General features: G+C 44.5%; 45 protein-coding genes (1 of these 45 running past the window's edge). 17 read left to right on the forward strand and 28 right to left on the reverse strand.

The features are described 5' to 3' along the window. Positions 1-100: 100 nt before the first annotated feature. Complete coding sequence (locus DSL64_RS29605; protein WP_374755845.1) at positions 101-613, forward strand: GNAT family N-acetyltransferase; 513 nt, start codon at positions 101-103, stop codon at positions 611-613. 234 nt (positions 614-847) lie between these two features. Here DSL64_RS29605 and DSL64_RS24470 read toward each other — a convergent pair whose 3' ends face one another. Next, on the reverse strand, positions 848-3,604 hold the full coding sequence (locus tag DSL64_RS24470; protein ID WP_115833588.1) for a DUF8487 domain-containing protein: 2,757 nt from the start codon (positions 3,602-3,604) through the stop codon (positions 848-850). A 101-nt stretch (positions 3,605-3,705) separates the two neighbouring features. On the opposite strand from DSL64_RS24470, the gene DSL64_RS24475 reads away from it, so the two are divergent. The 6 genes from DSL64_RS24475 (at position 3,706) to DSL64_RS24500 (ending at position 12,741) form a co-directional block, all read left to right on the forward strand. After that, positions 3,706-4,581, forward strand: coding sequence for a helix-turn-helix domain-containing protein (locus tag DSL64_RS24475; protein ID WP_115833589.1), 876 nt, complete (start codon positions 3,706-3,708; stop codon positions 4,579-4,581). A gap of 392 nt (positions 4,582-4,973) precedes the next feature. After that, positions 4,974-6,329, forward strand: a complete 1,356-nt coding sequence (locus DSL64_RS24480) for a sugar porter family MFS transporter (RefSeq protein ID WP_115833590.1) — start codon at positions 4,974-4,976, stop codon at positions 6,327-6,329. 14 nt (positions 6,330-6,343) lie between these two features. Further along, on the forward strand, positions 6,344-9,664 hold the full coding sequence (locus DSL64_RS24485; RefSeq protein WP_115833591.1) for a DUF5107 domain-containing protein: 3,321 nt from the start codon (positions 6,344-6,346) through the stop codon (positions 9,662-9,664). Positions 9,665-9,688: 24 nt separating this feature from the next. Continuing rightward, positions 9,689-10,837 carry a galactokinase gene (gene galK, locus DSL64_RS24490; protein WP_115833592.1) on the forward strand — a complete coding sequence of 383 codons (1,149 nt, stop codon included), beginning with the start codon at positions 9,689-9,691 and terminating at the stop codon, positions 10,835-10,837. 14 nt (positions 10,838-10,851) lie between these two features. Next, positions 10,852-11,907: a UDP-glucose--hexose-1-phosphate uridylyltransferase gene (locus DSL64_RS24495; RefSeq protein WP_115833593.1), complete on the forward strand. Its 1,056-nt coding sequence runs from the start codon at positions 10,852-10,854 to the stop codon at positions 11,905-11,907. 51 nt (positions 11,908-11,958) lie between these two features. Next, on the forward strand, positions 11,959-12,741 hold the full coding sequence (locus tag DSL64_RS24500) for a helix-turn-helix domain-containing protein (RefSeq protein WP_115833594.1): 783 nt from the start codon (positions 11,959-11,961) through the stop codon (positions 12,739-12,741). Between the two features lie 159 nt (positions 12,742-12,900). Here the strand turns inward: DSL64_RS24500 and DSL64_RS24505 are convergent, their stop codons facing one another. The 9 genes from DSL64_RS24505 to DSL64_RS24540 form a co-directional block, all read right to left on the reverse strand. Further along, entirely contained in the window at positions 12,901-14,430 is a 1,530-nt protein-coding gene (locus DSL64_RS24505; RefSeq protein WP_229217216.1) for a capsule assembly Wzi family protein, read from the reverse strand. 518 nt (positions 14,431-14,948) lie between these two features. Then, positions 14,949-16,433, reverse strand: coding sequence for an alpha-amylase (locus DSL64_RS24510; protein ID WP_115833595.1), 1,485 nt, complete (start codon positions 16,431-16,433; stop codon positions 14,949-14,951). 60 nt (positions 16,434-16,493) lie between these two features. Then, positions 16,494-17,408, reverse strand: coding sequence for an AEC family transporter (locus tag DSL64_RS24515; RefSeq protein WP_115833596.1), 915 nt, complete (start codon positions 17,406-17,408; stop codon positions 16,494-16,496). Further along, positions 17,392-18,912 carry an FAD/NAD(P)-binding protein gene (locus DSL64_RS24520; protein ID WP_115833597.1) on the reverse strand — a complete coding sequence of 507 codons (1,521 nt, stop codon included), beginning with the start codon at positions 18,910-18,912 and terminating at the stop codon, positions 17,392-17,394. Before DSL64_RS24520 ends, DSL64_RS24515 begins: the two co-directional genes overlap by 17 nt. 184 nt (positions 18,913-19,096) lie before the next feature. Then, the gene (locus tag DSL64_RS29360; protein WP_229217217.1) at positions 19,097-19,312 is read right to left on the reverse strand and encodes a hypothetical protein; all 216 of its coding nucleotides are present in this window, start codon (positions 19,310-19,312) and stop codon (positions 19,097-19,099) included. Positions 19,313-19,315: 3 nt separating this feature from the next. Then, positions 19,316-20,035 carry a cyanophycinase gene (locus DSL64_RS24525; RefSeq protein WP_229217218.1) on the reverse strand — a complete coding sequence of 240 codons (720 nt, stop codon included), beginning with the start codon at positions 20,033-20,035 and terminating at the stop codon, positions 19,316-19,318. 61 nt (positions 20,036-20,096) lie between these two features. Further along, positions 20,097-20,702 (reverse strand): DUF6134 family protein, encoded by a 606-nt coding sequence (locus tag DSL64_RS24530; RefSeq protein WP_115833598.1) that lies wholly within the window; start codon positions 20,700-20,702, stop codon positions 20,097-20,099. Between the two features lie 23 nt (positions 20,703-20,725). Beyond that, positions 20,726-21,556: a sterol desaturase family protein gene (locus tag DSL64_RS24535; RefSeq protein ID WP_115833599.1), complete on the reverse strand. Its 831-nt coding sequence runs from the start codon at positions 21,554-21,556 to the stop codon at positions 20,726-20,728. 350 nt (positions 21,557-21,906) lie between these two features. Then, entirely contained in the window at positions 21,907-22,929 is a 1,023-nt protein-coding gene (locus DSL64_RS24540; RefSeq protein WP_115833600.1) for a TlpA disulfide reductase family protein, read from the reverse strand. Between the two features lie 404 nt (positions 22,930-23,333). Between DSL64_RS24540 and DSL64_RS24545 the strand changes: the two genes are divergently transcribed. From DSL64_RS24545 to DSL64_RS24555, 3 genes are all read left to right on the forward strand, one after another. Further along, entirely contained in the window at positions 23,334-26,492 is a 3,159-nt protein-coding gene (locus DSL64_RS24545) for a SusC/RagA family TonB-linked outer membrane protein (protein ID WP_115833639.1), read from the forward strand. Between the two features lie 37 nt (positions 26,493-26,529). After that, on the forward strand, positions 26,530-27,978 hold the full coding sequence (locus tag DSL64_RS24550) for a RagB/SusD family nutrient uptake outer membrane protein (protein ID WP_115833601.1): 1,449 nt from the start codon (positions 26,530-26,532) through the stop codon (positions 27,976-27,978). A 95-nt stretch (positions 27,979-28,073) separates the two neighbouring features. Continuing rightward, positions 28,074-28,613, forward strand: coding sequence for a carboxymuconolactone decarboxylase family protein (locus DSL64_RS24555; RefSeq protein WP_115833602.1), 540 nt, complete (start codon positions 28,074-28,076; stop codon positions 28,611-28,613). On the opposite strand, the gene DSL64_RS24560 is transcribed toward DSL64_RS24555, so the two are convergent. Further along, on the reverse strand, positions 28,601-29,446 hold the full coding sequence (locus DSL64_RS24560; RefSeq protein ID WP_115833603.1) for an SDR family oxidoreductase: 846 nt from the start codon (positions 29,444-29,446) through the stop codon (positions 28,601-28,603). The genes DSL64_RS24555 and DSL64_RS24560 overlap by 13 nt on opposite strands. Before the next feature lie 104 nt (positions 29,447-29,550). Then, complete coding sequence (locus tag DSL64_RS24565; RefSeq protein ID WP_115833604.1) at positions 29,551-30,168, reverse strand: NAD(P)H-dependent oxidoreductase; 618 nt, start codon at positions 30,166-30,168, stop codon at positions 29,551-29,553. 100 nt (positions 30,169-30,268) lie between these two features. Here DSL64_RS24565 and DSL64_RS24570 point away from each other — a divergent pair, with 100 nt between their 5' ends. From DSL64_RS24570 to DSL64_RS24585, 4 genes are all read left to right on the forward strand, one after another. Beyond that, complete coding sequence (locus DSL64_RS24570) at positions 30,269-31,180, forward strand: LysR family transcriptional regulator (protein WP_115833605.1); 912 nt, start codon at positions 30,269-30,271, stop codon at positions 31,178-31,180. A gap of 104 nt (positions 31,181-31,284) precedes the next feature. After that, the gene (locus tag DSL64_RS24575) at positions 31,285-32,109 is read left to right on the forward strand and encodes an oxidoreductase (protein WP_115833606.1); all 825 of its coding nucleotides are present in this window, start codon (positions 31,285-31,287) and stop codon (positions 32,107-32,109) included. An 11-nt stretch (positions 32,110-32,120) separates the two neighbouring features. After that, positions 32,121-33,011 (forward strand): helix-turn-helix domain-containing protein, encoded by an 891-nt coding sequence (locus tag DSL64_RS24580; RefSeq protein ID WP_115833607.1) that lies wholly within the window; start codon positions 32,121-32,123, stop codon positions 33,009-33,011. A 13-nt stretch (positions 33,012-33,024) separates the two neighbouring features. Beyond that, positions 33,025-33,960 carry an NADP-dependent oxidoreductase gene (locus DSL64_RS24585; protein WP_115833640.1) on the forward strand — a complete coding sequence of 312 codons (936 nt, stop codon included), beginning with the start codon at positions 33,025-33,027 and terminating at the stop codon, positions 33,958-33,960. 119 nt (positions 33,961-34,079) lie between these two features. On the opposite strand, the gene DSL64_RS24590 is transcribed toward DSL64_RS24585, so the two are convergent. After that, entirely contained in the window at positions 34,080-34,985 is a 906-nt protein-coding gene (locus DSL64_RS24590; RefSeq protein WP_115833608.1) for a formylglycine-generating enzyme family protein, read from the reverse strand. A 597-nt stretch (positions 34,986-35,582) separates the two neighbouring features. Between DSL64_RS24590 and DSL64_RS24595 the strand changes: the two genes are divergently transcribed. Continuing rightward, positions 35,583-36,635, forward strand: a complete 1,053-nt coding sequence (locus DSL64_RS24595; protein ID WP_115833609.1) for a serine hydrolase domain-containing protein — start codon at positions 35,583-35,585, stop codon at positions 36,633-36,635. 128 nt (positions 36,636-36,763) lie between these two features. Here the strand turns inward: DSL64_RS24595 and DSL64_RS24600 are convergent, their stop codons facing one another. The 11 genes from DSL64_RS24600 to DSL64_RS24650 form a co-directional block, all read right to left on the reverse strand. Further along, on the reverse strand, positions 36,764-38,059 hold the full coding sequence (locus tag DSL64_RS24600; protein WP_115833610.1) for an MFS transporter: 1,296 nt from the start codon (positions 38,057-38,059) through the stop codon (positions 36,764-36,766). Between the two features lie 33 nt (positions 38,060-38,092). Continuing rightward, a complete protein-coding gene (gene araD1 / locus DSL64_RS24605; RefSeq protein ID WP_115833611.1) occupies positions 38,093-39,100 on the reverse strand; it encodes an AraD1 family protein in 1,008 nt (335 codons plus the stop codon). 13 nt (positions 39,101-39,113) lie between these two features. After that, positions 39,114-39,905 (reverse strand): SDR family NAD(P)-dependent oxidoreductase, encoded by a 792-nt coding sequence (locus DSL64_RS24610; protein ID WP_115833612.1) that lies wholly within the window; start codon positions 39,903-39,905, stop codon positions 39,114-39,116. 4 nt (positions 39,906-39,909) lie between these two features. Then, positions 39,910-41,079 carry an enolase C-terminal domain-like protein gene (locus DSL64_RS24615; RefSeq protein WP_115833613.1) on the reverse strand — a complete coding sequence of 390 codons (1,170 nt, stop codon included), beginning with the start codon at positions 41,077-41,079 and terminating at the stop codon, positions 39,910-39,912. Between the two features lie 101 nt (positions 41,080-41,180). Then, entirely contained in the window at positions 41,181-42,875 is a 1,695-nt protein-coding gene (locus DSL64_RS24620; protein WP_115833614.1) for a GH39 family glycosyl hydrolase, read from the reverse strand. A gap of 23 nt (positions 42,876-42,898) precedes the next feature. Next, positions 42,899-44,641 carry a GH39 family glycosyl hydrolase gene (locus DSL64_RS24625; RefSeq protein WP_229217219.1) on the reverse strand — a complete coding sequence of 581 codons (1,743 nt, stop codon included), beginning with the start codon at positions 44,639-44,641 and terminating at the stop codon, positions 42,899-42,901. 33 nt (positions 44,642-44,674) lie between these two features. Next, entirely contained in the window at positions 44,675-45,349 is a 675-nt protein-coding gene (locus DSL64_RS24630; RefSeq protein WP_115833642.1) for a DUF3823 domain-containing protein, read from the reverse strand. An 18-nt stretch (positions 45,350-45,367) separates the two neighbouring features. Beyond that, positions 45,368-47,290, reverse strand: coding sequence for a RagB/SusD family nutrient uptake outer membrane protein (locus DSL64_RS24635; RefSeq protein ID WP_115833643.1), 1,923 nt, complete (start codon positions 47,288-47,290; stop codon positions 45,368-45,370). Between the two features lie 33 nt (positions 47,291-47,323). Further along, positions 47,324-50,464 carry a SusC/RagA family TonB-linked outer membrane protein gene (locus DSL64_RS24640; protein WP_115833615.1) on the reverse strand — a complete coding sequence of 1,047 codons (3,141 nt, stop codon included), beginning with the start codon at positions 50,462-50,464 and terminating at the stop codon, positions 47,324-47,326. A gap of 565 nt (positions 50,465-51,029) precedes the next feature. After that, positions 51,030-51,584: a helix-turn-helix domain-containing protein gene (locus tag DSL64_RS24645; protein ID WP_115833616.1), complete on the reverse strand. Its 555-nt coding sequence runs from the start codon at positions 51,582-51,584 to the stop codon at positions 51,030-51,032. Between the two features lie 178 nt (positions 51,585-51,762). Then, positions 51,763-53,331, reverse strand: a complete 1,569-nt coding sequence (locus tag DSL64_RS24650) for a glycoside hydrolase family 43 protein (protein ID WP_115833617.1) — start codon at positions 53,329-53,331, stop codon at positions 51,763-51,765. 235 nt (positions 53,332-53,566) lie between these two features. Between DSL64_RS24650 and DSL64_RS24655 the strand changes: the two genes are divergently transcribed. Continuing rightward, the gene (locus tag DSL64_RS24655; RefSeq protein ID WP_115833618.1) at positions 53,567-53,947 is read left to right on the forward strand and encodes a DUF3244 domain-containing protein; all 381 of its coding nucleotides are present in this window, start codon (positions 53,567-53,569) and stop codon (positions 53,945-53,947) included. Between the two features lie 104 nt (positions 53,948-54,051). Here the strand turns inward: DSL64_RS24655 and DSL64_RS24660 are convergent, their stop codons facing one another. From DSL64_RS24660 to DSL64_RS24675, 4 genes are all read right to left on the reverse strand, one after another. After that, the gene (locus DSL64_RS24660; RefSeq protein ID WP_147300416.1) at positions 54,052-54,501 is read right to left on the reverse strand and encodes a hypothetical protein; all 450 of its coding nucleotides are present in this window, start codon (positions 54,499-54,501) and stop codon (positions 54,052-54,054) included. Positions 54,502-54,744: 243 nt separating this feature from the next. Beyond that, positions 54,745-55,779, reverse strand: coding sequence for a FecR family protein (locus DSL64_RS24665; RefSeq protein ID WP_115833620.1), 1,035 nt, complete (start codon positions 55,777-55,779; stop codon positions 54,745-54,747). 179 nt (positions 55,780-55,958) lie between these two features. Beyond that, entirely contained in the window at positions 55,959-56,705 is a 747-nt protein-coding gene (locus DSL64_RS24670; protein WP_115833621.1) for a hypothetical protein, read from the reverse strand. A 54-nt stretch (positions 56,706-56,759) separates the two neighbouring features. After that, a complete protein-coding gene (locus tag DSL64_RS24675; RefSeq protein ID WP_115833622.1) occupies positions 56,760-57,239 on the reverse strand; it encodes an Lrp/AsnC family transcriptional regulator in 480 nt (159 codons plus the stop codon). 106 nt (positions 57,240-57,345) lie between these two features. On the opposite strand from DSL64_RS24675, the gene DSL64_RS24680 reads away from it, so the two are divergent. After that, a protein-coding gene (locus DSL64_RS24680; protein ID WP_115833623.1) for a DMT family transporter crosses the window boundary here: on the forward strand, positions 57,346-57,671 show its 5' portion. 592 nt of this gene lie beyond the right edge of the window; only the first 326 of its 918 coding nucleotides appear in the window; the start codon lies at positions 57,346-57,348; its stop codon lies beyond the right edge, outside the window.

Below are 57,671 nucleotides of genomic sequence, written 5' to 3' on the forward strand. Positions count from 1 at the left end.
AGTTCTCAGAGAAAGTGGGCGATGGGATTGCATAAATCAAATACTAAAGCAAGCTGCGTAGAATTGAAATGCACCCCTTACGTCTGACAAGACAGCGAGAATTGAAATAGCGGAAGTAAAGCCGACACATCGCAAAAAAGGAATTGGAAAGATACTAACAAGTCATCTTCTCAAATTTCTCGCAGAGAAAGGAATTTGTGTTGTGGACCTACAATGTTCACCAGACTCTTCAGAACCCATATGGAAGCTTTTAGGTTTTGTAGAGTTTCCTGATCCACCTGAGCACTACAAGTTTAGCTCTGAAGACAACAAAAAACTCTATTCAATTTTGACGGATCATTTGCCCACAAGTTCTGTTCAAAGGACAGGCGAAGTAATTGAGTTGTGGAACAACGAGCCATACAAAACAACTAACAATATTCCACCGGCTTACGTTTGGAACCTAGAGTTCAAAGATGGAACAAGGAAATTAACAACACCAATTATTCATCCTGCGCATTACAAGTGGAGACTTCGTTGGAGCCTTAACGGCAAGACAATTAGGGACGATAAAATCAAACGCTTCAAGACCGAAATTGACTTTGGGACCTTTATCATCATTGATGAACTTTGATAATATGGTTGCACCTCTTTGTACAGATACAGTTATGGCTAACAAGAGGTTTATGCTATCTGGTTGTTTACTAATTAAAAATCATAAAGCACTTCTTCCTTTCATAGAGAACACCAGCACCATCAATCTGATTTTTTAATTAGTAAGCCATAAAACAAAAACCCCAGGCAATCCAACTGCCCGGGGCTTCTGTTTTCTGAAGTGAATCAGAGTAAAAAACCTCCGACACCCATTCTATTTCTTCTCTTTCCCCACCAGAATATCTTGCAAAGCCGCACTTGTCAATTCCGCTTTAGGCCTAAATTCAGATGTTTTCATATACTCCAGCAGACTGTAACGTAACTGCCGGGCAACAGGGCGGCTTCTCAAATCATTGCTGATATCAAAACTGCATACCAGCAATTTCCCTTTGCCAACGTTGGCTTCGAATATATTGGCCAGGTGCCGGTTGTTTGCAAAATTATCGATAGAACGTACAATCGGAGATATGTTATTATCTGGCAAAACGATAGCTACAGACTTCGTAGCCAACTCCCACCATTGCCAGTTCGTATGGTAATCAGTCGGAAATAAACTGAAAGCCGCATGTTTCGGATCACATAACAGACCCATCGCACCTGCCTGTTCCGGGAAATGCACCGGACTCCAGAACACCGGAAGAAACTTGCCCTCTATGCCTTTCAGTTGTTTGTAATCCGGATTAAGCAATACCGTTTTTCCTTCCTCCAAAGCGCCCAAAGCTTCCTGTAAAGATTGCGTAAAAACTACGTTCGTTTTTGTTTCAGGCAGTTTCTCAGGATACACCCATATATGCCAGGCGTTTTTAACAGGCATACCTTTCAGACTTAATGTGAGCGTCAATCTTGTCGCCTTTTTCAGAGAAGATAACTTCAGGCTGATCTCCCCAAGTACATGCCCATTTCCCACTTCAACAGCAGTAGTTTTCAGGTTTCCGCCAGCGATTTGTTTACCCGAATCGTCCGTGAGTGTCCATTGAGGCACCACATTTTTCAAAGCAGATGCGCCGAAGTTGGCAAGCTCTGCCGTGGCTTTAAAAGTTTCCTGATTGGTATAAACCGCCTTATCAAACCTCAAAAGGGGTACAATTGCTGAGCAAAACTGACGAAATTCTTCAGCTGACAAAATCCCTTTACTGTCCCAGAATGCATCCAGCAAACCGATATCTGCGGTTCCCTGTCCCGGAAAATCGTGTAGATCCAACAGCTGAATTCCGCTGGCACCCTTCGTGCGAAGTAACCTTTCCAATTCTTCTTTATATAAAATCGCGGCCAGTTTACCACTTGATTTCACAAAAGAATCAGCATAAGGTAACAATTCTTTTTTCTTCAAATCCTCGCGAATGGCGATCAGATTATTCGGCACCAGCACACCCGTATATTTGCCTATTTCCTGAATATTGGGATACACGGCATATTGCCCCACCTCATGCGTAACCAGCGGAACAGGAAGGCCCGTAAGCGAACTGGTATAATCCTCTTTGAACGAAGGCGACTTTTGGTTGAATATCCCCTGCCCTCTCAACCAGCCCAGTTTTGTTTGCTGCGTGATAAAAAAATCATCAGTTGGTTCCGGCCAGCTGCCATGAGGAGCCTGGAAACTATACGTGGTGGTTGCGTACAAGTGACGGGAATCGTCCTTCTTCAAGCGTGCAACCAGGGTATTCAAAAAGTCAAATCGTCCCTCCAGTTCATTACCCATCGACCAGAAACAAAATGAAGGATGGTTACCATATTCCCTGCCAATGCGGTCGGCTTCAGCAACAATGAATGCATCAGCTTTCGGATCCTCACCCACCTGCAAACTCCACATGGGCAACTCTACCTGAAGATAAAAACCGAGGGAATCGGCTACCTCAAATGCTGCCTTAGGAGGACAATAGGAATGAAAACGAATATGGTTGAGCCCGTAATTTCTTGCTGTTTCAAAGACCTTCAACCAACCCGATTTCTCAACCGGCGGATGGCCCAGCAAAGGGAATATCGCGCTTTCCAGAGTTCCCCGTAAAAACAGGCGACGTCCATTGATATGCAAAACGCTGTTTTCGTTCGATAGGTTTCTTACACCAAAAGTCGTTTCCGCCTCACTTTTTGCTGCAATTCCCTTACTTTCAAACTCAGCTTTCAAATGGTATACGGAAGGCGAGAACTCATCCCAAAGAGAGAAATTAGAGCTCAAACCATAATTGACATTAACGACTGCCTGACCCGGTTTTACACGAATACTTTCTTCCTTTACGGGCAAACTTTTTCCATTCAGGTAAGCCGTCAGTTTAAGTGTTCCCTGCTGTTCCGCACCGGTGGTATTCTCAAAAGTCAACTTCACTTCCACGGACTTAGACTTTCCGTCCGGATCTGTTCTCACATGCTGAATACTGATCGGATCCTGAGCCGTTAGCGACATTTCCCCCAACACCCCATTCCAGATTGTCTGTGTACCGTCGGTGTAGGCATGTGCCAGATTCTGATAGGTGATATCGTATTGTCTTGTATTGTTAATTCGTACCAGTATCGTATGCGTACCAGGCGTAAGCAGTTTGGTGAGATCATAACGATGCGGTGTCGTGAGGCTTTCCTGCTGATGCGTGGCTTCCTGCTCATCCACAAAAACACGACTTTGCCAAAGCACGCGCTCCAGATTCATCTCAATACGTTTTCCTTTCCAATTTTCCGGAATGGTAATTTTGCGACGATACCATGCAGTGCCCACAAACCGGTGTTTGCGTGCCAGCTGATACAACGACGCGCGGTTTAATGCCGGCTTAGTCGTCAGCGAATCGCCCAATCCCGCCTGATCTGTGGTGCCAGGCAACTGTATTTTATGAGGCATGCGGCGTTTCAGCATACGGTGCGAACCGGCGTCATCAATATCAAAGGCAACCTCCCATTCGCCAGCCAGGGATAAACTTTCCTGTGCTTTCGAAGTCTGGGAAAAAAGGGCAAATACTAGAAAGAGATATAGGATTCTTGACATAACAATTTAATTATAGAGTTGCAAAATTATCATACACCATCATAACTTTACATGGTTTTTGTTACGAAAAAGATGGATATTATTCTTATCGCACCACGGTTATGATCAGAAAAGAGGAAGGATTTGCAGGACAAAGAAGCGCTATTTTACCGGCTGATGCTATTCACCAGCTGGCGGCGCACCCATTGTGCGAATCGCTTTACATCACTGATATTGGCTTTTATCCAACCGCTTCATTTCATGATAGAGACCGATTTAGAGGGTCAGCACAACATATTCTGATTTATTGTGCTGAGGGCAAAGGCTGGTTCAAAACAGGAGGTTCCCGCTTTGTAGTAGGAGCAAATGAGTTTTTTATCATCCCTGCCAATCATGCACATTCCTACGGTGCCGATCCCGAAATGCCCTGGTCGATATACTGGATCCATTTTACCGGCAGACTTTCCCAAGACTTTATTGATTTTTTACAACTCCCTCCGGGGGCAGTTACTATTCCTCCCAGGCAACAGCGATTTGCATTGTTTGATGAAATTCTCTCCCATCTGGAAATGTCATTCAATGAAGAAAACCTGGTGTATGCCAGCAACGCCCTACGCCATTTTTTAACCACTTTTAAAAGTTCATTGGTAAATCCGATACCGGTTGCCATTTCGGGGCAGGACGCCGTGGGGCAAACGATAGAATACATGAAGCAAAATTTAAACCGAAACCTGACTTTATCCGAACTGGCAGGTATCGCCAATATGTCTGCTTCCCACTATTCGGCTGTTTTCCGTCAGAAGATCCAGAAGTCGCCTATCAACTTTTTCACTTTTCTAAAAATACAAAAGGCCTGCCATCTCTTGAAAGATACCCCTTTACGTATCAATGAAGTTGCAGATCAGCTTGGTTATCAGGATGCATTCCATTTCAGCCGTATTTTCACGGGAATGATGGGTATTTCTCCCAGGGATTTCCGGCGGAAGGTGACGGGTTAGATCAGTTTTAGGTTTTACTGATAGTGTAATTGATAGGATTTGTCATTGATAACTTCCTAAATAACTTATTATCAATATTGCAATTTGGTCGCCCGCGTTTCGACGGAGCTCAACGTGACAAACGCATGTCATTCTCAAAACACTTGTTTGCTCCATAAAATAGTTACTCTGTCTGATCAGGACTGACACCTCACCTGTTCTGCCAAAGTCTATCATAAGATTATGCAGGTTTTTAGTATTTTAATCCATTCCCCGACACAGCAAAACCGCTGATTTTTGCAGAACCAATTCTGATACCAAATAAACTCGCCTGAGGCATATGAAAGATTACTTCTTCATTTTTATGCTGAATATTGAACTGGCGAAAAAACTCCTTAACCTCTTTGAGCACAATGAGCATTGAAAATCAAAATCTTATCAAATACAACAGCGGCTATATTATAGGCATTTCGCTGATTTCAGCTCTGGGAGGATACCTGTTCGGTTTCGACTTTGCTGTTATCTCAGGAGCGCTGCCCTTTCTGCGAAATGAGTTCCAGCTGGATGTGTGGTGGGAAGGATTTCTGACAGGTTCGCTGGCATTGGGGTGTATTGTCGGCTGCATTTTCGCAGGCAAGTTATCAGACCAATACGGACGAAGACCTGGTCTGATCGTAGCGGCGGCCATTTTCGCGGTTTCGTCTATTGGAATGGCGTTAGCGGGAAATTTGCTTGTGTTCGTAGCGATGCGTTTTGCTGCCGGCATCGGAGTCGGGATGGCTTCCATGCTCAGCCCGATGTACATCGCCGAGGTTTCTCCTGCCGAAATGCGCGGCAGAAACGTATCTATCAATCAATTGACCATTGTATTCGGTATACTGATCACCAATCTGGTCAACTACTTTTTGGCTGATACAGGCCCGGAAGCCTGGCGATGGATGTTTGGGCTTGGTGCTGTTCCTGCAGTGTTGTTTCTGTTCGGGGTGATCTGGCTGCCTGAAAGCCCCAGATGGCTGATGATGAACGGGCAAGCCGATCGTGCATTGAAGATTCTTGCCAAAATCGGTAATGAGCATTTTGTATCAACTACCCGCAAGGCTTTGGAAAGCAATACCGTTTCAACTGCCCGGGCCTCTTTTTCAGATGTATTTCAAAAGTCTGTTCGCCCGGCGCTGGTTGTTGGTATTACCCTTGCGGTGTTTCAACAGCTTTGCGGGATCAACGTTGTGTTCAACTATACTTCCACCATTTTCGAATCCATCGGCGCAGATCTGGACCGTCAGCTGATGGAAACAGTGATGATCGGGATTGTGAATCTTGTTTTCACACTGGTAGCCATGTGGCAGGTCGATAAACTTGGCAGAAGGCCGCTGATGTTGATCGGCTCACTCGGACTTTCGATCACATACATTGCACTGGCTTTTGTCCTGCAAAACGGCGCAGCCCCGATCATTGTCTCCCTGCTGGTTCTGTCCGCAATCGCCATGTACGCTACCTCACTGGCGCCCGTCACCTGGGTTTTGATCACCGAGATATTTCCAAACCAAATCCGCGGCGTAGCTACTTCCATAGCAACTGTATCGCTCTGGCTGGCCTATTTCGTGCTGGTATTTACCTTCCCGGTACTCGCAAAAGTATTAGGCACCTATGGCCCGTTCTATCTCTATGCCGCCATCTGTTTTGCAGGTTTCCTTTTCGTGAAAACGAAAGTAACCGAGACCAAAGGGCAGACACTTGAAAATTTAGAAGACAATTACATCCGACACTAAAAAATACTGATATCATGAATCATGTTGAAATCTGGCAGGCGAAGGTGACCATTCCAACCTACGAAACCGGCGAGAGGGAAAGAAATCCTATGTTCTTTGAAAAAAGGGTTTATCAGGGAAGCAGTGGGGTGGTTTACCCTAATCCTGTGATTGAAAAAATACTCGACACCAGGGAAGATAAGGAATACACCGGGTTATTTCTGGAAAATAAATACCTGAAAATCATGATCCTGCCCGAAATCGGCGGACGTGTGCAACTGGCTTATGATAAACTGCGTGAGCGCCACTTTGTGTATTACAACCAGGTGATCAAACCTGCCTTGGTAGGTTTAACGGGTCCATGGATTTCTGGTGGGATTGAATTCAACTGGCCGCAACACCACCGTCCTTCCACCTTCGAAAATGTGGACTTCCGTATTGAAGAAAATCAGGATGGCAGCAAGACGGTTTGGGTGAATGAAATTGAGAAAATGTTCCGTACCAAGGGCATGGCAGGTTTCACTTTGTACCCCAACCGCGCTTATCTGGAAATTAAAGCGCAGCTTTACAACAGAACCAATTTGCCACAAACTTTCCTGTGGTGGGCCAACCCGGCAGTGAAGGTGAACGACGATTACCAATCGGTTTTCCCATCGGATGTCAACGCGGTTTTTGACCATGGCAAAAGGGATGTTTCCACCTTCCCCATTGCTACCGGAACGTACTACAAAGTTGACTATTCGCCGGGAACGGATATTTCAAGATACAAAAACATACCAGTTCCGACTTCTTATATGGCCATCAATTCGGATTACGACTTCGTGGGTGGTTATGAGCACGATTCCAAGGGCGGTTTGCTGCACGTGGCCAACCACCACGTATCGCCAGGCAAAAAACAATGGACATGGGGACATGGCGATTTTGGAAAAGCCTGGGACCGCAACCTGACGGACGAAGACGGGCCCTACATTGAACTAATGACAGGGATGTTTACAGACAACCAGCCTGATTTTACCTGGCTGATGCCGAACGAAGAAAAATCCTTTACGCAGTATTTTCTTCCGTATCATGAGTTGGGTGTGGTGAAAAATGCAACCAAAGATATTCTGATTAATCTGGAAGCTCAGGCCGGGTCTGCTCAGTTGCAGGTGCTTGTGACGTCGGAGCATCATAATCTGCGTATCGAACTGAAAGACAGTACCACAATCTACTTCGAAACGCAGACAGATATAGCGCCGGAGAAAATATTTGAGCAAATTGTAACGCTGCCGGAGCGTGCCAATACGGATCTTTTGACGCTGATCATTTCTGATTCGAGTGGCAAAGAACTGATCCGTTTTGAGCCAAAAAACAACAAGTCCAACGACATTCCAAGTCCGGCTGCGGCTCCCGGTTTGCCGAAAGATGTCGAAAACAATGAGCAGTTGTTTCTGATCGGCCAGCATTTAGAGCAGTACCGCCATGCGACCTACAATCCGGTCGATTATTATCAGGAAGCACTTCGCCGCGATCCCAAAGACATCCGCAACAACAATGCGCTGGGAAAATGGTATCTGCGAAGAGGACAGTTTGCTCAAAGCGAAGTCTATTTCCAAAAGGCCGTGGAAACTTCCATAGGCCGCAACCCGAACCCTTATGATGGCGAGCCTTACTACAATCTGGGGTTGAGTATGCAATACCAGGGATCGACCGACAAAGCTTACACAGCGTTTTACAAAGCAGCATGGTCGTCGGCTTGGCAGGATGCGGCCTACCTGGCCATTGCCCAAATTGACATCAAAAGGGGGAATTATACAGAAGCCCTTGAACACATCAACTTCTCGCTGGACCGCAACGCAAAAAGCTCAAAAGCTTATACCGTTAAGTCTGCGATTCTGAGAAAAACCGGGAAATATCAGGAGGCAATCGAAGTTTGTGAGAAGGCGATCAAACGGGATGGATTCAACCTTTCGGCCAGATATGAACTGATCAAGAATCAGCAGCAGATCGGAGCCGGCGATGCCGATTTATCCATAATCCAGACATTGGGCAGAAACGAGGTCAATAACTACATCGAATATGCACTTGACTATGTGGCGTGCGGACTTTACGAGGAAGCACTGGATTTCCTGAAACTGGCTCAAAGTGCGGATCCTTCGAATCCGATGGTCTACTACCATTTTGCAAGCGTTTACAATCTGGCAGGTAAAGACCAGGAAGCAAAATCCTATCTACAGCAAGCAGCAGTTCAAAAGCCCGATTACTGTTTTCCGAACAAGCTGGAAGACATTAGTACTTTGCAGTTTGCCATTGAAAATAATCCGGAAGATGGATTCGCTCCGTATTACCTGGGCAACCTTTTTTACGACAAAAGACAGTACGATGATGCGATTGTTTTGTGGGAAAAATCGATCCGGATAAATCCTGCATTCCCGACTGCGTTTAGAAATTTGGGTATTGCCGTTTTTAATAAGTTGAACAAACACGAACTTGCTTTGGGATACTTTGAAAAAGCATTTTCACTTGACCCGACCGACGCGCGTATACTCATGGAGGTTAACCAGCTCTACAAGCGTTTGAACGTGTCTCCCGAAGATAGGTTGAGCTTCTTGTTGAAACATCATGAAGCAGCTGAATTCAGAGATGACGTATATCTGGAATTGGCCGCATTGCACAACCTGACAGGGGATTATGTCAAAGCTTTCGACATGATCGCAGCACGCAAATTTCACCCTTGGGAAGGTGGTGAAGGTAAAGTTCCCGGACAATATATATGCTCTCTGATTAGTCAGGCGCTTGAAAACATTGACAGTGAAAATTTCCAGCCTGCTATCGCTCAGCTCCTTGCCGCGCAAAGTTATCCGCATAATCTGGGGGAAGGAAAATTACCTGATGCTCCGGAAAATGACATCAACTACTGGCTTGGAAGTGCATACGAAGGATTGGGCCTGGAAGACAATGCAAATACCTATTTCAGCAAGGCGACGGAGGGAAACAGTGAGCCTGTGGCAGCCATTTTCTATAATGACCAGCAGCCGGATAAAATTTTCTATCAGGGATTAGGATGGAAAAAGCTCGGCAATACTGAAAAAGCCGGGTCTATTTTCAGAAGATTGATTGAATACGGGGAGGCACATCAGAATGAACACATTACACTTGATTATTTCTCGGTTTCACTGCCTGATATGCTCGTGTTTGATGCTGATCTTGATGCCGTGAACCAGATCCATTGTTATTATATGATCGCTCTGGGTTACCTTGGATTGGAAAACTATCCGAAAGCGGATCAATATTTTAAACAAATTCTGCAAATGGACAAGTCGCATCAGGGAGCAATATTTCATGCAGGATTGATCAAAACTTTGTCTGCCGTTTAAAAATTCTATTGATTTTTTATAGAAATGCAAAATACCATCATACAGATTTTCAAAGATCTGTACCAGGGAGAGCCTGTGCTCTTCCGCGCTCCCGGCAGGATTAACCTGCTGGGAGAACACACCGACTACAACGAAGGATTCGTATTGCCGGCTGCCATTGACCGTGAGATTTTCTTCGCGATCAGGCCTAACGAAACAGATGTATGCAACGTGTATGCAGTGGATATGAAGGAGCAGGATTCGTTCCATTTAACTGATCCAGCCAAATCTGAACTTGCCTGGGCGAATTACATCCGGGGCACCGTTCAGCAGTTTGTGAAAGCAGCTTACGCAATTTCGGGATTTGATCTGGTTTTCGGAGGCAACATTCCACTGGGTGCAGGATTATCTTCATCTGCCGCGCTGGAATGCGGGACGGCCACTGCCCTTAACGAAATCTTTGAGCTGGGGATTCCAAAAGTTTCTCTTGCATTGATGGCACAAAAAGCGGAACATGAATATGCAGGCGTAAAGTGTGGCATCATGGATCAGTTCGCCAGCATTCACGGCAAACATTCGAACGTAATATTGCTGGACTGCCGTTCAGTTTCGTATACTTATCACCCGATCGACCTGACCCAATATACTCTACTGCTTTGCAATACGGGTGTCAAACATTCGCTCGCAGACAGCGAATACAACACACGCAGACAGGAATGCGAGCAAGGCCTTCAGACAATCCGCACCCAATACCCGCTTGTAGAAAGTTTGAGAGACGCAACTTCCGCCATGGTAATGACTTTGCACTATCAGCTCAGTACTGTTGTGTTTAACCGGTGTATGTACGTGGTTCAGGAAAATGAGCGTGTACAACAAGCCGTGAAAGCCCTCGCCAATCACGACCTGAAACTGTTTGGTTCACTCATGTATCAGACACATGCCGGTTTGTCTGAGTTGTATGAGGTGAGCTGCCCTGAGCTTGACTTACTCGTAGATCTGACTCTTGACCGGCCAGAAGTATCAGGCTCCCGCATGATGGGAGGAGGCTTCGGAGGCTGCACGCTAAATCTTGTTGAAACACAGCATCTGGAGTCGCTTACAGATTTCCTTAGCGAATCCTATCACCGAGTTTACGGTAAAATGCCGGAAGTATACCCGGTAAAAATTGTCGATGGTTGCAATCGACTCATTTAAACGAACCAAAGAAGATGACCACATTCGATCTTGCAGAACATCCTCACCTGAGATATAATCCGCTTACGGGCGAAAACGTATTGGTTTCGCCTCACCGCGCCAAACGTCCGTGGCAGGGCCAACAGGAAGAAACGGCAGCGGAGCAAAAATTATCCCACGATCCCAACTGCTATCTGTGTGCAGGCAACAAGCGTATGGGCGAAGAAATAAATCCGGATTATGAAGATGTCTTCATTTTCCAGAATGATTTTGCAGCTCTTCAGGACACTACGCCGGAAGGATCTTACGAGGAAGACGAGCTCATCAGAGTAAAAGCGGAGCGGGGAATTTGCAGGGTGGTGTGTTTCTCTCCAAGGCATGACCTCACCCTGGCAGAAATGGAGGTATCTCTAATCCGCAAGGTAATAGACGCCTGGCAGGAGCAATACATAGAACTCGGAGCAAAGGACTACATCAGTTATGTCCAGATATTCGAAAACAAGGGTGCGATTATGGGATGCAGTAATCCGCATCCGCACGGGCAGATATGGGCACAAAGCTCAATACCTTCAGAGGTTGCGAAAGAGACCTTCACTCAGGAAAAATATTTCGCAGAAAAAGGAAAAAGTCTGCTGTCCGATTATCTGAAAAAGGAACAAAAGCTGCATGAAAGAATAGTAGCAAGCAACGATAGTTTTACGCTGCTGGTGCCGTTCTGGGCAGTGTGGCCATTCGAAACGATGATTGTGAGTAATCGCCATTTTGGAAATATGACAGAAATGACAGACGCAGAGAAAGATGATTTCGCGGCTATCATCAAAACGGCTACTTCGGTTTATGACAAGGTGTTTGATATTTCCTTTCCCTACTCATCAGGAATTCATCAGACCCCGACCGACGGCGCATATCCTGGCTGGCATTTCCACATGCATTTTTATCCTCCGTTGTTGCGGTCGGCGAGCGTCAAAAAGTTCATGGTGGGTTATGAACTGATGGGCAATCCTCAACGCGATATCACGCCGGAAGTAAGCGCAAGAATGCTGCGTGAATTGTATGAGAACACAAAAGAGGAACCGGTACTGGTGGTTTAATTACAAAATCAGGTAACGAGGCTATTCAATCAAAACCGTTTCTGAATCAGGATGAAAAATACCTTCAGACAGAATGCTGTTCCAAAAATTCTTTGGGCAGGAAATGACCCGGGACTTTGCGATGATATCAGGCAAAGAATGTCAGGTTTTGGAGAAATACAAAAATGCGACTTACAACAATTCCTAAGGACGATTCAGGAAATCCGGCTCGACTTGCTCATCATTGGAAACGACGTTACTCATTCACAAGCCTTATTTACACTTGAAGAACTGAAAAGTGAATCTGCCAATGCGCACATACCGGTCATGTTGCTGGCAGATTCCACTTTTTTTGAGCTGGAATATTTGCATGCAGGAGCCGATCATTTTCTGGTTTGCCCTATCCGGCCCGATATTCTTTTTGCAAGAATTAAAACGATTCTGGAAAATCAGAGAAGATTAAAACTCCATTTCAGAAAACAAGCCGGTTTGCCGGACGAAGACATTGTCGTACAGGATCAGGACAAACTCCTCCTGGATAACGCCACACGAATCGTTGAGATGAATCTTGACAATAGCGCTTTCAATGTGCAATCTCTGGTGTACGAAATGCACATGAGTCAATCGGTTTTGTACCGCAGAATAAAAGAAATCACCGGTTGTTCGGTCATTGAATTCATCAAAACCATACGTCTGATGAAAGCAGCGCAGTTACTTCATCAGCCGCATGCCCGGGTATCGGAAGTAGCCTACATGGTGGGAATTGAAGATCCGAAAAATTTCCGTACTTCTTTTCAGCGTAAGTATTGCCTCTCTCCTTCTCAATACGCAAGAATGCATCGGTTGCAAGGCTGATCCTGCTGCAGGATGGCGAACATTCAAATAAGATGCCCCTTTTCAGGAAAACTATGCTCCCGGCAGTTTACAGTTATATATGGACGTTTGCCGAAAATATACATAAGTATGTAGCAAGACGAGCGGTGAGTCCACTACAAAATATAAGGCTTGCGCAACCTAATTCCGCCCTCTTTCCGACCTGTTCTTTCCGGTTGTAAAATCCTTCCGAAGTCCGATCATTCCCCCGTAGGAAGTCCTGTAAAGCTGTCCGATATCAGCAGCAAAGGAAGCACGAATTGTCATTCCTTCCAATGTTTTAATTCTACGTTGTAAAGAGATCAGCCCTGAAAACTGCTTAATGGTTTCCGGAAATGGTGCGTCGTAAGTACCAATATTGGTTGTGTAGGACAGCTTGCTCACCCAGAAAATATCCTCCAGCAATCTTCCCCTCAAACCAGCATGAAAAGCAGAAACTCTGTTGTTGCTTGTAAAAAAGTCGGCATATTTTGGCCAGCGAAATTCGGTGTCTGATGTCGGAGAGATGAACGGGGTACCAATGCCCCGATTATAATAAGACCATCCATCACGGATTTGTGAATTGTTGAAGTAGTTGTCTCTTCCAAAATCCCCACGTCTTTTTACATAATTTTCAACGTTGAATTCCGGCCCACCCTGATCTTTGGTAAAAAGAAACTCAAATACTGCTTCTGTTACTTCGAATGCAGCACCGTACGAATTGTTCCTTCTGATTCTTATTCCGTTCAAACCATCCCGCAAGTTTGTCAAAGCGTACAGTGTACCATCTTCGTAAATATTCTGACGATAAAGAAAAAACGAAGTAGCATATGTTTCAATCTCCATACCTAAATCAATCGTTCCCAAGTGATTACCAACCCTGTTACCATCATCAAAATCATTCACAATCGCATTGGCATCACCCGGCTTACCAGTAATAATACGGTAATAGTTAGCCCATCCTTTCGGCATCTTTCCATCTATAGTCAGATAGGGCGACCTTCCTCCCCATTGAACCTGATGATTAAATCCGCCATACAATTTGACGCGTGAATGTTTCCTTCCCAGCCTCACATATAACATCTTCTGATGTAATTTCAAATTACTGGTCGTTTGTCTGTCACTTTCAAAATGCCCTTCAGAATAAAATCCATTAAAGGAAAGTAATCCATCTGTAAATGGAATAGAAACAAATCCGATTGTACCAATTTGTATTTTTGGAATCGGCATTGCATTGTTAGACCAAATATAAGATCCGCTTCCTATTGTTGAATCGGCCAATCCGACCCATTGCTTTTTTCTACCGACAAAAAGCTCCCAGTTTTTAAATTGAACAGCGCCATTTATTTGCGGAAACATTATTTCATTTCGCGCTGATGCATTGGCTGCAATTTCGACTGCACTGCTAAAACGCCAGTTTGAATTTTTTGAACCTATAGGAACATAATAAGCAAAACCGCCATAAAAATTAGCTAATGGTGTATGATCAGGAATAATACCAAACTGATTGGTTTTGAGCCAGAATGGTGTTCTTCCGGAGGTACTGACCATACCGGAAACCTCCGCAAAAATTGCTGTTGAATCTCTGCCCTGAGGTGATTCAGGAGTTGTAGTTTGGCTAAATACAGAATGAGCCAGCCCGGTCGTACATAGATATACGACAGCCCAAAGGAATATTTTTCCTTTATTCATACACGTTGAAAGTAGCACCTGTCTCTCTAAATCACATAAGAATAATTGGTAATATTTATGTAATTATACAGAGAAACAGAGGAGGGTTGAGTAATAATTTATTTTATTAACATTGAGATCATATTATCTCAATGACTTTTATTAATAGCTAATATCTATAATTAATTCGAACTGGAATTAGAATAATGTCACCTATATAACGAACGCAAATATAGAGTATCAGCAAAAAACAAAACACCATAATTATTCATTTTAATGATAGAATATTAACTAGTAAAATGAGACAAATAAATTCTAGAAAAAAATATCCAAAGGTGACTTGCAGGTTAAAATATATCTGCTAATGCTTTAACGGTATATTAATAAACGTTATTGATATATGGCCGATTTGGGTTTTATCCTAACACACATTTTACGCAGGGAAGTAAATTCGGGGGAACATAACTAATTAGAAAGCAGGTGCGAACAGATCAGTATCTGCCAGCACCTGCTTCAGTTTTATTTACACAAATGATGAGCTACTGAATACACCAGACACTCACCGAGCGTCCATTAGTCCTGAACACACCATTACCTTCTTCGTCAATTGTCACTGTTTCTGATACGTTTCCCAGGTGATCGGAGAATATCTTTCCCGCATGTTGAGTTCCTACGAACATCGTTTTCTCAGCATCCTCATGGTTGGACAACAGTACCGCACAGACCGAGTTTTCATGCTCTTCGTCACCCTCTCTCGTCCAGCCAATGCACTGCGGTTCTTCGAAATAATCGTGCTGCGGACCATAGGCCAAATGCTTTCTCACGCGAAGCAATGCTTCCAGCTGAGGCATACTTTCCATCACAACCTTATGTTCCTGACCATCATTTCCGGTATCCGTATATTCTGAACCGTACAAATCAGTATAAAAAACACATGGATAACCGGCCTCCCTTAAAAGAATCAATGCATAAGCCAGCGGTCTGAACCAAGGTTCTACCGGCTGTTCCAATGACTGCAATGGCTGGGTATCGTGGTTCTCTACCAGCGTTACGGCAAGGTCTGGCCGAACCTGGACAAGCGTGTTGTCAAATATGGTTCTCAGGTCAAACTGTTCATTTTCTTTGGATGCCTTATAAAAATTACCTTGTAATGGCGCATCAAAAAGCGACATCCGATTCTCCGTAGCATCTATGTAAGCAAGAATCGAATCCAGATCATACGGCGACCAGTATTCTCCAACGGTAAACAGTTCCTTTTGAAATCTGTTGCGCAAATGATCAAGCCATTCGTTAAAAAATGTGGGATCCATATGTTTGATCGCGTCAAGGCGGAAACCGTCACACCCTGACGTCTCTGTGAACCACTCTCCCCAGTTTTTCAATTCCTGTCGCACATGTGGATTCCTGAAATCTATGTCCGATAACATAAGATAATCGTAATTCCCGTTTTCCAGATCCAAAACATCCTGCCAACCTTCGCCATATTGGTTTTGTATACTATATATGGCATTCTCCTCGGTTCCAGCGTTGTAGTCTACTCCTGAAAAACACTGATAATCCCAGACAAATTGAGAATACCGGCGGTTTCTACCCGGAAAAGTAAATTTGGTATAAGCTTGTATTTCAAAAGTATCACTGACAAACTCTGTTCGATTGTCTGGTACAACTTCCTTCACAGGCACGGTTTCTATCTCATCAGCCCCGCCCATGTGGTTAAGCACTATATCGCAATAGACCTGTAATCCAGCTTCTTTCCCTGCCGCAATCGCTGCCAGAAACTCTTCCTTTGTACCATATTTGGTTCGTACGGCGCCCTTCTGATCAAATTCTCCCAGGTCATACAGATCATAAGAATCATAGCCTGTGGAATCCGGGCCGGCCATTCCTTTGTGTGCCGGAGGCAGCCATACAGTGTCAAATCCAATTTCTTTCAGGTGCTTCGCCTGATTTTTAAAATGATTCCATAGTGAACCGTCGGCTGGTAAATACCACTCGAAGAACTGAAGCATTGTAAAATTTTCCATCTGGTGTTTTTAGTTCGATACTGTCGGGACACATTAAATAACTGTACCCGACAAAAAACACTACCCCATTATCAGAGTGGCGATCGACACCAATATTACAGACAGTATCATGGAAAGAAATACAAGTAAAGACGATTGCTCTTCATCGGCTTTCAAAAATGCCGCAAATACCGTCACATTAGCGGCAACGGGAAACAAAGGAACCAGTGCAAGCATTCGAATATCGTCCTCTTCCACATTACCGGCTATTGACGAAACCGCCAGGATCAGCAACGTTACAATCACAGCAGCCGCAATAGTCCTGATCCCTAATATTCTGGCAAAATAAGGGAAACGAATTTTACTAAAATCCACATTCCCCAATTGTAGCCCCACGATGAACATCCCGGCAGCGGATACGATAAAACTGACTACATTTAAAGCCGGCTTCACCACTTCCGGAGTTTCGACCTCAAAAACCTTACAGATAACCCCGGCTACAAATACATACAGAAAAGGAATGCTCAACACTTCCCGTCGTGCGCGCTTAGGTGAAAGCTTCGTTTTAGCAACCTGGTAGAAGCCGATTGTGTCCCCATACAGGGCTGAGCCCAGGTAAATACAGATTAAAACACTTACGCTATCTTCGCCAAACAGTGCCTTCACTATAGGTATGCCAAAAAAAGCGATATTGAAAAATGAAAACGAACTTCTTAGCAAAAGAGGATCCGTCTCGGTCGCAAACTTACGCTGAACGGGAATCGCCAGATAATTCATAGCCAAAGCCAGTAAAAAGGTGACTATCGGAAGTGTCACCAACTTAGATGGTTCTGCATCGAGCATGTTCGTAAAAACAATCAGTGGCAGCAGGACATTGATCAACGGTTTGGACACATAATCTGAGTTGAATTCAAATTTTCTGCCAACCACATAGCCCGCCAGAACAAATGCCATAACCGGCAAAAGCTCTCCGTATAATTTAAGCAGGTTTTCCAATGATCTCGCTGGTTAGGTGGCGGCAAAGTTTACCAATCATTTGCACATTGAACCAAACGGCGTTCACATCCAGCAGCATACCATTCGTGATATGACCTACTGCATAAAAACCGCTGGTACTTTTTCCGTCAACCGTTACCTGCATCGTGTCGGGGTTGATGCGTATTCCTCCTACCGGATCAGGTTCAATGAGTTCATCCTTCGCCAGATTTTGAATCAATTCCGATTTCATCATCTTAACCGCAGAAGCAGGACCTGTTGCATTGATCAAATACTTTTCATTTGCAAGTTGCTCTTTTCCGTAAGTCAGCTTAAAGGATTTCGATTTTTTGTCAAAGTCTACAGATGCCAGATTTGGTATAATTGAAAGTCTGTCATCACTGAACAATTGCGCTATCCGCTTTGCATTGACCAGCGGCATACAATGTCGGTTGATGCCCCAAAGGCCACCCAGCCATTTCTTGAATTTAAGTTTTTCCGATTCCTCCAGCCACTTCCACATTTGTGTACTGTCGTAGCGGAGCGAGTAAGGAATATTTGTAAGCGCATCACCACCTTTTTTGGCCAGAGCGATATCTGCTTTTAAAAGTGTTGCTGCATCTTTTCCGGTTCTGGCAGTTGCCTTCCAATCTATTTTTTCACCTTCCAAATCCTCCACCTCTTTCATAAACAAGCGGAGCATATCCTTTACAGTTGGTCTGCGCAGCTTTGTCCGTTGTATTTCGTGGAGGTTTCTCAGTGTGATATACTTCCTCTCCGGCATGGGTTGGTCATCGGGTTGCACTCTTGGCAAAAGTCCGTCGAGAGAATAGCAGGTAATTTTTCCTGTGTAGCCGTTATCTTCCAGTGTCATCAGGGCATCAATGGCACTCAAACTGGAGCCCAGAATTCCCACCTGTGCATCTTTGGGGATTTTTTTCAATAGAGGGGCAGACGGCCAGGGAGAGGCAAAATAAGTACTATGTGTTTCAAGTTCTGCGTAGTTATTTGCAATTGGGGTACCGGGAGCAAGAAGGACAAAATCACTTTGGTGTGACTTCCCATCTGCCAGGTGAATCTTAAATCCTGATTTCAGATTACTGATACGATCCGCCTCTGCATGTATCACAGAAACCTGCATCCCTTCTTTTTCTGCCAGTTGCAGATAATGTTCAAACTGACTTTTCAGATAATCTCCGTAAAGTCGGCGTGTTGCGAAAGCTTCTTGTTGACCTTGATTATCAACCACTTCAGACCCTACCTGTGATTCATTTTCTATCAACCAATCGCTGAAATGTTCGGGCTCGTCTACATGGATTCCCATCAGATCGGCCTGGGTGTTGAGTATATGTCCAGGTTGACTGGTACCGAAGGCCAATCCCTTTCCTACCTCTTTATTTTCTTCAATAATAGTAATAGAAATACTCTTGTGAAATCCTGCGATGCGCAATTGGAGAAACAGTTCCACAAATGCAGAAATCCCGCAAGCGCCGCCTCCAATAATCGTAATATTTGTCTTGCTCATGTACAATGTTGATAAAGTCCATAACACCCCGAATCCGGGATTACGAACACTATCAGCAAAGAACCGTGCTAAGCCGGAGCAAATGCGGGCACGAGCAATTTAGACTTGCCTGAAAATAACGACGCCCCGACTTCGTCAGTCAGGGCTCATATCATCTACAGTCAGATACTGACAAACTCCCAAATCATCTTCCCTTATTACCGGATGCAGTATCTGCTTCTTTCTTTCCGGTAGATTTTTCAATGACCTTCCGCTCTTTCAGATCATATTTTTGTCCTTCATGTAAAAAGAAAAAAGGGCCACTGCTTGCTGTGTTTACTTCTTTGCCATCCACTACATGCGGAATTCCCTGGCCTACAATTGTATTGTAATCATAAACAGCCACATAGGAACGCCCCACCACCTAAAACGTATCCTTCTGTACTACAATCGCAGTCGCTTCATCCAGACCAATCCCGATGTATTCCGGCGCATTTTTCACAAAATCCACCAGATCAAATTGCCGGTTTCTACGCAGCAAATGCTGATCGATCACCGAATTCTTTAAAAATGCCAAACCTTGTGTATGATCTCCAACAAGAATCTGAGCACCGCGGGTATCGCCGCGCCATAGAAATGATCCCTGTATACTCGCTCCGGCTGACGTTCCTGAGATAACCCCTCCCCTGCTCAGCAAATCCTGAAATGCCTTGTGCGTGAGGGTATTCAGAAATGAATCGGCTATGCGCCACTGCCGACCTCCGGCAATGTATACGCCAGTCGCCTTTTTTAGCGGCTCCACAAATTTCTCGCTGTTCGCTTCCAGCAGATCGTTGGTATGAAGCAAGGTTACATCCTGAATGCCGGTTTCTTTTTTCACCAATTCCACCGAAGCAGTATTAAACGCTGCTGAATCTCCGCTGGCCGCAGTAATTACTACAATTTTAGCTTTTTGCTTTCCACCAGCCAATTCCGTAAACCTCTTCCAGATCTCCAGCGTTGCCCCTCCTCCGCCGATGATAATCAGTGATCCGTTTTCCGGGCCGTGTCTGGTTGTCGGACTTTTACCAATTGTGATTGGTGTTTGCGCTTGCGCACTACCTGTTACGACCGTCAGAATAAACAGAATTAGAAATTTTCTCATGAACTTTATTTCGCTGTACATCAAATGTGCTTTCTGCAAAGATACTTCCGGAAGTAATCACTTACCTCGCCGCCAGCCGCACATCGCGTTTTACAATCCTGACCTTTACGCCTGACAACTCTGTCTGTACTTCCTGACAGTCACCACTTGTGTAGGAATAAATACTCTGTTTCCCATTTGGCAAACTGATCGCGTAGCGACTTTCACCGACTTTTCTGAGCGCACAAAGTTTCCCGTAGCGTTCGGAATAGACCGTCTCCAAATCGACAGGTTCCTGATAATACAAGTTGGTAATGGTAGTGGCAATATGTTGAGTCAAATGTCTGGATGCTCTCTCTTCTCCGGAGAAATCTACCTTGTAGTTTTTATTTGCGACAAAAGTAGTGACAGTTTGCTGCTTTCTTTTTCCATTGACATGGTGTTCTGTCACCGAATTTCTGAGTGCGCCATCAGAGAAATTATTTTCACTGAAAAATGTGCCGGAATAAAACGGGACCTTGAATTCAGCTTCAATGCGCTGCTTTTTTACGTCATTCTGAAAGTGGTATACTTTTACTCCGCCGATAGTATGACCTGCCACGATTACATCGTAGTGTACTACCTGCGAGAACGAGAAAGCCGGCACAGCCAAAAGCCACCACAGTATTATTCCGGTTCGGATTTTCATAGAAGTAATTTCTGAGGTTTCAGTTATTCTGATAATTCGCTGCGGTGATCTTTCGACTTAAAGAGCGGATAGCCCAATTGTACGTACCAGGGCTCTTCGTGGTAATCTTCCAGACCAATATGTTCCGAAAACTCCCGGGTAATTTTTCCGGTTCCGAATAGCATATCCCAGATAAAGAACATATTACCATAATTTCCATTGATTACACCAATACCATCTACATCAGTAGCGGCATGGTGCGCATGGTGTGTGGCCGGTGTGGAAATCGTTCTTTCCACGACCCACATAACCGGATGAAGCCACTTGATTTTATACAAAGGTTTATCCCATCTGATACTGGAATGTGCTGAAATACCAATCAGCGCCTTGAAAAAATAACCGATGATAAATGCCTGACCGAATCCAAGAAAAATAAGAACGGTAGAAACTATACGTGAAGGAAACAACAGCAGATATAACCAGGAATTACGTCCCGTCAGAAACACGCTCATTTCCGGCGCAGTATGATGAACCCGATGTGCTTTCCACAGCCAGGTGTACGTATGCGCTGCGCGATGCCACCAGTATTGTGTGAAGTCTTCCAGCAGGCAGGTTATTATAATTGCTGCCCAAAGTGGCACAGATTCAAATACATTATAATAATCAGGGAAGAAATAATTTAACACGTAAGCAGTCAGCAGGAAACTGATGGGACGTGTGATTGTACTAGAAAGGAACAGACCTGCAATGTTGATATACCATTCATTTTGCGACCATTTGCCGCTTTTGTACAAACCTGTAAAAAATTCTGCAAGACTGATCACTACAAAAAGAATCAGTATTTCGTAATAGACGAGGCTTTCTGTAAATCGCATAACGATACAAATTTTTGAGTAAAAAGAAGAAGATGATGATGGGATAGACAAGGGAAGTCTACCCCTGACAGCAGTCCGCCGAAGAGAAATAATTTACCACCAAAATTTCAAATGGCGGAACTGAACCGTCTGAGGAATGTGAGTCCGGAAGAATATCCGGGAAGGTGTGTATCAACAACAACAGGATGACCGTTGCCTAAATGCCAGTGATTTTAAATTGCCTTTGAGGCTCTTCTGCCGGGATGTCAACAATGTTGGTTTCATAGATTCGAGCAGTTAGCGGATAGCTTTTAATGCTTAGCTTAAAACGTACAATTATGAATAGCTAAAAAGACGTATATTGTAAAGAGTTATTTTGATGATTTAGTAGCGGAAGTTGTTTTGCTATTCAGCAATTCTTCCAGTGTTTTATGTAAATCCTCACCTTTCAGGTTTCTTGCAACAATTTTCCCTTGCGGATCTAAAAGGAAATTGGCAGGTATTGCACGTACACCGTATAGTGCCGCAGGTTCGCTATGCCAGTACTTCAGATCTGATACCTGGGTCCAGTTCAGGCCATCCTTTTCAACTGCCTTTTGCCAGGCTTCCTTAGTCTTATCAAGCGAGACACCGAATACATCGAAGCCCTTGTCTTTAAACTTCTCATAGGCGCTTACCACATTAGGATTTTCCTTACGACAAGGTCCGCACCATGCAGCCCAAAAATCGACCAACACGTATTTACCGTAATGATCTGATAACTTCACAGGCTTGCCATTCAGGTCGTTAGCGGTGAAATCAGGAGCCTGCTTTCCAATAGCTACCTTATCCAGGGTTACAACCAAATCTTTGAGTGTGTGTACATATGCTGTCTTATGCAATGATGGATCAAGCAAGGCAATGTTTTGCTGAATCTGTTCAGGTGTGAGCCGGTATGCAAAGTTGCGGTAAAGTACATAGGCTGAGACAATTGATTTGGGATTTGTTTTGATAAACTCATCAATTTTCAGATCCCTGGTTTTCTTATACTGCTCAAATAAATCCTGAGCTGGCGACCCGCTCACCATACTGTTTTTGTAATACGCCGCCGTATCCAGAGAGACTGTTACCTTATTCGTATTTTCTAAAAACAGAAACAATGGTGCGCTCTTGCTATTGATCGTAAGACCATATAATTCAGGCAATTCCACAGATGACTTAAGCTGAAACTTACCGCCTTTAATGGCTACCGAATCAACTGAATAAAAGATCTTCTCTTTGAACTTTTGCAAATAGACATAACCGGATTGTACACCCGGCACCGTGCCTTCGATAGTAACCTGCGCAGGTTTGTTCTGTGCTAAAAGTGTCTGCCCTGCAAATAGTGCCGCTGCCAGAAAAATACGTGATTTCATATTTATTAGTCTATCAATATTATAGATTTAATAGACAAAAGTATTCAGTCTCCGTTGCACTTACAAGTGTCAGACTGAAATTTCGGGTTACGTACCTAAAAAAATGGCTCAAACCAGGCACAAATCATAACCTTACCATTATGCTCCTTAAATGTAACAAATATAAATTTTCATAGTTACCATTTAATATATCTATCAATATTATACTGATTTTTAAAGTTTTGGATTAAAAATTTGGAACATCGTATTTTTACCCACTAAGTTTATAGACTTTATATAGTTAATCATTCAAATCTTTTCTCCGACGAATTTCCTAGGAGGTATTACATATGACCTCAGGAAATCTCCAACACGGGAGCTATAGAAAGCTGCATAACATTTACAACTTAACAAATTCCGAATTTATGAAACACAAGTACTTTGCAACACTCCTCTATGTTGTGTTTTCTCTTCAAACTCTACTGTCTGTAGCGCAGGATCGTACTGTGACCGGTACGGTACGCGATAAGTCCTCAGGTGACGGCTTACCAGGCGTATCGCTGATTATTAAAGGCAGTAACAACGGTACTATTACAGATCAGGATGGCAAGTTTTCGATCAGTGCTCCTTCGGGAGGTATCCTGGTAGTCTCCTTTGTTGGTTTCAATAGTGTGGAACAACCTCTTAACAATAGCAATTCCTATAATATTGACCTTGCTGCTGACACGCGCCAGTTGAGCGAAATCATTGTGGTTGGCTACGGAACGCAAACCAAAGCCGAATTTACAGGATCGGCTGCCCGTATTACCGGAACTGCGGTAAAGGATATTCCCGTACAAAGTTTTGATCAGGCACTGGCCGGCAGAGCAGCTGGTGTGAGTATTGCACAGCCCAATGGTGTTCTGAACAACCCGCCAATCATTCGTATACGAGGCATCAACTCTATATCATTGAGCTCCTACCCCCTTATTGTTGTGGACGGTATACCCATTAACACCGGAAACGTATCGGCAGATGCCAACGTAGTCAACAATCCGCTTGGTGATATCAATCCGGCTGATATTGAATCCATTGATGTTTTAAAAGATGCCGCCTCTACCTCTATCTATGGCTCGCGTGCTGCTGCCGGAGTTCTTTTGATCACCACCAAAAGAGGAAAAGAAGGTAAAGTAAAAGTGAGCTACGAAGGATGGACAGGTTTCAGTACAGCAACGCGTCTGCCGAAGCTCCTGAATTCCACTCAATTTGTGGCCATCAAAAATGAAGCAGTACTCAATTCCAGAATACTTGCAGGTACAAGTCAGGAAGGATATGAAACTTTTTTCCCATCCAACAATGCCGACGGCTCCCTTGTTGACACCAGATGGTATGATTACCTGTATCGAACGGGTGTTTCGCACAACCACAACGTAAGCATCACCGGCGGCAGCAAATCCACCAGTTACTTTTTCTCAACCAACTTCTCAGATCAGAAAGGCTTTTTGATTGATAATGATTTCAAAAGAAAGGCAGTACGCTTCAATATTGACCATGAAGTAAACAGCCGTCTGAAACTGAGAGCAAGCATCAATTACAACACCACCTTTAACAAGTCCCCGAATTCCGGTTCCTTACCAAACAACGCCCAACTGATCGTTGGTGCTGCACGTATGGCGCTCACATTGGCTCCGAACGTGGCTCCTTATAATGCAGATGGCAGCTACAATATCACACCAACGGGACAAATCGGCAATGGAAACAATAAGATTGTCAGCAGTTACTACAATCCGGTTTCACTTTTGGCACTAAGCCGTTATACTTCAGAGAATGACAGAATTATAGGAAGTTTTGGTGCTACGTTGAAATTGCTCAAAGGGCTTGACCTGACCACTACTTATGCCATTGACCGACTAAGAACAGAAAACGTCGCTTTTCTAAGTCCTGAAAACGGGTCGTCGTCCAGCACGAAGGGACAAGGCAGCAACGTAACAGGGCTACGTAACAACTGGAACTGGACCAGTACGCTGAATTACGACAGACGATCGGGTAAACATCACCTCGCATTACTGGCAGGTTATGATGTTCAAAAATTTGAAAATTCCTCATGGGGAGCATACGTTACGCAGGCGGCAGATATCTACTTCAACGATTACCAGGGAAGCTGGGGGGTGATCAACCCTACGGGAAACTCCCTGGAGGCAAAAGCGTACCTGTCCTACTTCGGAAGACTTAACTATGATTTGAACGACCGTTATTTCTTCACTGCCAACTTTAGAAGAGATGGAAACTCTGCTCTTGGAATTGAAAACAAATTCGGAAATTTCGGTGGTGTGTCTGCCGGCTGGGCTTTGTCCGAAGAATCATTCTTCAAAGATGCTGCAATTTCCTCCACACTAAATTCTGTTAAATTCAGAGCAAGCTGGGGACGGGTTGGAAACGGGAATCTGAGCAATGCCTATGGTTCTCAGGAATTGTATGCTGCATCGCTGTACGGTAGTGCTGCCACCTGGGCGATCAGCCAGGCTGGCAACCCGCGCCTTGGATGGGAAACCAGTGAGCAGACCAACATCGGGGTTGATTTAGGCTTACTCAAAGACCGTGTTCAGGTAGAATTGACCTGGTTCAACAATGACGTGAATGGCCTGATTCTGAACGCGCCGCAATCTCCATCAAAAGGTATTCCGGGTAACGTAATTCTTTCTAACGTAGGCTCTTTGTACAACCGTGGTATTGAGCTGGGAATCAATGCAAATATTATCCGTAAAGGTGATTTTTCATGGAATGCATCTTTCAACTATACCGGCATCCGCAACAAAGTGACGGCGCTCGCCGACGGAAATGCTGACGTAATCGGTTCCACACACACAGCCGTGAATGCATTCAATGTGACACGTGTAGGCGAATCTGTGGGTAGTCTTTATGGTGCCAAAACGGACGGTGTAAATCCGGAAAACGGCAGAAGAATTTTCATCAATGCGAAAGGAGAAAAAGTACAGTTCAGCCATGTGGTGGGTGCCGGCGATTTCCGCTATTCGTATCTGGATGGCACAAGGGCTCCTGAAATATCGGCAGCAGATTATGACGTATTGGGCAATGCATTACCGAAGTGGTACGGTGGTCTGGTTAATAATTTCAAATACAAACAATTTGACTTTAGCGTGAACCTGACCTACGCAGGTGGAAACTATATTATGAACGGTACAAAAGCGACACTTCGTGACCAACGTTTTTTCAACAATTACACCGATATTCTTGACAGATGGACTACGCCGGGTCAGGTGACAGATATTCCGAGACTGGTTTACAACGACCAGACCTCAAACGGTAACAACGGCCCAATCTCTGCAAATGTTGAAAAAGGTGATTTCCTGCGTGTGCAAAATATCGGTTTAGGTTATACCATACCAACCGGATTGATCAATAGAATCGGATTAGGTTCTGCACGCATTTATGGTCAGGTTTCGAATGCCTTCATATTCACCAAATATACCGGCTCTGATCCGGAATCGTCGGTGAACAGCAATTCCAATACTTCCCCTGGTGTGGAGCTTAATTCAATCGGACAGGCCCGTAATATCACTTTCGGGATCAATGTAGGATTCTAATTTAAAGACATTATCATTTCAATATCAGCTTTATACAATGAAAAAATATATCTCATATCGTCGTTTAACGGGTTATCTGGGCTTCGCAGCGCTACTAAGCTTGTCTGCTTGTGACGAAGACAAACTCCTGAATACTTCTCCTCCTACTTCGTTAAGCTCTGCTTACGTCTTTGACACGCCCGACCGCGTACTCGGGCTCGTGAATGGTATTTACAAGGGCGTCAAAAGTGCTAACTTTTACGGCGGTCGGTACTTACTTTACCTGGATGTTCGCGGAGAGGATTTCATCAATGTGACCAGCAATGTGTATACCGCTTACGAAAGCTGGAACAACTCCTATTCTTCAGGCTCAAATGACATTATCAGCCTCTGGGCCTCAGCTTATTCAGCCATCAATCTCTCTAATATCCTGATTGACGGGCTTGCTAAAAATGGTACCGCCATAGATGCCACACTGGCTGCCCAATATACTGCCGAAGCCAAGTTTCTGAGAGCACTGTCCTATTACAGTCTGGTGACTATATATGCCCGGCCGTACAACGAAAACAATGGTTCTTCACCAGCGATTCCTTTGCGGTTATCTCCGGAAACCACACCCGAAAACAATGGACTAAAAAAGAGCACTGTAGCGGAAATTTATGCACAGATTATCAAAGATCTGAATGAGGCTGAAGCAGCGCTTCCTGAAAACTACAGCACACCCTTGCTGAACACTACCCGTGCACATAAAAATACGGCACGTGCTTTAAAGACCAGAGTTTTTCTCAACCAGAAAAACTGGGATAAAGTGATAGAAGAAGCTGTGAAAATTGTACCGCAAACTACGGCTCCGTATTCTGCCACTGCCGGCGTAAAACATCAGCTTCAGAATATATCTCAAATTTTCACCAGCGACTTCACTTCTACTGAGTCGATCCTGTCGGTTCCGTTTACTTCACTGGATTCGTACGGAGGACAGTCATCAATCGCTTACATCTACGGAGCCAATTCAGAATATTACCTGAATCCCCAGGGGATCGGAGGCGACAGCCAGTTCTCTGCTACAGACGCACGTCGTGGCCTGCTGAAGGTGACTTCCGGCAGAAGTTTTCTGACCAAATTCGGCACCGCCTCACCCTTCCTGAACTATATTCCTGTAATCAGGTATTCCGAGATTCTGTTGAACTATGCCGAGGCAACCGCCAACAAAGGGCAGCTTACACTTGCCGCGAATCTGTTAAAGGCCGTGCATGCACGCTCGGATGCGAATTACACATTTGCTGAAAGCGCTCTGGCAACCAACACAGCTCTGATTAATGCCATCTGGAAGGAACGCCGTATTGAACTTTTGGGTGAAGGTTTCCGCTCGAACGATCTGCTACGTAATAACCTTCCATTACCGGCCAAAAGCAGCTCAACACTTGTATCCGGACAGGTTTCACCGTCGGCTGAAAACTACATTTTCCCTATCAGCAATGCTGAAATCGTGACCAACAAGTTGCTGTAACTTATTTCTGAATAAGCTGATCCGGCTTCGCGAAAAACGAAGCCGGATTTATTACCTCGTTATCTCAATCTTATTCCAATCCAAAACCATCACCTATGCCCAGAATCGCACCACTTCGCAGGAAAGATCAAACCTCAGAAATACAGATCGCATTCATACAACACCAGACGGTTTACAACACCAATATCAATAATATGAAGGCTACGTTGGGCCATTCTCCTACGGCATTCAAAGTATACATGCAATGGTATCCTTTGTTTGAAGAGCTGAAAAGAATTGTTGGTACAAGACTCGCGACGTTGCTGGCCTGGTCGGTATCTGAGGAGACGCAGGGAATTATCTACACCGCTTTCTTTCGTAAAGCGATTAATGATTCAGGAGAAGACCCTGATAATCTGGTTCTCTCCGCAAATGAGCAGCAATTTATTGATTTCGGAGCTGCCGTTGCCCGAAATAACGGATTAATCACCGACGAACTATTCGCCGGTATCCAACAGCAATATTCAGCTGAAGAAGTAGTCATCATTGCAGCTTTTGCAGGAAAGATGATCGCTGCCAATATTTTTAACAACCTGATCCAGACTGAAACAGACGAACAACTATTGCCTTTCGTCCGTATCAATCAGGCTGTTTGAGCCTTACCTGTTTTTTGTTCAACAAGTTCTTCGCTCAGCTTCCAGAGTTGCTTTCCCAAAGCTTTGTTTTTGGCAGCTGACGAAGACCTTCCGGACTTTTTACCTACAAAATATTTACCCGTAATACCCTGTACTTCTGGTGATGATGCCAGATATATGGTCGTGGCTGCTCCCTGTTTCACTGTCTTGAAAAAGGGGCGAAACAATTTCATGAAAGCGGCGGTAAGACCATTGCCATTCCCGGCAAAATTGCTGGCCACCGTACCCGGATGCAAGGCATTGGAAGTTACCCCGTAAGTGAATAACCTGTCTGAAAGCTCGTTGGAAAAAAGAATGTTTGCCAGTTTCGATCTGCCATATACGATGAGATCCTGATAAAAGTCCGGATCCACCAATTTATCAATACTGAAAAAGGCAAAGAAATGCGCTTCTGAAGCGACATTCACGACTCTTGCGCCGGGTTTGAGCAGACTCACCAAGCCTGTAGTCAACACAAATGGTCCCATATGATTGGTTGCAAAAGTAAGCTCGATGCCATCTACCGATTTTTCTTTGTTTTGCACCAGTAAGCCAGCATTATTGATTAATACATCAATTTTAGTATAACGATTTCTGATCTCCGTCACAGCCGCTTTCACCGATTCAATACTTCCCAAGTCACAGCTTATGAAGTCGGTCGTTACACAATCCCCTATATCCTTTTGCAAAGCTTCCACCTTTTGTTTGTTACGCGCTACCAAAATCAGATCAAAACCTTTTTTTGACAGCTCTACAGCCGTGACATAGCCAATACCCGAGGTAGGGCCGGTAATTAATGCAACAGGATTACTCATGGAATGAAGATATAGGAGTTGATAATTATTCAGTAACAAATATAGTCTATAAAGTCTATAGGTATTATAAATTACACCGATTTATTACTGAATAATCTTCTTCATTAAGCCAAAACTTCTGAACTTGGTTCCAGGCTGAAAATATTCTCCAGGTGCTCACGATAGGCTGCCATATCTCTTTCAACATCAGCATTCTTTTCAATATCATGAAAATGAAAACTTTTTAACGGTTTCATACCTACAAAAGCATTCATGCGGTGGAAACCGAACAAAGGCCCTTCGTCCACGCTATGTTCCTGAAAAAACTCTCCGGGTAAAGTGAAAGCTGTTTCAGGAGCATTCCAACTGGTGGTAAGCATATACCGGCGCCCATGCAGCATTCCTCCGGTACCATAATTGATTTCAGGATTGTCGGATGAACGCCCGTCGCTGTGGTAAATTCCCGTGTTATGCCCGGCTGTGAAAACCTCATCAATATACTTTTTAAAACCGTTCGGCACCTGAAACCACCAGATCGGTGTATGGTAAATCACGACATCTGCCCACACAAATTTTGCCACCTCTTCTTTCAAATCGTAACCCTCTGCAATCACGGTTAGCTTTATATTGAAATGCTCGTTGGCTGCTATGAATGCAAGTGTATGCTCTGTAATAGTATTATTGAATCGTCCGCCCGAATGACCGAAGTTCTGACCAGCGTTGATGATGAGTACGTTTTTCATTGTTCTGTTTTTTTATTTGACATCACAAAATTACTTCCCTCTATTCTATCATAAAAATAAGATGATTTATACCTTTGCATTATAAAACTGATAGATCAACATGGTAAATCTGGAATGGTACAGGACGTTTAAGGCTATATATCAAAGTGGGACGCTTACAGGGGCGGCGGAAAACCTCTTTATCTCGCAGCCCGGTGTCAGCCTGCATCTGAGTTCGCTGGAAAGTTATGTTGGCTATAAACTGTTTGAGCGCTCCGCCCGGCGCATGCTTCCGACAGAAAGAGGAAAAATACTCTATAATGCCATTGCTGAAAGTATGGCTACGCTTGAAGAAGTGGAAAAAACCTTCCAGAAAAGCACTGAGAAGCACACACCAACCATTAGTATCGGAATGTGCTTTGAAACGTTTCAGATTACTTTGGAACAGTATATCTCTACACTTCCTTTTAATGTTATCATCCGTTTTGGCGACTACCGCGAAATGTTGGATAACCTTGACAAAGGCATCCTGGATCTGATTATCACACCACAAAAGGGAGCTTCTAATCATATCGAACATCAGGCGTTCTCATCTGAAACCATTGTACTTGTTGCAGGTAAAGACCTGGATGTATCGGTTTTACAGGATTTAATTAACAAAAAGAAATACGCTGAAGCCGGGCAATGGCTACGGGCGCAAAAGTGGTATGGTACTACGGGCGATATGGAACACCTGTTTCGGTTCTGGCAGCTTAATTTCGGTTCAACACCCGATTTTCGTCCAAACTATATTGTGCCGAATCTGAACTCTATTGTACGCTGTCTCAGCAGTGGAGCAGGTATGGCCGTGATTCCTGACTTTTTGTGTAGCAAAGAAATTGAGAACGGATTGGTGAAACTGGTTTGGAGAGGTGAACGTCCTTTGGAAAACACACTCTACTTTGCCAACCGTAAAAACACTACCTACTCAAATGAAATTGAACTGATCAAAACTTTGTTCAGAAAAGTGATGGTGCCGGAATTTGCAGATTGACGGGCGTCCGTACATATGTGCTATTCTTCTGTACAAATGGACTATTCTGCCAGCGGGAAGGCCGGTAATTTTGTTCTATCAAATCAAACAAAAGAACACAAGTCATGGCAAGAACAATTTTAATTACAGGCGCATCAAGAGGTTTTGGAAAACTTTGGGCAGAAGCATTATTGCAAAGAGGTGATCAGGTAGCAGCGACAGCACGTGATGTTTCATCTCTTCAGGATCTTACAGAAAAATACGGCAAGAAAATTCTGGCAGTAGAGCTGGACGTTACAGATTCTACACAGGTTACAAAAGTTGTTAGTCAGGTAAAAGAACATTTCGGAAGCATAGACGTCCTGATTAACAATGCCGGATACGGTCTGTTCGGAACGGTTGAAGAAACGACAGAGCAACAAGCCAGAGCCCAGATGGAGACTAATTTCTTCGGATTACTTTGGGTGACTCAGGCTGTTTTACCTATCATGAGAGAACAAAAAAGCGGCCATATCATACAGCTATCCAGCTTTTTGGGACTCACAACACTTCCTATGCTGGGACTATACAACGCCTCCAAATTCGCCGTGGAAGGACTAAGCGAAACCATCGCATCAGAAGTGGCGCATCTTGGAATCAAAGTGACACTGATAGAACCAAACGGATACACCACTGAATGGGCCGGAGCTTCCGCAGCGCAAACCACTTCCGATATTGCTGATTATAATCCGGTGCGCGAAGGCTTTGCTTCCTCGGGAGAAAATGCAGACAATTGGGGAAATCCTGAAGCGACAATTGATGCCATTTTGAAAGTGATCGACAGTCCTAACCCGCCGCAACGTTTGCTTTTCGGAAAAGTGGCATATCATGCAATGCCGGAAATTTACCGTCAGCGTATCAATGCTATTGAAGACTGGAAAGAAGTGAGCATTGCCGCGCACGGACATTAATTAAAACACTCATGAAACATTTCAAATCACTAAGCCAGATGCATCTGGAGAACGGTTGGGAACCGCCGCAGCATCCATTGTTCAGTGTCATCGGATGCCAGTCGGGTTGCACTATGCCCGACCGCGAGTTTACCAGCGATTGCTATATGATCGGATTCAAGAAATTCAAATCCGGCGTGATCAAATATGGCAGAACGCCCTACGACCATTCCAACGGCTCGCTGATGTTTGTAAAGCCCCAGCAGATCATAGAGATGCGCGATCTGGAACTGGAAGAGAAAGGATTTATGATTCTCATCCATGAGGATTACCTCAATGGTCACGCATTACATGACGCAATCGGGCACTATGGCTTTTTTGATTATGAGATCAACGAGGCACTCCACCTTTCTCCAGCTGAAGAGGCCGTGATTTGGGAGCTTCATGACAAAATCAGGTCGGAGTATTTTACCAATCCTGATGAATTCAGCAGGGAAATTATTCTGAGCCATATTGATTCGATCCTGAAATATGCGCAGCGCTATTACAAAAGACAGTTCATCAACCGGACAGATATGTCGGGCAAAGTGATAACAAAATTCAATGACGCCATCAAAGCGTATTTCCGAAATGCACAACTGAAAGAGCTGGGATTGCCGTCGGTGAATGGACTTGCTTCGCAGCTATCGTTGTCGCCACGCTATCTGAGTGACCTGTTGAAGCAGGAAACAGGTAAAACTGCAATTGAACTTATCCACATAGCACTTGTGTCCGAAGCAAAGAATATGCTGAAGACGAATAATATGGGGGTGGCAGAAATTGCGTACCAGCTCGGCTTTGAAAACGCTTCCTACTTTACCAGATTGTTCAAAAAACAAACGGGACTCAACCCGCTTGAATACAGAAAAGTACAACTCAACTAGACACAACATAAAAATGAAAGCGATCTTATTAAATGAGCCCGGTGCGATAGACAACCTGAAACTCACTGAAATAGATACACCTCAAATCGGAGCCGACGAAGTGCTGGTACAGGTAAAAGCGATCAGTATTAATCCCGTGGATGTAAAAAGTCGGGAAGGCAAAGGGGTGTATGGGCGGATCAAAGACCAGAGCCCGCTAATCCTGGGCTGGGATATTTCCGGAATTGTTACCGAGAGCAACAGTGCTGATTTTAAGGCGGGCGATGAAGTATTTGGTATGGTGAATTTCCCGGGTCATGGTAAAGCATATGCTGAATATCTGGCAGCACCAGCCAGCCATCTCGCCATTAAACCTGCCTCCATAAGCCATGAGGAAGCCGCCGCGGCTACACTTGCGGCGCTCACTGCGCTACAGGCGCTGGAAGATCACGCGAAGGTGAAAGCCGGACAGAAAGTGCTCGTACATGCCGCTGCAGGTGGTGTAGGTCACTATGCTGTGCAGCTTGCCAAAAACCTGGGAGCATACGTGGTAGGAACTTCTTCAGCCAAAAATAAAGATTTCGTGCTATCACTGGGAGCCGATGAGCACATTGATTACCATGGTTATGACTGGAAAAACAGTCCCTACGAATTCGACTTTATATTGGACACCATCGGCGGCAACAATATTGACCTTTCTCTCGAAGTAGCCAAAGCGGGTGGAACCATCATCAGCATTCCTTCGGGACTGAATGAATCAGTTACTGAAAAGGCGAAGGCAAAAGGTGTTGAGGGTTATTTTATTTTGGTCAAATCGGATGGAGAGGGCATGAAAAAGCTGTCTTTGCTGCTGGAAAATGGAACAATCAAATCCCACGTATCTGACACTTTCCCTTTTGAAGAAATCGGAGCTGCACATACGCAGGTGGAGAGTGGACGCACCGTAGGCAAGGTCGTTGTGGTGTTATAATTTCTTTGCCACGAATTACGCGAACGGCACGGGTTCTGCCGGATCATATCAATTAAATGCTCAGTATTTCAGGGTTCCGAAAATACTGAGCATTTTCTTTTTTTACTTTCAGCCCTATTCTATTTATCAATCACACAGCGAAAACCTTTTTCATTATTTCTGATATCCGGAAAATTGCCGAGCCTGCGGGCGATACGGGAGATGGTTGGAATGGTATCAAAAGCGCCACCTCTCAATACTTTGCGGTCACCCTGTTCGGGACCTTGCGGACTTGAAGAAGGTGACTTTTGATAATAATCAAGATCATACCAATCGTTACACCATTCTAACACATTACCAGCCATATCGTACAGGCCAAATTCATTGGCTGCAAAGGCTCTTACCGGAGAAGCTGTGACATAGCCATCGGTATATTTTTTGAAAATATGAAAGTCGGGATTGCTGTAATATCCGGCTTTCAAAAAGCTTTCATCTGCCACATTCGCCGCACCAACCTGGGGAATTAAAGCATTTCCCCAAGTAAATACAGCTCTGCTGTGCCCCTTAACTCCGTCCCGATTTCCTCTGGCAGCACGCTCCCATTCCGCTTCCGAGGGCAACCTGCCTCCTGCCCATGCGCAATAGGCATTGGCTTCATACCAGGTTACGTTCACAACCGGATGCTGGTCGGCCCAGCCATAAGATGGTTCCGGAGGCATTTGCTGGTTGGTGGCTTCACAAAATTGACGAAACTGCGCCACTGTTACCAAAGTGCGATACATCCAGAATCCGTTCAACTTCACTATGTGCGCAGGTTGTTCTCCCCTGGTAAATCCAATCTCCTTTCTTTCCCAGCCATACGCCTCCCAGATCGAATCTATTTCAGCAGCATTACTACCCATTACAAATTCGCCGGGTGGAATGAAAACCATCTCCGCAGAATCAACAGGATTGATGCGGGTTTTAACATGCTGAGCAAAACAGCCATTCGGATACGTTCCGGCAAATGCCAGGAAAAGGGACAAGCAAAGACTGAATAAATACATAAATCGCTGCTTTTATGATTTCTAACAAAAGCACTAATCTATACCTTTTTATACTTATCAGACCTTCATTTCTAATGATCTCCGGTCTGCGTGCAGTTCCGGATAAGGTTCCAAAGATTCCTTATAACAGATCCTGTCAGTCGTTGGTACACATACCTCACTGAAAGTTCACTTCAAAACTATTTGTCATTCCTTCTCTGCATCATCAAAAAGACCTGGACTATCGGTTCTATTTGTTTTATATTCGCACAATTTTTAAAGCATTGTCATCAAGTGTCCAACCTCCCAAGAGTTTATAATCGTATAGCTACCATCCAACTGTTTCTGCCTCTTACACTTCAAGTCGTCGAAACTCCAAGATCTATCTCTCAACAAATACCTTCAGGAACCTCCTGTCAAAACGTGAATTCGGCCTTACTATATTCACACGGTAGCTCCCCGGTACAAAACTGACATTTGATGAGAGGCTGTCCGGATCTGAATGAGCGCATAAAATAATATGGACTAGCAGAAGTGAGCCCTTGGATGCAGCTTCGATGGTACTGTCTCAATTTTTCAATAAAACATCTAGCAAAAAATAAGTAAACAAAAATTTAAATGAACAAAAATTTTAAATTCCCGGCATTTATTTTATCAATATTAATTGCCAGTTTCAATGCATTCGGGCAAAATACAGATTATTCTATTCAAATAGACAGCTTAATTAAAACTACAAATCCAAGAAATTTTAACGGAGTTGTACTCATTCAACAAAATGGAAAGACAAAATATACGGGAGCTTATGGGTATAGCAATTTTGAAGAAAAATCTTCTTTAAAAATTACCGATAAATTTTCTACAATGTCTATTGCAAAGCAATTTACCTCTACCTTAATCTTACAAGCAGTTGAGAAAGGATTGATTGATTTGCACACGCCAATACGCAAGTACTTACCGGACTTTAAATATACCTGGGCAGACACCGTTACGGTTCATCATTTGCTCAACAATACTTCCGGGTTGCATAGCGACAAAATTGACAATCCATTAAAATTTACACCAGGATCGGCATTCAGTTATTCCAACATTGGTTATTATGTGGCAGGATTGGTACTCGAAAAACAAAGCAAGAAAACATTTGAACAATTGGTCACCGAGTTGTTTAAAAAGTGCGGAATGAAAAATAGCTTTTACCCATCAGAGAAAGCCAGTCACTTGCTAACCAAAGGGCATACGATAAAAAAAGACGGAACATACAGGCTCAATGAGCAGCTAAGTTTTGAGCCATCTCATTATTGGGGAAGTCATTTGATCGTTACAGCGCCCGATCTGGCAAAATGGAACGAATGCTTACATAAAGGAAAAGTACTGAAACCTGCCACTTACAAGTTGATGACCAGCTATGTTATCACCAATGCTCATCAATTATTTAGCAAAAACCCTATCGGATATGGCTACGGATTAAGAATAAATGACAAAGAAGGTATTCTGGAAATTGGACATACTGGCTTTCATCCGAATGAAGGATATACGGCCGTCAACCTATACTATCCTGAAACTAACACGAGCGTAATAGTGATGGAGAATCAGGCAAATGAAAACTTTGACATCGCTTATTATTTTGAACAGGAAATAAGAAAAATTGTTAAAAATAGTACCCTTTTGAAATGAATGTTTTCATAAATAAAATTTCATTTCAAAATAGAATAAGAATTATGAAACTGTGAAATGTAAAATATTCTCGTAAATATTTATTTTTAAAACATCCATTGGAACGTTCTTACCAATGGATGTTTTTTTTAATGAGTACCCGTCTGGGCATATTTGTGCAGTTCCTGGTTGGGAACTAATGGTCCCATAAATAGTAACATCACCAGCAAACCTACCAAAGCAACGACACCAAAACCCATAAAAAGAATACTGTAAGCCACATCATAACCTAATGAAACAGAATAATTCTTCAGCACAATGCCTGAGACTGATTGAAAGACTGCACCTCCCAGACCAGTGCCCACACACGCCATACCCCAAACAGAAGCTGCAGAGTTTTTAGGAACAACATCTGCGGGAAAAGTAAGCGCATTGGCGGTATAAGCCGTATAGCCAAAACCAGCTAGGCCGAAAACGATCAGGGCAGTCATAGGCGTTGAAATCACAAACGGTCCGGCCAGAAGCGGCAAGATCATTATGAGCCCGGCTGCCGTGACTGCAATTTTTCTGGCGCGGGGAATAGGTACTCCTTTTTTAATAATGTATTGAGTAAAATAACCTCCCGCCAGATTGCCCACATCTGCAATCAGAAAGGGAATCATGGCCAGCCAACCGATCTGCTTCAGTTCCAGATGATGTACATCCACCAGGTATCTTCCGATCCAGAAAGTGACAAAATACCAGACCGGATCCATAAAGGTTTTGGAGAGCGTAAACATCAGCACAAATCTGGTTTTCAATAATTTGATAGCAGGTATCGCAAAGGTTTTTGGCTGTGCTTCTGTTTCCTTAGGCGTATAATATAGAAACCAGAATACGGCCAGCCACAAATATCCGCAAACCGCCAGAATAATAAAGGTCGCTTGCCAACCATAGCTCACACCTAAATAAGCTACCAGCGGAGGAACAATCACAGCGCCTAATGCAGAGCCACTGTTGAAGATACCGGACGCAGTGGATCGTTCATGCGGGGGAAACCATTCGGTGGTGAGCCGGATTGCAGCGGGCCAGTTACCGGCTTCACCTATTCCAAGCATAAACCGGCAAATCCCGAATTGCAGTGGTGTTTTTGCAAAAGCATGAACCAAACCTGCGGTAGTCCAGAAAGCCATACAGAGTGAATAACCAAGTCTTGTTCCAAGCCGGTCAATGACGAAGCCTGAAAAAGCATTCGAAATCATATAGGCTACGAAAAATGCAGTTCCGATATAGCCGAATGCATCATCAGGAATAAGTCTGCGGAGCTCCCCTTCTGCACTCAGATAATTAAAGGACAACCGGTGCACGTAATTGAGTACCGTGGCCAGAAATGCCATCCCGACCATTACCCAGCGCATACGCGAAAGCCTCTGCTCGGGAGAAACGGGTGTATTATTCTCTATCATTCCATAAGAGGTTTAGGCAATCTGAGCGGGTGGCTAAAGTTGAGTTATTGCAATGATTCGTTCCGGGTCATTACTTACTGAAATGGGATTTTTCAAAGCACGCCCCATTCCTTCCCAATGCACGGTCATCAGGTCATTACTTTCCAGCAGTACCTGATTTCCGAAACTGAAAGCATCAGCACCAAAAAAGTGCACATGTCCCTGTAGCGGAATCCGATGACCGGGATATTTGAAATGATGGTATTCGAGGTTTTCCAGACTATGCGCCATATTACTTTCCCCGGTTTTTACAGAAGAGCTCCACTTTTCTGAATTACCTGTACTCACAGAAACTGTCCCTTTGATGTCTGTAAATTCACCTCCGATCACGAGTTCCGGCCCGATAGCACATTGCCGTAATTTTGAAGGAGCGAGGTAGAGATAGTTTTTCTTTTCCATCACATGGTCTGAGAACTCATTACCTGAGGCAAAACCTACTCTTCGCGGATTACCCTCGCCATCAACAACATACACGCCGGCGATTTCCGGTTCTTCTCCCCCGTCGTTGGCGAAGGCAGGCACTTCAAGCGCTTCTCCATGCGCCCTCAAAACAGATCCATTTCCTTTGTAAAACCACTCCGGCTGTACTCCGATCTGACCTTTCTCAGGAAAACCATCATTCACTCCCCATTCGTACATAATGATACTATCGCTGGGTTTACTGTCTCCGCCGTGCATCATTTGCCGGTTCAATGCGCTGTTTCTGTGTGTTAACCCGGTTCCTGCTACCAGACAGGCAAAAGGGTTTTCAGGCACATCAAAAGCCGGGAGTAACTTCCAGGCATCCTGACCTTCGTACACACTGTCGTAGTGCAGTAACTGATCCGATCGGTTTGACAGCAGTAAATCCTTTAAACTGATATTGCCTCGACAAGCTTCAAGCGCCGCTTCATACACCGACCTGAACCTACCCACCAGCACGAGAGAAGGTTCTTCTACAATAGCTATGGCCCGTCCCTTTGTATGATGGCTGATCTGTACCACTCTTATTTTATTTTCCATAAATGCGTTGTGATTACTGTGTTACCCATCCTCCGTCAATTGAAAAACATCCCCCTGTTGAATAGCTCGATGCCTTGCTGGCCAGATACAGGGCGATACCTCCGATTTCGTATAGCTCCCCCCAGCGTCCCATAGGTATCTTGGCAATAAACGCTTTATACTTTTCCGGATCGTTGATCAACGGCAGGTTCAGATCAGTAGCGAAAGGTCCCGGCAAAATGGCGTTTACAGTAATCCCGTCAAGCGCCACTTCCATGGCCAATGAACGCGTCAATTGCAAAATTGCCCCTTTGCTGGTTGCATACGGAGTGCGCTCGGGAATGGCGGTCAATGCGAGCATGGAACCGATATTGATGATCCGCCCGTAACCATTCTGCTTCATCACCGGCACCACTTCCCGACAAGCAAGCCAGGTTCCGGTTACATTTACTGTTTGTACTTTGTTAAAATCTTCGAGAGATAATGACTCGATCGGACCGCGGATATTGATACCCGCGGAATTGATCAGAATGTCAATTCTGCCGTAGGTATCAACAGCCGTTCTGACCACAGCTTGAATACTTTCCTCTGATGTCACATCGCACTCAACACTAATACAACTAGCGTTGTACGTATCTTTGAGCAGCTGCGCTGATTCTCTATTTACATCCTGATCGCGCGCTGCGATGACAATATTGGCACCGGCTTCGGCAAGTGCTTTCGCCATTGCGAGTCCCAGCCCGCGGTTACCACCTACGATGAGTGCGGTTTGTCCATGCAACCTGAAAAGCTCCAGAATGCTTTGCTGGCTAGTTATAGTTTCCATTGTTCTATTCGGTTATGATGAAATGTTCCAGACCTTCAGTTTTAAGTGTAAGACCTACACCCGGCAATTTGTCGTCGAGTTGTAATCTCCCGTTTTCGGCAATAGCTTCGCCATCGAAAATGTACCAGAACATTTCATTGCCTACCTCTATTTCAGTCTGAGGGAAATATTCGGCCATGGGGCTGGCAAAGCAGCTTAATACCACGTGTAGATTATGCATTTGTCCGCCGTGAGGAATCACCTCTATACCATGCGCCAGCGCCATGTTGCAAATCTTCTGCGCCTCAGTAAAGCCACCTACCCGGTTGGTATCAAACTGAAATATATCCAGCGCTCCTGTTTGCAGCAGATCGTGAAATCCGTAGCGGGTGTACTCATGTTCTCCACCTGACAAGGGGATATCGGTATACTGACGAAGTTTGGCAAAATTGTGAATCTCGTCCGGTAGTAACAACTCCTCCGCCCAGCGCAGATTATATGGTTCCAGTTCTTTCAGCAGTTGTTTTGCATAAGCCAGATTGAATCCCATGTAACCTTCCAGCATTACGTTTATGTCGTCGCCCACAGCTTCTCTTACCACCTTCACCATTTCCACATTTTTACGCATACCGGAAACACCATCAGTGAGCGGGTAGCCGCAGCGTAGTTTCATACCCGAGAAACCCTGCGCTTTATAATGGACGGCCTCATTGTACAGACTTTCGAGATCGCGGTTATAGAGCCTGCTGTAATACGTTTCAATATCAGGTGTGGTTCTCCCTCCCATCAGCATAAATACGGGCTGGTTCATTACCTTTCCCTTAATATCCCAAAGCGCGATATCGATCGCGCTGATAGCAGCAATCACAGTGCCTTTTCTACCAAATGCAACGGTGGACCGGTACATTTTTTCAAATAAATACTCCGTATTCAAGGGGTTTTCACCGATCAGAAGCGCAGTAAGTTTACTGTCAATAACTGCTTTTGTAATATCCGGACTCAATCCTGCATTTCCATAGCCAATATGCCCTTCGTCGGTTTCAATCTCAACTACCAACCAGCTAAAAAACCGGAATGCCGCCTGCGAATCGTTTTGAAAATGAAGCGGACTGAGCGGTGTCGCAAATACCGTGTTGGTGGTCAGTACCGGACCTGTCCATTTGTATAATTTGGTTCTGACTTTTGTAATTTTCATGAGAAAGTTTAGATATAGGTTTAGCTGTGCAGGTACCACGAAGGATACCTGCAGGCTGTTTTGTCAAAAAAATATTGTCAATTATCGGAACAAATGCTCCGTTACCATTTGAAGTGCAAAAGCGATACACCCTGACGTGGAAGCTGCATTTCAACTACCGTTTTACCATCTTTGGGCATGATCCATTCAGGAGACGTGAGCAGTTGAAGCTGACCCGCTTTTTCAAGCTGTCTGATCTGTTCGGCTGAAGGCTGCTTAGGTGAACCCATACTTTTCCAAACCTCGTAAGAATTGCTGTTTTCCTTGTCGATCCGGTAATGGTATAGCATCATTTTCTGTTGAGGCAGGCCTTGTACAGATACCTTTACGGTTGCATCCGGTGCGGGAACATTATCGTCATGGTAATTCCATACCATCACAGCAGCGGAGGTCTGGCTTTTGGAAGCCAGACCGTTAATATCCGCTTCACCTCTAACACTCTCATCTCTGACCTTCTTGTAGTCGTATGCCAGATTCTGCTTTACGTCTACCCTATTTCCTTCCATCATACCGAACATTCTGAAGACGTTCAGTACCGGTTTGTCGACTCCATTCGTAGCCAGATCGCGGAACCCACGGAACCAGGCCTGGTCTTCAAATTCGAAAGACCAGCTTACTGCTCCCAGCAAATTCACACCGCGTGCTTCTGCAAGTTCATATTTACGGGCAAAAGATGCAGCAGTATAGCTGGAATACATCGTACCATTTCTGTAAGCATTCTGTGGGCTTACGTCTTCGGAGCAGGCTGCACATCCTTCCGGATCCGACTCACCGATGATGATCGGCAGCTTTTTGAGCGTCGGATAAGATGCTACAATTTCAAAACCTTTGTCCAGGTCGCGCAACTGCGTTCCCATGTTCATCTGCACGTGACCATCCACGAGTTTGGGAGCACCTTTGGCATGATAGGTAATCACATCAATAGGCGACCCGATTTTTCCCGTTGCATAGTTTTTACCTTTTGTAACGTGGTCAAAAAATGCTCTCATCCATACTCTGGACTTGTCCCAGCCGGGCCCGGTTACCTCCGGCCCACCTACTTTGGCAGTCGGCAATGCCCGTTTCACAGCATCAGCAGTGTAGTCATAGAGTTTAATATATTCCTCCATGGTTCCTTTCCAATAGCTGATGTTCGGCTCATTCCAAAGTTCCCAGTACCAGCTTTCGACCTCTTTTTTACCGTAACGTTCCACCGAATGTTTTACCCATTGATATACCAGCTCAGCCCATTTTTTGTAATCCTTGGGAGGATAAGCCCAACCCAGATAGATATCATTGTAATCGTCACCAGGCTTCCAGTGGTGCCGATAAGGATCTGGCTTGGTAGAAAGCGCCTGGGGCATAAAACCGACCTGTGCTATGGGCTTCATGCCTCTTTCAATATAGGTATCAAAAATCTTGTCTACGATGGTCCAGTCGTACACAGGATTCCCCTGTGCATCTTCGGTATAGGCATTGGTAGATCCCCACTTCAACGCGGCTTCCCCATCGCCGGTTACCAGCAAACTGTGTGCTCTCACATACACAGGCACTTTGCTGAATTGAGCAATTTCGGTCAGCAGTTTCTTACCATCTTTCATATAGGTATAATTCGGTTCGTCGTAACCGAAAAATGCCCATATCGGCTTCATTGGTGCCTTTACCGTATTCAGGTTCACATCAATATTAACCGGCGTTTGCTGCCCGAATGAAGGAGCCGCTAATGCTGAGCAGACCGCAGCATGAAACAGGAGTGATTTTGTTTTTTTCAGAAACATCAGATATGGTTTTTGTCGAATTTTTACTTGTTCCAGGTTACTCTCAGAAGTGAAACACCCTGAGCAGGCATTTCAAAACGTATATCTCCTTGTCCGTTTTTCACGTCTACCCATTGCGGCGAAGAGATCATTTCCAGGTTACCCGATTCTTCCAGGTGTTTGTACTGTGCATTGGTGACCTGCTGTGGAGCACCCATTTCACGCCAGGTGGTAAACGAGTTACTATGCGTTTCATCAATTCTGTAATGATGAACCAATACCCTTGAAACCGGGATGCCCTTCAAAGCCAAAGCAATTTGTGCCGGACTGATCTCTATATCTTCGTCGTTGTAATTCCAGATCATCACTGAGGCTGAATTTTCATCGCGGGAAGCCATGGCATTAATATCAGAAGTCCCTGAAACGCCGTTTTGCATAATCTTCTCAACATTGTAGCCATTCGCTTTGTTGACTAAAACGCGGTCGCCGGTCATCAAACCCAGCATACGCATCACATTCAGGACCGGCTTGGCTACGCCATGCGTGGCAAATGAACGAAACCCGTCAAACCAGGGCTGACCCGGAAATGTAAAAGTCCAGCTTACTGCGCCTTCGAGATTGATATTGTGCTTGTCTGCCAGTTCATATTTACGGGCAAAAGACGCTGCGAAATAACTTGAAAACAATGTTCCGTTGCGGTATGCCATATTCGAATAACCTGAACTTGATGAGCATGCAGCGCAACCTTCCGGATCCGACTCTCCGATGATCACAGGTAATTTGGCAAACTCAGGAAATGATTTAATGATCTTAAACGAAGCATCAATCTGTTTCAAATGCGTTGAAAGTCCCATTTGTACATGTCCGGCATCGGTTACTTTAGGTGCCCCCTTGGCATGAAATCCAAGAAAATCGATCTGGGCCCCTTTCTTGCCGGTGGCGAAGTTTTTACCACTTCGGCAATGTTCCAGAAAATCGGTCAGGAATTGACTCTGTCTTTTGGATAGACCACCCGTAACATTCGGCCCGCCTACACGCGCTGATGGCAACGCGCGTTTTACGGCTTTGGCGGTATAATCGTACAATTTGAAATACTCCTCATCCGTACCTGCCCAGTAACCTGCGTCAGGCTCGTTCCAAAGTTGCCACCACCAGGTTTCGACTTCTTTTGCTCCATACCGCTCTACGGAATGTTTCACCCATTCGTAGATCAACGCTTCCCATTTATCGTAATTATTCGGCGGATAGGCCCAGCCCGTCCAGATATCACTATAGGCATCACCCGGCGACCATTTGTGTTTGTAAGGCTCCGGTTTGGTCGATAAAGCTTTTGGCATAAAACCAATTTCCATCAATGGCTTGATACCCATATTCACCCAGGTGTCCACGATCTTATCTACCGTTTTCCAGTCATATACCGGATTGCCGTCCTTATCTTCTGTATAAGCATTGGTTGACCCCCATTTCAAAGCCATTGGCGAACCTTCATTCGTATTCAGCAGGTTGTGTGCTCTGATATACACCGGACTCTGGCTCAGCTTCACCAGGTTTCCCATCAGCTTTTTGCTTTCCGGCAGGTAGGTGTAGTTACCTTCATCATAACCTACATACGCCCACATCGGCTGCATTTTCCCTACTTTTTTATCCAGATCCACAGTAATCGTCTGCGCAGCTGTATCTGCAATTATTTCCGCAGAATTTTTCACTGATCCTGCGAATGCATTGGAAAACATACACAGCCCGATGACTGCAGCAGCTGACTTTGGAATTACATTTTTAAACATCATTACGCTATTCGGTATTTAAATATTTACTCTTTCTTACAATTCAACCTTCACTACAGGCGAAAAAATCATTTCATTAACTCCGGAGGTTTTCACACCGATTCGTGCAAAAACATATTCCCTTGAAGCCAAAGCCGCCGATAATGTCGCGTCGATTTTAACAGGAGCGGTTAACGAAGTAATATTGGCTGCCTGAATCTCCACCTTCTGCCTGTTATTAATATTATCCAATACGGCTGTTGTCCCGATATACAACCCGACAAACTGCAAGGCTCTGCTATCATCAATTTTTCCCAGATTAAAGGTTGATGCAAGTTTACCCGCTTCGTTGGTTACCGCTTCATTGCTGATTACATAATACGGTTTAACAGGAACATCTACTGTGGTATTGCCATTAACATTTACAACGATCGAGTCGCGCGAGACCACCCAGGGGCCGTTGCCGCCTACGAAGGAGAGCCGATAGTTGCCGTCAAACACCGAGGCTGAAAAGCTGCCATCCTGATCGACGTGAACAGGAATTTTGGTACGAAGCGGAAAACCTGGCTGCCACAACTCCAGTTGCACACCATTACTCCTGAGCCCAACCGGCTGATTATTAAAGACAACCGATCCGGTAAGTGTGGAAGCCGGCGGGGTATAGTTGTCTTTCTCGCATGACCACAACGCGATGAAAAACAGTAACCAAATACTTCTATATAGCACTTTCATAGCATTCATTTTTGAAGATTAATGGAAAGGGTTTCTTATGATCTTCGGATTATTATTAATCACCGATTGCGCGATTTCTGAATAGTAGTTACCATCACGGAAGTGGCGCGGACGTGTATTTCTTGACGAACGGAATTTGTCAAAAACATATTTACCATGATTAGGATGGCCGGGACGAATGATCCTGTAGGGAAACAATGCATAAATATTTGCATCGGGATTACCTGTTGTTCCATCCCACAATTCGTGCGCAATTCTCCATCTTCTCAAATCCCATACACGGTGATCTTCGAAGGCCAGTTCCACCTTGCGTTCATTACGTATGCGCTGTATTGTGAGTGTGGTCAGACTATTTTCTCCAAACCCCGCACGTTGTCTGATGCGGTTGATGTAGGTCAATGCTTCCGCAGTTTTTCCTGTTTCAAAAGCTGCCTCACCTGCGTTCAGATAAATTTCTCCCAACCGAAACTGTACCCACCAGATATCACTTCTCACTGCGCTGGTAGCTGCTCCGGGAGCGCTATCCAAGTATTTACGCATGTAAAAACCTGTGGATGAAACATAGTTTTCATTGTGAAGAGGTCCGTCTGCACCGGTGAGTACGCCACCGTCGGTATACTGCGTATTAAGTCCACCTTCCTGACGATCATATTTGTTGGTGGTTGCATTCCATACATACACACCCGCCTGCATTTGTAAGGGCTGTCCTGCGAATGAAGAGCCCGGATAGAGAATCGTTCCAGAAAGACGCGGATCTTTGTTGGCAAAAATGTCAGATGGTTTGTCGTAAAAAACCCAGTTCGTTTGTCCCGCGGCGGTATTACTTCCCGTTCCCACACCTTTCAATGCGCCGTTCGATCCATCCAGATATTCAAAGGATTCCACCAGATTCAGCGAAGGCGATAGCGCGGAAGATCCGCTTACATTTTCGACATCTTTACGAAGGCCGCGGGGAATATTTTCCAATGTAAAAAGGTGGCGTCGCCCCTGGCTCACAGCATAATCAATCGCCTGAATCACCTCCCGGTTATTGGTTTTGGTAGTCAGCGTTTCGTAAAAATTCTGACCGCGGTCGGGATTATTTTCAAAAAGCTGGTAAGCGCCGCTCTTGATAATCTCCTCCGATGCCGCCAAAGATGATGCGAAGAAATAGGCAGCTCTCGAAGCTGGTATACCAATGATATTGCCTGGTAAAGAGATAGGCGCCGCCATCTGGTTGTTGTATTTCGCCAGTGAACCCGCATAGAGCATCGCCCGGCTTTTCAAAGCCAATACCGTGTAACGATTGGCTCTGGTTTTGCTATTGGCGTTGCCTATATCACCCATGATCTCATTCAGCTCTGATTCGATGAACAGGTATACCTCTTCTTCTGTGTTGCGGGGCTGCTGCAAATACGACGGATCACCCTCGAAATTATAGATCATTTGTTTCGTGATAAGCGGAACACCGCCCATTCTTTTGACAAGTTCGAAGTAGTTGAACGCACGCAGGTAACGGAGTTCAGCCACAAACTGCGCTTTGATTCGCTCAGTCATTTTAGGTGAACTGGCTGCCTGAATATTGTCGATGGCCAGGTTAATATCACGGATCAGATCGTAGTTCCACAGCGCCCATCTGTTGAACGGATAATCGATCAGACTGTTCCGGAACTCGTAATCGAAATTACTTACCCCTGACCACATCGCTTCATCGTACGAGGCATAATCCTTCCATCCGCAGTAGCCAGCCGCAGAGCCGCAGCCATACGGCCCTTCAAAATCAGTATGGCGTGGCAGTCTGCTGTAGAAATCGGCCACGGTGCTGAGAATAAGCTGCGGATTCGTCCACAGTTGCTCGTCGGTCAGCAGGTGCTCCGGCTCACGTTCCAGCCAGTCTTTATTACAACTGAAACTGGTGGTGAGCAGCACCAAAATAAGCAGGGATTTAAAGAATGATTTCATCTGTTTGTTAGTAATCAGTTTTAACATCCGCGATCAGAACGTCACGTTGAAACCTACATTGATAATTTTTTGGGACGGATAACGTAAGCCAGATTCCATGGCGAGTTCAGGATCCAGTTCGATGTGCGACAGGTTATCGAAAGTGAACGGATTGGTCGCGCTTACATACACTCTGGCCGCTTTCATCTTCACTTTTTCTGCCATTTTCGGTGGTATGGCATAGCCCAGTTCAATTCTTCTGACCCGTACATAAGTCACGTTTGTACGCCAGTAATCGCTGTTGCGGTAATTGGAATGGCTCGAATTTTCCCGAATCGCAGGATACTTGCCCGGAATCCATGCACTGTTGTTATCATAAACATCCTCTCTCCTCCAGCGGTCTTCGAGCATCCATCTTGGTGAATTATGCCCTCCCTGGAATGGGAATCGCAGCTCCAGATTCTGGTTGAATGAGTACATCGAACCACCTGCAAAATCCACTGAAAGGGAGAAGTTTTTATAACCAAAACTGCTTGTCAGACCAAATCCAAGAATCGGATTATCATACAATGCGTAGCCAATCGGGCGCTGATCCAGGTCATTGATGATGCCGTCGCCGTTCACATCTTTGTAAATCAGATCGCCGGGCAGCATGGTGGTGTTACCTTGCCCGTCATTGTTGATGGTGTAGTTTTCAATCTGCTCCATCGATTGGAACTGGCCGACCACCTGATAACCAAAGTTTACACCCGACCAGCGATTCTCTGTAGCATTTCTGTATTCGTCCCAGGAGTTACCGAATCTTGGCTTATATCGATCCAGAATTTTTCGGCGGGATAGCGTGGCATTCACACCAACAGAATAAGTAAAATCTCCCTTTTTGCCGCTGTAGGTAATAATCCCTTCCACACCCCGGTTGGCCTCTGACTCCAGGTTTTCTGCGGGTAATGCATAACCTACTTCACTTGGAAGCAGCACGTCATATCTGGATGCCGGCAGACCTGAAAGTCTCCTTTCAAAGATGTCAAACTGAGCAGATATCTTATTATCAAAAAGCGACAGATCTATACCTACATTTTTGGAAGTACTTGTTACCCAGCTCAAATTCGTTACAGGTAAGCCGCGTGGCCTTGCCCCTACAATCACTTTCCCGTCCAGCAAATATTCACTGCTTCCGTAGGTAGCTCCGCCCAGATAGCCCCATGGCGATACGCCTTCTTCCCTACCAGCTTGTCCCCAGGATGCACGCAGTTTCAAATCCGTCAGGAAGGGAAGCTTGTCCCGCATGAATTTCTCCTCCGAAATACGCCATCCTGCAGATACTCCTGGGAACAATCCCCAGCGTTTTTGCGGTGCATACAGATACGAGCCATCATAGCGTCCCAACAGTTCGAGCAGGTATTTGCCTTTGTAATCATAATTCAGTTTTCCGATCACCGAAGCCCTTGCGTTAGTCGTCCACGTAGTAGATACATCGTTGACATCCACAAAATTGATCAGGTTGTTGTCATTGATCGGAGGAACCGACTGAACCGTTGTATAAGTATCGTCGTTGTCAGACCGCTCATAGGCCATTACGGCTGAGAAATAATGATCTTTGAAAGAATTATCATAACTCAGCTGCATTTGTACAAACCTGTCCTGGACTTCTCTTCGGTTACGGTTCCGCAGCGGACTGGCAAATCCGCCATATACTTCATAAGTGTCGGTATCAGCATTGTAACGGTAAGCATCATAGCTATAACGCTGCCGATCAAACTTATTCATTTTGTAGGAATGTGAATACGTAGCCCTGGCTTTCAGGCGGAAAGGAAAGGCATATTCGGCGAAGAAGTTGCCTGTCGCGTTATTCCACACATCCTTCTGCCAGCCGGCAATTTCTTTGGTATAAGTCGAAGGTAGTCTGGTGAGATAGCGCACATTTCCGTTAATATAATTCGGGTTACTGTTCGCATAAGGATTATCCATCGGCCAGGAACTGTTCGCTCCCAGGAATGCATTCCATATCGGATCTTCCCTACCTGGAATCGCCACGTTGTCGCGGTTTTCAATACGATAACTCAGCTGTGTGCCCACTGTAAAACCCTTTGCAATAGTGGTTTGCAGATTCGACTGAAGATTGGTACGGTTAAATCCATGCCCCTTCATGACAAAATCCTGATTTACATGACCTGCCGAGAAATAGTAGGTAGTCTTTTCAGATCCTCCCGCCACACTTGCATTCAGGCTGTATTGTGCTGCATTCGGATTGTTAACGACATAATCGTACTGATTAAAACTCTGGTAACCAGGCTCAGTTCCCTGTCTCCACTTCTCCAGTTCAGCCGCTGGCATAGTCACTGGCAGGCCACGGTTCTGCTGCGACTCTGCTCTGGTCAGATGGAAAAGGTAAGCGTCTGCCGGTGTTTCGAAAGGAAACCGTGTCAGATTTTGCCAGCCATAATAACCATTGATATTGATCTGAGGCGTCTGATTTCGTCCTCTTTTGGTGGTGACCAAAACTACGCCATTGGCTGCACGGAAGCCGTACACCGAGGCTGATGCATCTTTAAGTATAGAAATATTTTCAATATCATTGACATTCAAATTGTTAAACTGTCCACTCGTCTGCGGAATACCATCAATAATAAAAAGCGGCTCTCCCATGTTTCTGATCTGCAACACAGCCGGCGAACCCGGACGTGCGTCTCCTTCATAACTATTGGTAGATCGGGTGGTAATACCCTGCATTTTTCCGACAAGTGCGTCAGCAGTGGTTGTGGCGGCCGTTTGCGTGAGCTTGTCGGAGGTGATTGCACTTACTGCACCCGTTACCGAAGCACGGCGCTGGGTTCCGTAACCTACAACCACAACTTCGTCGAGCGCTTTATCATCATATTTCAATTCCACTTCCAGCGCAGTCTGCGAACCCAACACAATTTCCTGAGTCACATATCCAACGAATGAAAACACCAGTACTTCTCCGGAGACAGCCTTGATGCTGTACTTTCCGTTCTGATCTGTAACAGCGTTAGTGCTGCTTGTTTTTGCCTGAATATTCACGCCTGGCATCGGCGTTTTATCTCCAACATCCCGGACTGTGCCCGTCAACTCCCTCACCTGTTGGGCAAATAAATGGTGCGGGCAAGAAAATAGTAACCCCAACAGCAAAATCCATGCTGTTGCAGGAATACGGTAGCATACCTGCTTTTTCATTCAAATAAGCGTTTACAATGGGTTTATACCTGTAAATTTCATTTGGATTCTTTCTGACCTGCCACTAGCAAATACCTGTTACAGGACAATAGCTAGCCTGTAGCACGATTTTACGGCCACCGGCAATCATAGGAAATCACGAAATACTATCAATCATTAGCGATGCCGGAATGCACGATTCCAGCTGTCCTTTTCAATCAGTCAACAACGATCAGGATCGGGCAATAAGGCGTCATCTGGTATTCAGCAATACCGGAATTAATTACAAGAATGCAGGTTTTGCGCCTGCCTTTAACAGTGTCAGCATATTTTCTTCATGGTTGTAACAAGGTTATGATGAGGGCAATAACATCCTACACCCTGGCTTACCGGAAAGCGCAGGTTCAGAAGCTCCATGCGTATCAGATACGGCAGGAATAGTCAGATTTTAACACAATACACTCATACTGGCCCTGCTATGCAGGACAGTAAACGGCACTGACGAATCAGCTAAATCGGAAACGGTAATTTCTGCACAATGCCAAAGTGAGCATTGCATGTAAGATGTGTGTTTAAACGTACCAGACTATACGAATATATCCAGATACCGGACCTCCGCAGACACCGGCATAATTCCATGCTTTTGAAGACAGTTGAAATACATACTATCTCCGGCTTTAAGATGGTATTCATTATCACCAACGGTCATCTTCATTTCTCCGTCAATGACATAAATGAATTCCTCACCTTCGTGTGATAATTCATGTTCCTTCACTTCCCCCTTTCTGGCGACAAAAAGCATAGGCTGCATTTTCTTCTGATGATATTCCGGTCCAAACGGATAAATGAAATATCCCTTTTCAGTTTTCGTCAGATTGTCCTCTGCTTTTTGTTTCGATGTCAGAATAGCACTCAGCCATTCTTCCGTTTCCAGCAAACTTGAAATGTTCGTCCCCAGCGTCTGCGCAATCTTAATCAGCGCTGCCACCGACGGAACTGTTTTGTTATTCTCAATTTTGGAGATCATACTTTTCGATAGCTCACTGCCATCGGCAACCTCCTGCAAAGTTCTTTTTTGACTTGTTCTTAATATCCGTATCCGGTCACCAATATTAAGCGCGTTACCTTCTTCTGTTGACATACACTTCAACCTTGTTTACTAAATTACATTTTGTTTCACTTCATTCAACAAGGTTGAATGCAAATATAGAGGCAAAATCTGGTTACACAAACTTTTGTATAAATATTTTGTGTTTTTATTCTATTATTTAAAATTAACAGGAGAATATAAGTCTCTGTTCGTTGCAATGTCGACCAGCTTAGTCATAAGTCATCTGAGCTGCTTTGATTTCTGCCTTGCCTTCCCCGGTTCCATATACATTCACGCCTACTCTGGGAGCTCTGTCCCACCGCGGCAACCAGGGAGCCTCCATGCGTATCGCACTCCCGAGCGAATCTATCTTATGCCCCTTCACGCCCCAGCTAAATTCGTAATACCTGCCGAAGCGTGTATTCAGTTTCAGTTCAATATCATTATACTTTTCGGGAATATCCTGGCGTTTGAGCACCTCACGGATGCCGTCTTTGACCTGCCACATCTCAATATGATCTTCAGTGGCGCCATAACCAATCGCATTATTTGCATCGCCATAAATGACAATACTTTGTAATAAATCCTTTTTACCAATCACCTCCGCCATAAACGAATAATTCCCATTTTTCACGGTGAGTCCAAGGAAATTACCTGCGTAGATCTGATTTGTGTTTTCTATTTGCAAAGCACCATTCTTCACATCAAATACAGGTTTAGGAAAACTTACATCGTAGGTCCATGGCGTAGTAACAGTATCTCTTTCATAATTGACGATAAAATTGGGATTGATCACTGCTACAGGTCCGGCCGGAGACTGCGCCTGTGCCGGAGTAGTACGACCATATCGAAATACCGGCCACTTGGTAGTTTCATTCCATACCAATTCAGATAAAACGCCTTGTCGCCCTGCAAATGTGAAATCAACGCCATTATAGGCGTGATGTAAATAGAAATAGCGATTTTCAGGTGTGACCACGACTGTACCGTGTCCCGGACATTTCCAGGTGTCGTCTCCAAACAACACGGGATTTCCTTCAAACTTAACCCAGGGTCCCTGAAGCTTTTCAGCCCGGGCAAAACCTACCTGATAATCGCACTCCGCACCACAGCAGGCATTGCCAGAATACAGCATATACCAATAATTACCTCTTTTGAAAATGGCCTGCCCTTCTGCCATTCCAGATTCCCAGCCGGCGGGATCGGCTTTGATTATTGTAAACTCTTTGCCAATAACCTGCAAACCGTCCGGCGACAATTCGGCTCCGAGGATTTCAATTCCTCTGTCCTTATCCAAACCATACGCTTTCCATGTAATGTATAGTTTGCCCTTGTCTTCAACCACGAAAGCATCAATAGCTTCTTTGGTCCATTCAATGATTACAGCATGGTCTTTGAAACCTTTCTTAAGATCTGTTGTAGTAGCTACACCTATATAGGATTGTTTGTCATATTTGCGGCGGGCTGTATAATAGCAATAGTAAACTCCATTGCGAAAGTATAGCTCAGGAGCCCAGAAACTGCCCATTGTCCATTCGGGTAATGTATCAAATACCGGTCCTACGTATTCCCAGTCGATCAGATTCTTCGAAGTATAGATCGGATAAGCCGGCCCCCATTCAGAAGAAGTACCTACAGCATAATAAGTATCACCAACACGAATTACCGACGGATCAGCAAAGTCTCCGGCTATCACAGGATTTCTATAGGTTACCTCAGGCCCCGGCAACGGCTTTTGCGCCAGAGCAAAAGACATAAAAATCAGGTTTATCAGAATCAGCTTATACAGGAACTTCATTGTTTTAGTATAGGAATGTTACTGCGAAGAAAAGAATTAATCCGGGCATTTCGGAAAAATTCGAACCTTTTGCAGTTTTAGAGCGGCGAAGAATGTCTTTTTAAGCCCTGAAACCATTCGTCACCGATCTGCTACCGCTCGTGTACTTTGTTATACATAGTACCTGTTATAGCCATTACATTTGTTATGTTCTTAGAGAGAATTATTAGCCATAACAATAACATATCTGTTAGCCATGAAAACATCAGTTAAATATCTCGCACTCGTTTTTGCATTTGTCGCTACTGCCTTCACAGCAAACGCTGAAGATAAGGAAACTAAAAAATCTGCAGGATTCGGAACGGGAATCTATGCCACAACTAAAGGAACCATCAGAGTATTAGTAGAAAAAGTAAACACCGAAGCCAATACTACCATTTACCTCAGAAATGAAAAGGGAAATATCATTTACAGAGAAACGGTCGGTAAAAATCTGCAGCAATTTGGCAGAACGCTGAATGTGGACGATTTATCTGCCGGTAAATATCAGATTGAGGTGATCTGCAACGGAGAAAAACAGTCGAAGTCCTTCGAGCTGGCAGCGCCTAAAATGGAGCGAACTTTGCTGGTTAAGTAAGAATCATAAATTATCTGGTGGAGAGTAGCTACAATTTGAGCACACCTATATCAATTCGCAGGCGTATCCACTGGAACTTTCAGGAACGAAAGCTCCAGTGGATTTTATTTTATCCGTGAAAAGAGGAAAATATAATTGGAAAACCCACCCGCTACGGGCGTCGCAAGATGCAACCTCAAAAAATCGTCAGTAACCAGAGATACCTTAAACTCGGTACCATCTATTATTAACCTACGCTCATCGGGATTGTAAACATACTGATGAGAACCCGCCTTAAAGAAAGAAGGAAGAATCGGGTCGCAATCTGGTTGTGTTTGCTTAACGGCCAGCTTACCATTGCTATCGAAACTGAATTCGTAGGCGATACGATTACAATACGTCCAGGGATAATAAACAGATGATTCAAGGATCTCTCCTTCCGTTGGATCGGAATCCTGCAACGCAAATTCCCAGCTTGTGTTTTCCAGGGACTTCTCGACCTCATCCTTTTTACAAGCTGCCAGCCCGAACAGCATAGCTATTGATAGAATTAAAACATTCGCTGAGCGTTTCATACCATTGGGTTTTCTGATAACGTCCCAAATGTAACCACTGTATATTCAATAGCCAAGCATGAAACTTCAAAAGCAGCTTGTCAAAACTTTTCCAATACCTCAAATCCCCATTTTTGCAGACGACCTGAGCACATCCAATGCCCGGTAAATGAGTTTATAAACCCCTCCTATATTGATTTCCAGGATTTCGGCGATCTTTTGGTAACCAAAATCCTTTCTGATAGTATGTGATCACTCCCCTCTTCACTGCCATTTCTTCTCTGATGTAAGAATAATCGCCTCATCTTTAACCTGAACCTTTGCATTCAGGACAGCAGCTAAAGCCAGAATAGTATCTTTCTGTTTATCCAGGGGAAGTATTCCATCCAGCAATCTTTCCTGCAAACCGTCCCCGACCAGTCGGACTGGTTTGTTAAACCGGTCTTCAATGGTTTCCAGCACATCACCCACCTTGGCCTGATCCATGATCAGTTCACGATCTGTCCAGTTGTAGATCAATGTCAGATCGGTGGGAGTTCGGGCTACTGGTTGCATTCCGACTTTGGTTACAGTCTCTCCTGGTTGCAACAACAGGCTCATTTTCGAATCTGTCACTTTTACCGAGCCGGACTCCAGTTCCACCTGCGCCTTATCCTTTCGGTATTTCACGTTGAAAACAGCTCCCAATACTTCCACATCCAGCTTATCCTGAATATGTGCGACAAATTTGTGAGCCAGAACAACTTTTTTACTGTCTTTATTCAGATGTTTTACTTCAAAATGTGCTTCACCATCCACCCATACTTCACGAATTTTACCGGGCTTCCAGTTTTTCCTGAATTCCAGGGTAGAATTGGCGCCCAGCAATACCACCGACTCCTCAGGAAGTGCTACACGTATTTGCTCACCACTGACCGTGGTGAAGCGGTTCATCCCAGAAATGGAGTACAACCACGCTGAAACAGTTAATCCCGCAACCAGCACCAACACAGCAGCAGCACGGACATAAACTGAGTTGAAAATCTTTCCGGTATTTTTCTGCTTTTCGTCTACTGAGCCTATTCCGGATTCAATTGTCTGCCAGATCTTAGGCTGCCTCAAAACATTTCGATCAGGATTCTGCGTAGAAAGTTTTTGAATGACTATTTCCGCCTCGTTTACTACTCCGGCCATCACAGGCTTTTCCGCCAGGAGGGATGTCCAGATTTCATCAGCCGGTTTACCTTTTTTGATCCAGCTCCTGAAATTTTCATCCGACACAAAATCCTGTAAGTTGTAATCTGTATATCGCTTTTGCATTAACTCAATTCTGACTTTCACCTACTATACAATGAAAGGTACCCAAATTATCCCGCGGGGGGAATTATTCTCAATGATTCCATGTAATAAAGGCAACCTCGTTGGTAGTTGTACTGTGATTTAACAAAATTTTTGCCACAGATTACACCTAAGCACATTACAATATGGTTACGAATATGTCATTCAGCCGGAACAAATGTGTAGTTACTAATCCCATAGTAATGCGATTCTGTGATTTTCAGCATATCAGGAGTAAGCTCTCTAATGATGGTAAAATCATGATCCCGATATATAGTAGAATTGCTTTGTTTATACACAAATCTGTCAGGAAGTGTATCATGGAATTTCCAGTTACGTCTTAGGGAAAGAGGAGGAGAACTGTTATCCCGGTCAAACGTATAGGTTTCAATATCATATGTACCTGATAAATTGTAAGTAACATATGTTTTCGAAACCAGTGCCAGGCTGTCCTTCCCGTTTTCTGCAGGCAACATTTTCCACTTCCTGGATAATAAAGAGCTTATCTCTGTTTGGGTTAACACATGGATTTTTGCTCCGGAAACATCAGTTGTCTTGCCATCTACGGTGATTGTGAATCCCACCTTTTCCTTATCCACTTTCAAATTGCTTATAACAGCATATGCCCCTAATCTCACATTTCCGTCTTCCTTTATCTCATAGTTTCCTGTCGACACTACCCCCAGGGAGCCCGCCAAAACATAATCACCACCCTCAAAAAAATGAACATATCCATTTTCATTTGTCGAAGTTCGGAAGTTTTTATCACTGAGCGCCCACTTCCCAACTATCTTATTTCGAATCTGAGAAGGTGTATCAACAATTTCAGATCCGACATCAGACATACAGGAAATCTCAAAAAAGGCTAATAAGATAATAATTAAACTGATCAGGAGATACTTTTTCATAAGCGAGAGATAATTCAATATATTTATTTAATTAGTTAGATATTCGTCTAAACACTACTTCTTCTTCAAAAACCCCTCAGGAATCGTCATTCCCGCTTTGATCACATCCATTGCCACAATCGTCCGGAAATGGCGGATATTCGGATTGCTGAAAAAGATTCTTCTGGTCAGCTTTTCATAAGCCTGCATGGATTCAGTGAGAATCACCAGCACAAAATCCGATTCGCCCGTAACGTAATAGCATTGCTGTACTTCCGGTGCAATTTCGAACGTGTTTCTGGTGTGATCAATAAATTCAATTTTCTCACTATCCATAAACACTTCGACAATCAGCGTAACCATTGCTCCTACTCTTCCACGATTGATCACACTTCTGTCGGCTTCTATAACGCCGGATTGCCTCATTCGCTTGATACGACGCTGAACCGCAGCCGCAGATAGCCCCACCGCCTCTCCGATCTCACGTTGGGGAGTCATATTATTTTCCTGCAATATCCTGAGAATCGCAAAATCGAAAGGATCAAGTTCTTCCATATTCAAATCAACATGAAACAAAATTGCAAATAAGCACCAAAAATGTAAGAAATAATGCAGCAGGAATGACTGAATTTTGCAGTCGCATTTAAAAACGAATCACAGTATGCAACCATCTGCATTGAGAGGTATTTTGCTGGCGATCCTGGCAGCAATTTTATGGGGTGTCTCAGGAACACTGGGACAATTTCTTTTTCAGCAACGAGGTATTAATGTCGAATGGCTGATCACAGTCCGGTTGCTGATCTCAGGAATTCTGTTACTCACTTTTTCAAAAGTCCGGGAGCACTCCGAACTGACCGCCGTATGGCGTAATAAAACGGATGCCGTTCAGCTTCTGGTATTCAGTATTGCAGGAATGCTTGCCGTTCAGTATACGTACTTTGCTGCCATCAAACACTCCAACGCAGCTACTGCCACAGTGCTTCAATA

Source organism: Dyadobacter luteus, from assembly GCF_003383615.1.
GTDB classification, from domain to species: Bacteria; Bacteroidota; Bacteroidia; order Cytophagales; family Spirosomataceae; genus Dyadobacter; species Dyadobacter luteus.

Coding starts and splice junctions, on each gene's coding strand:
- DSL64_RS24665 (WP_115833620.1), bottom strand. CDS start 55,779: ATGCAAAAGCGATATACAGATTACAACTTACAGGATTTTGTGTCGGAT.
- DSL64_RS24655 (WP_115833618.1), top strand. CDS start 53,567: ATGAAAACATCAGTTAAATATCTCGCACTCGTTTTTGCATTTGTCGCT.
- DSL64_RS24555 (WP_115833602.1), top strand. CDS start 28,074: ATGCCCAGAATCGCACCACTTCGCAGGAAAGATCAAACCTCAGAAATA.
- DSL64_RS24670 (WP_115833621.1), bottom strand. CDS start 56,705: ATGAAAAAGTATCTCCTGATCAGTTTAATTATTATCTTATTAGCCTTT.
- DSL64_RS24635 (WP_115833643.1), bottom strand. CDS start 47,290: ATGAAATCATTCTTTAAATCCCTGCTTATTTTGGTGCTGCTCACCACC.
- DSL64_RS24505 (WP_229217216.1), bottom strand. CDS start 14,430: ATGAATAAAGGAAAAATATTCCTTTGGGCTGTCGTATATCTATGTACG.
- DSL64_RS24480 (WP_115833590.1), top strand. CDS start 4,974: ATGAGCATTGAAAATCAAAATCTTATCAAATACAACAGCGGCTATATT.
- araD1 (WP_115833611.1), bottom strand. CDS start 39,100: ATGGAAAATAAAATAAGAGTGGTACAGATCAGCCATCATACAAAGGGA.
- DSL64_RS24565 (WP_115833604.1), bottom strand. CDS start 30,168: ATGAAAAACGTACTCATCATCAACGCTGGTCAGAACTTCGGTCATTCG.
- DSL64_RS24475 (WP_115833589.1), top strand. CDS start 3,706: ATGATCAGAAAAGAGGAAGGATTTGCAGGACAAAGAAGCGCTATTTTA.
- DSL64_RS24640 (WP_115833615.1), bottom strand. CDS start 50,464: ATGAAAAAGCAGGTATGCTACCGTATTCCTGCAACAGCATGGATTTTG.
- DSL64_RS24595 (WP_115833609.1), top strand. CDS start 35,583: ATGAACAAAAATTTTAAATTCCCGGCATTTATTTTATCAATATTAATT.
- DSL64_RS24600 (WP_115833610.1), bottom strand. CDS start 38,059: ATGATAGAGAATAATACACCCGTTTCTCCCGAGCAGAGGCTTTCGCGT.
- DSL64_RS24660 (WP_147300416.1), bottom strand. CDS start 54,501: ATGAAACGCTCAGCGAATGTTTTAATTCTATCAATAGCTATGCTGTTC.
- DSL64_RS24520 (WP_115833597.1), bottom strand. CDS start 18,912: ATGAGCAAGACAAATATTACGATTATTGGAGGCGGCGCTTGCGGGATT.
- DSL64_RS24615 (WP_115833613.1), bottom strand. CDS start 41,079: ATGAAAATTACAAAAGTCAGAACCAAATTATACAAATGGACAGGTCCG.
- DSL64_RS24585 (WP_115833640.1), top strand. CDS start 33,025: ATGAAAGCGATCTTATTAAATGAGCCCGGTGCGATAGACAACCTGAAA.
- DSL64_RS24545 (WP_115833639.1), top strand. CDS start 23,334: ATGAAACACAAGTACTTTGCAACACTCCTCTATGTTGTGTTTTCTCTT.
- galK (WP_115833592.1), top strand. CDS start 9,689: ATGCAAAATACCATCATACAGATTTTCAAAGATCTGTACCAGGGAGAG.
- DSL64_RS24575 (WP_115833606.1), top strand. CDS start 31,285: ATGGCAAGAACAATTTTAATTACAGGCGCATCAAGAGGTTTTGGAAAA.
- DSL64_RS24645 (WP_115833616.1), bottom strand. CDS start 51,584: ATGTCAACAGAAGAAGGTAACGCGCTTAATATTGGTGACCGGATACGG.
- DSL64_RS24650 (WP_115833617.1), bottom strand. CDS start 53,331: ATGAAGTTCCTGTATAAGCTGATTCTGATAAACCTGATTTTTATGTCT.
- DSL64_RS24560 (WP_115833603.1), bottom strand. CDS start 29,446: ATGAGTAATCCTGTTGCATTAATTACCGGCCCTACCTCGGGTATTGGC.
- DSL64_RS24540 (WP_115833600.1), bottom strand. CDS start 22,929: ATGAAATCACGTATTTTTCTGGCAGCGGCACTATTTGCAGGGCAGACA.
- DSL64_RS24535 (WP_115833599.1), bottom strand. CDS start 21,556: ATGCGATTTACAGAAAGCCTCGTCTATTACGAAATACTGATTCTTTTT.
- DSL64_RS24510 (WP_115833595.1), bottom strand. CDS start 16,433: ATGGAAAATTTTACAATGCTTCAGTTCTTCGAGTGGTATTTACCAGCC.
- DSL64_RS24610 (WP_115833612.1), bottom strand. CDS start 39,905: ATGGAAACTATAACTAGCCAGCAAAGCATTCTGGAGCTTTTCAGGTTG.
- DSL64_RS24580 (WP_115833607.1), top strand. CDS start 32,121: ATGAAACATTTCAAATCACTAAGCCAGATGCATCTGGAGAACGGTTGG.
- DSL64_RS24525 (WP_229217218.1), bottom strand. CDS start 20,035: ATGAGAAAATTTCTAATTCTGTTTATTCTGACGGTCGTAACAGGTAGT.
- DSL64_RS24620 (WP_115833614.1), bottom strand. CDS start 42,875: ATGTTTCTGAAAAAAACAAAATCACTCCTGTTTCATGCTGCGGTCTGC.
- DSL64_RS24630 (WP_115833642.1), bottom strand. CDS start 45,349: ATGAAAGTGCTATATAGAAGTATTTGGTTACTGTTTTTCATCGCGTTG.
- DSL64_RS24675 (WP_115833622.1), bottom strand. CDS start 57,239: ATGGAAGAACTTGATCCTTTCGATTTTGCGATTCTCAGGATATTGCAG.
- DSL64_RS24625 (WP_229217219.1), bottom strand. CDS start 44,641: ATGATGTTTAAAAATGTAATTCCAAAGTCAGCTGCTGCAGTCATCGGG.
- DSL64_RS24570 (WP_115833605.1), top strand. CDS start 30,269: ATGGTAAATCTGGAATGGTACAGGACGTTTAAGGCTATATATCAAAGT.
- DSL64_RS24530 (WP_115833598.1), bottom strand. CDS start 20,702: ATGAAAATCCGAACCGGAATAATACTGTGGTGGCTTTTGGCTGTGCCG.
- DSL64_RS24485 (WP_115833591.1), top strand. CDS start 6,344: ATGAATCATGTTGAAATCTGGCAGGCGAAGGTGACCATTCCAACCTAC.
- DSL64_RS24550 (WP_115833601.1), top strand. CDS start 26,530: ATGAAAAAATATATCTCATATCGTCGTTTAACGGGTTATCTGGGCTTC.
- DSL64_RS24495 (WP_115833593.1), top strand. CDS start 10,852: ATGACCACATTCGATCTTGCAGAACATCCTCACCTGAGATATAATCCG.
- DSL64_RS24590 (WP_115833608.1), bottom strand. CDS start 34,985: ATGTATTTATTCAGTCTTTGCTTGTCCCTTTTCCTGGCATTTGCCGGA.
- DSL64_RS24500 (WP_115833594.1), top strand. CDS start 11,959: ATGAAAAATACCTTCAGACAGAATGCTGTTCCAAAAATTCTTTGGGCA.
- DSL64_RS24470 (WP_115833588.1), bottom strand. CDS start 3,604: ATGTCAAGAATCCTATATCTCTTTCTAGTATTTGCCCTTTTTTCCCAG.